Here is a 47,579-nt window from a genome sequence, read left to right on the forward strand (position 1 = left end):
CCGGCTGTCGCGGTTGCCGTCCGCATGCCGACCTGCCGAGCAGGATCCCCGAATTCCGCATGTTGATGTCCCTCGTCTCGAGATAGGTGATCTGTACTTCCGTCGGCCGGGACGGTGTGGTTCGTGGCGAGATCGCAGGCCGCCGGGCCGCACCCGCCTGGCGGTGCGGCCGGGTCCCCGGCCGGTCGATCTGTCGAGTCGGACCTCCGGTCCGATATGAACGGCCACGGTAAGGACCGCCTGTCCGTTTCACAAGCGGAATCTGGAGAAATATGCAGGTGGCGATGCTCCGAGTTGACGGGCTGAGGCGAGCGGACCGCTGCCGCCACACATTCGGTGATGCGCGCGGCGGCACACCGGAATCAGGTTCTGGGCACACGGGAAAGCCGGTCAGCCCGGCGGTGAGCGACATCGACGTCGGCGTCTGCCGGCACATTCTGAAACGGCCCGGGAACCGGTGTGGGTTGCGGTGAGCCTCTCCGTGGAGAGTTTTCGGTGTCGGATGGGTGACGGCAGTACTTCCGATCATGTGATCGGTGCTTACGGTGCGGTGCGTGGCGGGTTTCTCAGCGGCAGGCGGCGAGTAGTGGGCGAATGCGCGGGGTTCGCCGACCGGGCGCAGACCGGGGGCCTGGTGCTGATCGGGTGGGTGATACCTCGGACTTTCCCGCGGCCCGGGTCAGGTTGCCACGCCGTCGATCTTCAGCTGGATCATCTCCTCCTCCGACCAACCCAGCTCCTGCAGGATCTCGTCGGTGTGCTCGGCGAAGCGCGGCGCGCGGCCGAGGTCTGCGGGTGTCTCGTCGAACTGGACGGGGTTCGCGACGAGCTCACGGTTCCTGCCCTCGGCGTCGACGAGGGTTCCTATGTTTCCGTTGGCGCGCAGCGAAACGTCCTGGCCGACGTCCCAGGCGTCCTGGACCACGGCCCACTGGCCCTTCATCCCCTCGACGGTTTTGAGCCATTCGGAGTAGGTCAGGGAGGCGATGATCTCGGCTACCAGATCGGCGGCCTCCGCGGCGTTCATCATGATCTTCTCGGTCGAGTTGAACCGTTCGTCCTCGGCGAGCTCCGGGCGCCCGACGACCGTGCAGAACTCCGGCCAGTACACCCCCGGCTGGAGCATCGACAGCTGGAGCCACCGGTCGTCCGCGGTCCGGAAGGCGCCGATCAGCGGGTTCGTCGGCGCGCCGTGCCGGGGCTCCTCGACGTCCGGCAGCGGCCCGCCGGCCAGCAGGGCCAGGTTCACCGAGAACTGGGTGGTCCATGCTCCGACGCCGAGCAGGGACACGTCCACCACCGAGGGCTCACCGGTCGCCGCGCGCCGGTAGAGGGCCGCGGCGATGCCGCCGGCGATCGTCAGCCCGCCCATCGAATCGCCGTAGGCGCCGGCTGGCATCTTCGTCATCCGCTCGGCTCCGGGTGGGGTGACGCCCGACGCGCTGCCGCCCCGGGCCCAGAACGCGGTGCCGTCGTACCCGCCCTTGTCACGCTCCGGGCCACGCTGGCCGAAACCGCTGCCCCGCACATAGATGATGTTGGGATTGATTGCCCTGATGTCCTCGAGGTCGATCTTCAGTCGGGACCGTGACCTGGGCAGGAAGTTCGTCACGAACACGTCGGCCCGCGCGACGAGCTTCTCCAGAACGACGCGCGCGCCGGGTTTTTCGAGCGCGAGCCCGATGCTGCGTTTGCCGCGGTTGGGGGCCTCCATGATGGGAAAGAACGTGTTTCCGTTGCTGGAGACATCGAGACCCAGCAGCCGGATCAGCCCGCGTTGGGCGTCGCCGTACTCGGCGTGTTCGACCTTGATCACGTCCGCGCCCCAGTCGGCCAGAACAGCTCCGGAGGCGGGGACGAAAGTGTATTGGGCGACCTCCAGTACTCGGACGCCCTCCATCGGTCGAGCCATCTGCGCCGCCTCCCGTCGCGCCACGTCGGTACCGATATATCCCACCGGCCCCCACGGCCTGTCAACTGCGTCTTTGTATTTAGTTGCCGAGCAGTCCCTCATCCGTCCGGATGCTCCATTACTTGTCGCAAAGCAGATTCAGGCCCGCCCGGGCCTGTTTGTTGATCCGAAAGTGGTCCGTGTGCGGAGCTTGTCGGGTGGCGGTCGGCTCCACCGTTCCAGGCCCCGTTCACCCGCTCGAAGTCCGGTCGGCCGCCAACTGCGAGCGGGGCTGGACACCCTCGTGTGGCGCGCTCGGCCGACGCCGGTGAGCTCGCGCGCGGTCCTCGGTGAAATCGTCGGAAAGTGCTCCTGACCTGCTGGAACGATTCTGGCTGCGCGGCCAGGGTGAGGTTGCCTGCGGCCTCGTCAACCTTCCGTCCGGCCAGCTCCTGTCCGCGGGATCCGCGCCGGGTGTCGAGATGGGAGTGGACACATCGAGATAAGGCTTCTAATCTTGTCAATGTTAGCGTCCGAAGATCGTTTATAATCTGGTCGGCGGCTGCGGCCATCCAGGGGGCGGCCCTCGGCGAGTCGGCAGACGGTGTCGGAAAGGGCGACTCCGTCTCCGGTCGCAGTGGTGGGCGAGTTCCGGATCGCGCAGAACTGACGGGCGCCGGCGCGGTGTTTGCTGGCGGTTGCGTATTTTCCGTCGGAGTTCGACAGAGAGCAAACGGCATTCTGGTTCCGTAAGGTGCCGTGCGTCGTGGCTGCGTGCCGGTGAACCACGGCAGGACGCCGGGGTGATTTCCTCGGCACCGTGCCGCCGGTGACAGCTCAGCACGGTGAACTTCCCGGTCCGGGCGTAGTGCACCCGGCCCAATCCTCCCTTGACCCGGATTCCGGTTTCGTGACCGACGACTCGGAGCGGTCGGACGGTCGCCGGCTCCCGCGCGCCGCCGGTGGGTCCTGACCCGGACCAGAACCTGACGATCCGCGAGCCCTGTCCACTTACCTGACCTGTCTGTGTTGCGACGGCGAGAACGGAGGAAAGCCGTGCCCGACGACACCGAGGTCCACCGGTTCCCTTTCGGTCCATCGGCCGGCCTCGAAGTCCATCCCCTGTGGGCGAAGATCCGCCGGGAGGAACCGGTCGCCCGGGTACGGCTGCCCTACGGCGGCGAGGGATGGCTGGTCACCCGCTATGACGACATGAAGCAGGCGCTTTCCGACCCGCGACTCAGCCGCGCCGCGGCCGTCGGTCGGGAGGACGTCCCACGGACCACCCCGCGGCCGGCGCAGCCGTCCGCGCTGCTGAGCATGGACCCGCCGGAGCACACCCGGTTACGCCTGCTGATCTCCAGAGCCTTCACCGGCCGCCGCGTCGAGCAGTTACGCCCTCGTGCCCAGGAGATCGTCGAGGCACACCTGGAGCAGATCGAGCGATCGGGGCCGCCCGCCGATCTCGTTCGGGGCTTCGCCCTGCCGCTGCCGGTCACGCTGATCTGCGAGATGCTCGGCGTGCCGCCGGAAGATCAGCACCGGTTCCGTGAGTTCGCCGACGTCATGCTGTCGACGACCGCCTACACCGAGGAACAGGTCGTCGACGCCCGGGCGAGGCTCGCGGGCTACCTCGCCGAGCTGGTGGCCCTCCGTCGGGCGCACCCGACGGACGACCTGCTGGGTGCTCTGGTCGCCGCGCGGGACGACGAGGATCGGCTCAGCGAGGAGGAGCTGATCGACATCGGCATCACCCTGCTGATCGCCGGTCACGAGACCACCGCGAGTGAGCTGTCCAACTTCATCTACGTGCTGCTCACCGAGCCCGGGCACTGGGAGGCGCTGCGTGCGCGGCCCGAGCTGATACCCGGCGCGGTGGAGGAGCTGCTGCGACACGTCCAGCTGTCCACCGGCGGCAACAACCCCCGGGTGGCCACCGAGGACGTCCAGCTGGGCGACGTCACGGTGTCGGCCGGCGAGGCCGTGATCGTGTTCGCGCAGTCCGCGAACCGCGACGAGGCCGTCTTCGACCATCCGGACGAACTGGATCTCACTCGTCACCCCAACCATCACCTTGCCTTCGGGTACGGCACGCACTACTGCCTCGGAGCCCAGCTGGGCCGGATGGAGCTGCAGGTCGCGCTGGCCGCGTTGCTGCGCCGGTTCCCCTCGCTGCGGCTGGGCGTGCCGGTCGAGGAACTGCCATGGAAGTCCGGCCTGCTCGTGCGGGCCCCGGAGTCGCTCCCGGTCGAGTGGTAGGGCGGTCACGTTGACAGAGCAGCCGAAAGAGCCGACGGAGCAGCCGAAAGAGCTGACAGTGCAGCCGAACGGAACCGAACCGAACTGGAAACCGGTCGGCGACGACCTGTTCGCCGTCCTGTGTCCCCCCTGCCGGCAGCTCGGGCGCTGCCGGATGGGGATGGAAGAAGAGACGCTGGCCGCGGACGGGTCGGCCCACTACCGCCTGCGCTGCGGCCCGGAGCACGAAGGCGGCCCGGGTGTGGCGCACGGGGGCTGGATCTCGGGCGTGTTCGTCGAGATCGTGGGCCACCTCGCCGTGCAGATGGAACAGCTCGCGGTGACGGGGGCGCTGAGCGTCACCTACCGCAAGCCGGTGCCGATCAACCGGCCGCTGACCGCGCGGGCCTGGCTCGCCGGGAAGGACGGCGGGAAATGGACCGTCGAGGGCAGCATCCACCTCGCGTCGAGCGGCACTGAGCTCGCGCACGCGACGGCGCTCCTGGTCGAACGCGAGATGAGCCATTACACGCGGGCCCGGGAGTGGCTCGGCCGCGAGGAGGCGGGCTCAGATGGCACTGCGTGACGTCGCGATCGTCGGGCTGCACGCCACCGAACAGGCGCGCCGGCTGCCGCACCGCACCGCGCTCGATCTCGCGCAGGAGGCCGTCTTCGGCGCGATCGCCGACGCCGGCCTGCGGCCCGCGGATGTCGACGGGGTCGCCGCGGACTGGCCCGGCCCCGGCGGGACGGTCGACGAGAGCGCCTCGTGGTCGCGCTCCCTGGGGCGGTCACTCAACTGGGTCGGCGAGGGGATGCTCGACACGGCCGGTGCCCGCGGCGTGATGAAGGCCGCCGCCGCGATCGCCGCGGGCCTGTGCGACGTCGCCGTCGTCGGCGGCGGGCTGTCGGGCCGGTTCGGCGGCCGCGGGCCGGTGGGCGTGGCGGTGGCGGAGGTCGAGTTCGTCGACGTCTGGGGCGCCTACTCCATTCCCCTGTTCGCCCTGGTCGCCCAGGGGTACATGCGCCGGTTCGGGACCACCCCGGAGCAGCTGGCGACCGTCGCCGCCACGATCCGGAACAACGGCTCGTCGAACCCCGAGGCGATGATGTACGGCAAGGGCCCGTACACGGTCGACGACATCCTGGCCTCGCCCCTGGTGGCGACGCCGTTCCACCTGCTCGACGTGTGCATCACCGGCGAGGGCGGCGGAGCCGTCGTGCTCACCTCGCTGGAACGGGCGCGTGATCTGCCCCATCAGCCGGTCGCCGTGCTCGGGGCCGGGATGGAGTTCGCCGGGAACCACGGCATGCCGCCGCTGGACTACCGGACGGTGGGCCGGCTGGGCGCCGCCGCGGCGCGGCGGGCGTTCGGGGCCGCGGGCGTCACGGCGCGCGACGCCGACGTGCTCGCCCTCTACGACCCCAACTCGTTCGAGCTCCTCAGGCAGCTCGAGGTGATCGGGCTGTGCGGCGAGGGGGAGGGCGGGGCCTTCGTCGACGACGGGCACATCGCCCTCGACGGCCGCTACCCGACCAATCCCGAGGGTGGCTGCCTGTCCTATTCCTGGAACGGAACCCAGCACATGACGCTGAAGGTGGCCGAGGCGGTCCGGCAGATCCGCGGCACGGCGGTCCACCAGGTGCCGGGGGCCGAGGTCGCCGTCGTGGCGAACGCCGGGTCCGGCACCCGGCACTACGAGGTCGTCGTCCTGGGGAAGGCCTGAAAATGACACGATCGACACCCACGCCCTCCGAGCTCTCCGTCGAGTTCTGGTCCGCCGCGGCGAAGCACCGCCTGGTCGTCCCGCACTGTGGGAGCTGCGGGATCCGGTACTTCCCTCCGGAACGCCTGTGCCCGGGGTGCGGCGCGCCCGGCTGGCACTACGTGGAGAGCACCGGGACGGGCCGGGTCGTGGCCCACACGGTCGTGCACCGGGCGCTGTCCCCGGACTTCGCGACCCCGTTCGTCCTCGCCACCGTCGAGGTCGACGGCGAGTGGACGATGCTGACCAACATCGTGGACTGCGACCCGGACCAGGTGGCCGTCGGCCTGCCGGTCCGGGTGCGGTTCCTCGACTGCGAGGGCGGCGCCCTGCCGTGCTTCGCCCCGGAGAGCAGCGCCGGGTCCCCGCCCGACCGGACGGGGCAGCGACCGTGACGGGGCTGTCGGGCGGCGGCGCCGAGCTGCCCCTGGCCGGCGTCCGGGTCGTCGACCTGTGCCGCGGCGGCGCGGAGCTCGCCTCGCGGGTGCTCGGCGACCTCGGCGCCGACGTCGTCCGGATCGAGCCGGCCGGAACCCTCGACGCCCCTGGTCGGGCGCCCGGTACGGACGTCCGGCACGAGACGCACAACTTCAACAAGCGTGCCCTGGCGCTCGATCTCGCGTCGGCCGGCGGCCGCGAGCGGTTACTGGGCCTGCTCGCGACGAGCGACATCGTCATCGAGGGGCTCGACGAGCCGCTCCCGGGCCATCTCGGCCTCGACGCGGGTGAGTTCCGGAGCCGGTTTCCCGCGCTCGTCGTTGTCTCCGTCACCGACTTCGGCCGGTCCGGGCCCTACCGGGACTGGGCCGGCACCGATGCCGTGCACGCCGCGCTCGCCGGCTTCCTCTCCCGCTCGGGGTTGCCCGGCTGGCCACCGCTGCTCCCACCGGCCGCCCTGCCCACGCAGTCCTCGGCGCTGGTCGCGGCGTGGTCGGCGCTGCTCGCCCACCACAACCGGCTGGTCACCGGTGTCGGCGACGACGTGGAGGTGTCGGTCTTCGAGAGCACCGTCCAGGTCATCGATCCCGGCTACGGGATGGCGGGTTCCGCGACGAGCGGCATCCCCACCTCCGACGGCCCCCGGGGCCGCCCGGCCGCCGGCCATCTCTACCCGGTGTTCCGCTGCGCGGACGGCTACGTCCGGCTGTGCATCCTCAAGCCCCGGCAGTGGCGGGCCGTGTTCGAGTGGATGGGCCGTCCCGCCCGGTTCGCGGACCCGGCGCTGGCGGACATGTCCCGGCGATTCGCCATCGCGGACGTCCTGCATCCGGCGATCGGTCGGCTGCTCGCCCACCGGAAACGCGACGAGGTCGCGGCCGAGCTCCAGCGGCTGGGGATTCCCGCGGCGGCGGTGCTCGACCTCACCGGGGTCCTGCGCGCGGACCACTTCGCCGCCCGCCGCACGTTCACCGGCGTCGCCACGCCGGAGGGGGAGATGCTCGTCCCGGACTGTCTGCTCGGGATCGACGGCCACCGGGCCGGCCTGCGCACACCGGCACCGCGGGCCGGTGAGTCGGTGGCTGAGCCGGCGGGTGAGCCGGCGGGCGAATCGGCGGGCGAGCCGCCGGACGGCGGGGCCCCCGGTGATCGTCCGCCGGCGGTGGCGGGACCCGATGCGGCCGGCACCACCGAGCCCCCCGCGGCCCCAGCGCCTCCTGCGCCTCAGGCGCCTCCCGCGCCGCGCCGGCCGCTCGACGGACTCCGGGTGCTCGATCTCGGCGTGATCGTCGTGGGTGGGGAGAGCGGGCGGCTCCTGGCCGACATGGGGGCCGAGGTGATCAAGATCGAGAGCGCCGCGTTCCCCGACGGCTCGCGGCAGTCGCTCACCGTGGAGCCGATCAGCCCCGTCTTCGCCTGGGGCAACCGCAACAAGGCGAGCCTGGGGCTGGACCTGCGCCACCCGCGTGGCCGGGCGCTGTTCCTGGAGCTCGCGCGGCAGTCCGACGTCGTGCTGTCGAACTTCAAGCCGGGGACGATGGAGAAGCTGGGGCTCGGTGTGGCCGAGCTGCACCGGGTCAACCCGCGGCTGGTGGTGGCCGATTCCAGTGCCTTCGGGGCGGACGGCCCGTGGGGCGACTGGCTCGGCTACGGCCCCCTCGTGCGCGCCGCGACCGGTATCAGCCTGCTGTGGCGGGACGACACCTCCGACGACCCGGATGGTCTCGCCGGTGATCCGGGCGGCTTCGCCGACGCGTCGACGATCTACCCGGACCACGTCGCGGCCCGGGTCGCGGCGATCGGCGTCCTGGCTCTGCTCGTCCGGCGGCGCAGCACCGGCCGTGGCGGGACCGTGAGCGTCGCCCAGGCCGAGGTCATCCTCGGCCAGAATCCCGACCTGTACGCCGCGGCGTCGCTCGGCCGGGCCGACGGCTCGCAGCGGCACGCACCGCGGGGCGTGTACCCGTGCGGCGGTGACGACGAGTGGGTCGTCGTCGACGCGCGGGACTCCGCCGACTGGCACCGGCTCGCCGTGGTGATCGGTGGCCCGTCCCTCGCCGCGGACCCGCGGTTCGCGACCACGCAGGACCGCCTCGCCCGCTCGGAGGAGATCGACGAGCTGATCGCGGCGTGGACCCGCCTGCGCCCGCCCCGCGCCGCGGCGTCCGAGCTCCAGGCGGCGGGCGTGCCGGCCGGGATGATGCTGCGGCTCACGGAGCTGCTGGACGACGAGCACCTCCGCGCGCGCGGGGCGTTCCGCACCGCGCGGCACCCGCTGATCCCGCGGCCGATGCCCAGCGAGAACACCCCCGCGCACTTCCGGAACATCCCGGACGTCGAGCTGCGCCCCGCGCCGATGCTCGGCGAGCACACCCGCCGGATCGCCCGCGAGCTGCTCGGCCTCGATGAGGGGGAAATCGAGCGCCTGGTCGACGAGGGTGTGCTACAGGAGACGACGCCTTCCACCCATTAGCTTTTCAGCAAACAATGGTCGTTCTGACCAGGCGCCGCTGTTCTCGAGATGGCTGTTGAGGATGGCGGCCAGCATTGCTATCCTTGTAAAGATATACGGTCATAAACCAGACACATAACCAGTACAGAGGTGGTCCGCGCACCTGCCATCCGACGGCAGGTGGCGGACACGTCTCGCGGACACCGATGTCCTCGGTACAGGGGGTCTCAACCTTGGCTCAAGGGGCGCGCTACACCAGCCTTGCTCCGACCACCCTCGCGGCGGGTTGGACCTTGGACCGACTTACGCCGACGAGCAGGCTTTTCGGTGCGAACGGGCTGCGCACCGGTCCCGACGGCCGCATATACATAGCCCAGGTGACCGGCAGTCAGATCAGCGCGCTGGACGTCGACACCGGGGCGGTGGAGGCCGTCAGCCCCAAGGGCGGCGACATCGTCGGCCCGGACGACGTCGCGTTCGACTCGGCCGGCAACATCTACGCGACCGAGTACATGGACGACCGGGTGAGCGCCCTCGGCACCGACGGCCGGGTCCGGGTCGTGGGCGAGGACATGCCCGCCGTCAACGGCATCACCGTGTACCAGGACCGGCTGTTCGTGAACGAGTGCCGGCCCGGCGGCCGGCTGATGGAGCTGCCGCTCGGCGGCGGCGCGCCCCGGGTGCTCGCGGACAACCTGGGCATGCCGAACGCCATGGAGGTCGGCCCGGACGGCTTTCTCTACTACCCGGCCATGGCCACCAACGACATCTGGCGTATTCACCCCGACGGCGGTGAGCCGCAGCGGGTCGCCGGCGATCTGGGTGTGCCGGACTCGGTGAAGTTCGACAACGCCGGATTCATCGTGTCCACCCAGGTACATACCGGCGAGGTGCTGCGCATCGACCCGCGCTCGGGCGATCGGGAGGTGCTCGCCAAACTCCAGCCCGGCCTCGACAACTGCACGTTCCTCGACGGCCGGCTGTTCGTCTCGAACTTCACCGGCGAGATCACCGAGGTGCTGGGCGGCGGCGAGACCCGGACCACGCTGCCCGGGGGCCTGAACTGGCCGCTGGACCTGACCCTCGACACGGACGGCACCCTTTACATCGCCGACGGCCCGTTCTTCTACGCGCTGAGCCCGGGTGGCTCCCCGCGAACCGTCGGCATGCTGTTCAGCCCCGGCAGCCCCGGTTTCGTCCGCGGGGTGACCACCACCGGGCCTGGCGAATTCATCGTCACCACGGGCAATGGCACGATCGCGCGCTTCCGGCCCGCGGAATTCGTGAGCGAGGTGCTGGCGGAGGGCCTGGACCAGCTCTACGGTGTCGCGATCGCGCCGGACGGCGCGGTGGTGGCGGCCGAGCTCGGCCGCGGCCGGGTGCTGGCGCTCCGAGCCGGCGAGATCGAGGTCCTCGCCACCGGACTGGACAAGCCGGTCGGCGTGACCTTCGGCTCCGACGGGGCCTGCCTGGTGTCCGAGGCCGGCGCCGGGCGGATCGTCTCGGTCGGCGGCCCACGCGCGGAGACCGTCGTCGACGGCCTGGACACGCCGCAGGGCATCCTGGCCCGGGGCGGGCGGCTGCTGATCGTCGACGCCGGCGCCAAGACGCTGCTCGACGTCGACCCGGGCACCGGGGCGCGCACCACGATCGCGCGCGACCTCCCCGTGGGCGCCCCGCCCGGCGTCACCCCCAAGCCGCTGCGCGGACAGCCGCCGTTCTCGGGGCCGCAGGGCCCGTTCGCCGGTATCGCCGCCGGCCCGGACGGCACCTTGTACGTCTCGGCGGACGCCGAGGGCAGCGTCCTGGCCCTCCGGCCGGAACGCTGAGCAGCCGCGCCGCGGCCATACCCACCCGGCCGATCGAAACTCCGCGGAGCCGGCCATGACCGGACCCGCCGTTCCCGACCGTGACCACGAGCAGGACCGAGGATCTCTCATGTACCGATCGCCCCTGGACCACTGTGAGCCGACGATCACCCCCGAGGTCGATCAGGAGGCGCTTCGCGACAAGTATCTCGCCGAGCGGGACCGGCGGCTGCGCACCGACGGCCAGAAGCAGTACGTCGAGTCCGGTGACGAGTTCGCCGAGTTCTACGAAGCCGATCCGCACACGCCGCTGACGCCCCGCACGCCGATCGACCTTGAGATCGAGGTGGTGATCCTCGGCGGCGGCTTCTCGGGACTGATCGCCGCGGACCGGTTACAGAAGAAGGGGATCTCCGACTTCAAGATCCTGGAGCTGGGTGGCGACTTCGGTGGCGTCTGGTACTGGAACCGGTATCCAGGCATCCAGATCGACTCGGACGCCTACTGCTATCTCCCGCTGCTCGAGGAGACCGGCTTCATCCCGAAGGAGAAGTTCTCCCACGGCGACGAGTGCTACGAGCACGCCCAGCGGATCGGGCGTCACCTGGGCGTCTACGACAAGACGCTGTTCCACACCATGGTCCAGTCGCTGGAGTGGGACGAGGAGATCGGGCGCTGGCGGATAGTCACCAACCGCGGTGACGACATCCGGACCAGGTTCATCATCATGTGCCAGGGGCCCTACAACCGGCCGAAGCTACCCGGCATCCCCGGCATCACCGACTTCAAGGGGCACACCTTCCACACCGCCCGCTGGGACTTCGACTACACCGGCGGTGACCTGCACGGCGGGCTGGACAAGATCGGCGACAAGCGGATCGCCGTGATCGGTACCGGCTCCAGCGGCGTCCAGGCGATCCCGCACCTGGCGCGCGGCGCGAAGCACCTGACGGTGTTCCAGCGGACGCCGTCCTACGTCTTCGAGCGTTCCAACTACCCGACCGATCCGGAATGGGTGGCGAGCCTGAAGCCCGGGTGGCGGGAGGAGCGCCAGCGCAACTTCCACAACGCGACCTTCGCGTTCTACTCACCGGGTGAGCCGGACAACATCTGCGACGCCTGGACCGAGGTCGCCCGTAACCTCGCGGCGCACCTCAACTCCACGAACGGCTGGGGCGCGCTGGCCGACCCCGTGAAGTTCATGGAGCTGCACGAGGCCGAGGACTACCGGGTCGCGGAGCGGATCCGGCAGCGGGTCGACCAGGTCGTCGGGGATCCGAAGACCGCGGAGCTCCTGAAGCCGTACTTCCGCATCCTGTGCAAGCGTCCGGTGTTCAACGACGACTACCTGCCGACCTTCAACCGGCCGAACGTCACCCTCGTCGACGTGTCGGAGTCCAAGGGCGTCGAGCGGATCACCGAGCGTGGGGTCGTCGCCAACGGCATCGAACACGAGGTTGACTGCATCGTGTTCGCCAGCGGCTTCGAGATCACCGGAGCTCTCGACCGGCAGCTGGACATCAGGCCACTCGCGGGCCGGGACGGGCGATCGCTTTACGACCACTGGGGCAAGGGCTTCCGCACGCTGCACGGCATCATGGCGCACGGTTTCCCCAACTACTTCGCCACCGGCTTCATCCAGGGCGGGGTCACCGCGTCCACGACCAAGATGTTCGAGCAGCAGGCCGACCACATCGCCTACATCCTCGGGGAGGCGAAGGCGCGCGGGGCGACGATCGTGGAGCCCACCGCCGAGGCCGAGGAGGGCTGGGTCCGGACCATCCGCGACAACAAGATCGACAACACCAGGTTCGTCACCGAGTGCACCCCCGGCTACTACAACAGCGAGGGTGAGTCGAACGCCCGGTGGTTCCTCGGCGAGCCCTACGGGCCCGGCTTCTACGCCTTCGAGGAACTGCTGCAGGAGTGGCGCGACGCCGGCGACCTGGCCGGCCTGGTCCTCAGAGACTGAGACTCGCTGCTGACGTTCCGCCGTTCCGCCGTTCCGCCGCTCTGTGGTTCCGTGGTTCCCTGGTTCCGCGGTGGCGGTCGCGCGGTTCGCGTGTGCCATCCGCTGCTCGCCGCTCGCTGCCCGCTGTCGGGGAGCGAGCGGCGGCACGGTGAGCCCGAGAGGAGAAACTGGAAAGAGCGGGGGAGAGCGGAGGTGGAGGCCGTGGACGATCCGCACGTCCATGTCGAGTGGAGCGTGCCGGACACCAGCGCCCACGTCCGCGCGGTGACGACCTCGGTGTTCGGACTCGTCGGCGACTCCCCGCGCACGGTGCGGGCGGGATGCGGCGCGCAGGTCCCGTACGCCTCGACCTCTCCCCAGCCCGAACGCGTCACCTGTCTGCCGTGCCGGGAGCACGCCCGGGAACGGCACCTGGTTTACGCCGTCAGCATCGAGCAGTCGGCGGGGCTGCTCGGCACCGGCCCCGACGACGTCCAGACGGTTCTCGCCGCCGCCCGCAGGCTGCGTGAGATCGCCGACCGTTTCGCGCACTGACCCGTTCGGTCGCGTGGGCGGCTTCGCGCGCTGAGCGGAGTCAGCCCAGCCGCTGTGCCAGGGCGGGGAAAAGGCGCAGGGCGTTGCCACGGGCGATCGCCGCGCGTGCCGGGGCGTCCAGCGCCGGGTCGGCGCGCAGCGCCGCGAGGCCCTCGCCGACGGTCGCCGCGGGGATGGCGTTGTAGTCGGAGCCGTAGAGGATCAGCCCGGCGCCGGCGGCCGCGAGGAGGCTCGGCGTGGCGTACGGGGACATCGGCCCGGCCGTGTCGTACCAGAACCGGCGTACCGCGGCCCGGATGGCTCCCGGGTCGGCGCCGTAGCCGAGGCCGCGGCCCAGCGCCAGGCGGCCCGCCAGGTAGGGGAAGGCGCCGCCGCCGTGCGCGAGGATCCACCGGATCCGCGGGAAGCGGTCGAGCGCACCGGACACGGTGAGCTGCACGGCGGCGCGGGTGGTGTCCGCCATGAAGTCCACGACGAAGGACGGCACCGCGATCGGGGACGCACCGGGCAGGTCGAACGGGTGCACCAGCACGACCGCGTCCCGGTCGTTCAGGGCCGCCAGGAGCGGATCCAGAGCCGGGTCGCCGAGATACCGGGTGCCGGCGTGCGCGGTCAGCAGCACCCCGTCAGGCGCCTGACCTCCGTACACCCGCTCGATCTCGGCGACGGCGTCGTTCGGCTCCAGGTACGGGGCGCTGGCCAACCAGCCGAAGCGGGCCGGCTGCTCGCGGGCGAGCGCGCCCAGGCTGTCGTTCGCGATGGCGGCCAGCTCCGCCGCCTGCCCGGCGGTCGGGGTGAACGCGGTCGGCACCGGCGCGGACAGGACGGCGAGCTGGATGCCGTGCTGGTCCATGGTGGCGAGGGTGGTACCGAGATCCCACTGCGCGAACAGCGGGCCGCCCGCCGGCGGGAGCATGCCGTGCTCCACCAGCCAGGACCGGACCGGCGCCGGCATGGCGTGGTGGTGCACGTCGATCCGCGGCGGCAGGTCCCCCGCGGGCTGGGCGGGGCCGCCCGGACGCGCCGCGGCCGCGGCCACGCCGCTCGTCAGGACCGCCGTGGGGACGGCGCTGGCCGCGGCCAGGAACAGCCCGCGACGAGAGGGAACGCGACCCGGGCCCGCGGATTCGGGTACGGGAACAACGTCGGGTACGGGAAGTACGTGGTGGTCGAACATTGCTGGTGCCGTCCTCTCCGGGACGCCTGTCTGAAGGCAGGCTTGTCCAGCGCCCCGGGCCGGCTTTTGCGGAATCGCCGCCGGTTGCCGCCGGAAATCCTCGGTGGCGAACGGGAACGGCAGCACAGAAGCATGGTCACGGGCGCGGGAAGAATTACGCCAGGTGTCGGTAACCGGCCGCGGATCAGTGGGAAACTCCTGGGTGGCGTCTTCGATGGCCTGCTCGAGCACCCTGCGCCTGGTCGGCACCCGTACCCATGTGAACCCCCGACACGGAAAGAAACGAAGCGCCCGGTGCACATGCCTGCCGCGGGCCTCGAGATGGACGACGGCATGCGACCTTCGTCGATCACCGTAAAGAGATGATAGGTCCGTCATCCGTGTTGGGGAAGGTTTTTTGGTGACTCTGGGAGTTCTCCGCGCTTTCAGGATGGTCACGGCGAAACGCGGCGGTGACCGCCCCGCCGTTTGGCGGAAAGCCCGGGTTCCAGGCCCGTCCGATCCGTTCCTCCGACGGCCCGATCCTCGCCGACACCCGGCAGAGGGCCGAGGCCGTGCCGGACCTGTGGAGGAAGCCTCAGCCGTCCAGCCGCAGGAGACCCGCCACGGTCTGCCGGAATCCGCACCGCTCGTAGAAGGGGCCCAGGTGTGGTTCGTAGTCGACGTGCAGCCACTTGGCACCGCAAGCCCTCGCCTCGACCGCGGCAGCCTGCACCAGACGTATCCCGAGCCCCCGGCGACGCTCGTTCGGGTGCACGGTCGTGTCCAGCAGGAAAGCGTGCAGGCCACCGTCACCGACGACGTTGACGAATCCGGCCAGGCGTCCTCCTCGACGCGCCGCGACCCACGTCAGGCTGCGGGCCGGTATCGGCGCAAAGGACATCGGTCCGCGGTCCGGCCACGATGCGCCGAAAAGCTCGTTGAGCTCCACGTCCGTCAGATCGGGACGTACCACCAGTACCGAACCGTCAGCCTGGGAAAAATCATCCGGCGCCATGCGGGGCAGCCTGCCACGCGAGCCGAGTGTCGTGGGCTGGCCACGTGGCTCGTCGAAGACCCGCCGCGCCGTTCCTCCGACCAGCAGGCGACGAGCCTGACCGCATGAGCGGGATCCTCGCCGGCTGGGGAGTCAGATCGGCCAGTCGAGCTGTGAGTCGGGGATGCCGTGGGCGCGGCCGTATTCCTGGGCCTCGGCGCGTCCCTGTGGGTCCCCCCGTCGGTAGCGGATGACCCGGCCGGGGAAAACGATGAAGCTGTCCTGAGTGGTGTGTAGGTCCACGTACCATCCAGGCGTGTCCAGGGCGTCGCTCAGTCGAGTCGCCAGTGCCTCGGCTTCGGTGTCGGCGACGTCGAAGAAGACCAGCGTCCAGACAGGTGGCTGGTCGGCGGTGACATTCCCTGGCGCCGACCGTTGGATCTTCTGGACGATGAGCGACAGGTCGTCCAGGACGGTCCCGACGCGCAGGCTCTCCGCGATCAGCACTCCGGCGGCCACTGGCGTACTCCCTCGGGTCAGGTCCAGCTGATGGTGTCGGGTGTATGGGGATATCGAGCCGTCGCCGTTACCGCCTCGGCTCTGGGTATGGCGAGCAGGGCCGCGTCGCCCTTTCGCGGCGGCGCAGGGATGTTCGCCGTCCCGGAGAGCTAGCCTGGACCTGTGGAGCGGCTCGGCGCGGGTCGTGACTCCGACATCTTCGTCCACGGGTCGGGCACTGTTCTACGGCGCTACCGTGACGGTAGATCCGCGGCGGCGGAGGCAGAGGTGCTCCGGCGCCTGCGCAGGTTGGGCTATCCCGTCCCGGGTCGGCGGGTCTGGACGCGGCGATGACGGCGCTGATCCTGGCGCAGGTGGCGGTGACCCCTGGGACGTTGCCGGGTTCCGTGGAGCGGGCCGGGTCGTTGCGCGACGGGGTGATCGTCGCGCTACGCGCCTTCGCCTCGGCGGTCTCGACCCCGTACGCTGCACACCTCGCCGAGGCCGAGATCCTCCGCCGCCGAGACCCGCGCCAGACGCCCGGCGAACTCGCCCACCTGGCCGCCGCGGTCATCCTCGCCCGATCCGCCAGCCCGTCGCCCTGAGGCTGCGGAGAGGAAGGCCCTGGCGGGTGGGACGGAAAGATCGCTACGGACGAATGCGTCGAAGTGGCCGCAACCCGGCAGCTCAACGACGACGGCTCTGGCCAGTCGGTCGGCCGTCCGCCGAATGCTCGCCAGCCGGGGATCGTGTTCTCCCGCGAGCATGACGGCTTCCCCTGCCCAAGGATCTCGGGGATCTTCCTCGGAGCCTTCTCGAACCGCAAAGCTATTAGGCGCGTTCGTCGGCGTACCCGGTGCCGTGGCGGCGGCCCCGGGAGTCCAGTGCGGACCGGCGTGCGAACCATGCTCGACCGGGACGTCGACGGGCCGGTGGCCGGGGAGCGGGCGGGCATGGTCTGATGATGGTGGTGGGTCCGGACACGGACCGCTCTGTTCCCGTCCTTGTCCCGGCCTGACGGTGGTGACCTTGACCAGCGACATCGACCGCTGGCTGCGGCGGTTCCACCGCGGCAGCGAGACGGGCCCCCGGCTCGTGTGCCTCCCGCACGCCGGCGGCGCGTCCACCTTCTTTCACCCGCTGTCCGCGGCGCTGGCGGAGGTCGCCGAGGTCTGCGCCGTGCAGTACCCGGGCCGGCAGGACCGGCTGGCCGAGGCCCCGCACACCAGCATCGACGCGCTCGCCGACGAGATCGCGGCGGCGCTGGGCCCGCTGACCGACCGCCCGCTTGCCCTGTTCGGGCACAGTATGGGCTCGATCGTCGCGTTCGAGGTGACCCGCCGGCTGGAGGCCACGCCGGGGGCACCTGTTCCGTCGATCGTGTTCCCGTCCGGGCGTCCCGCCCCGTCGAGGAGCCGGCCCGGCACCGTCCACCACGGTGATGACGCGTCCGTCCTGGAGTCGATCGCGAAGCTGGGCGGCACCGACCGGCGGATCCTCGCGGACCCGGAGTTGGTCGAGCTGATCCTGCCCGCGACGCGGGCCGACTACCAGGCCATCGAGACCTACCGCTGCGCGCCCGGTGTCACGGTGGCCGCGGAGCTGCGGGTGACGATCGGTGACAGCGACGCGGCCGTGACCGAGGCGGAGGCGGCGGCCTGGGCCGAGCACACGACAGGCGCGTTCGACCTGGCTGTGCTGCCCGGCGGGCACTTCTACCTCTCGACGCAGGTCGAGGCAGTGGCCGAGCGTGTCCGCACCGGCCTGCTCGGCGCCGGCATCCCCCTGGCCTGAACAGCCGCTCCTGACCAGTAGCCGCCCGCGGTGCCGGCGGGTGGCGTCAGCTCTGTGACGAGGTGTGCCGGGTCAGCTGGTTGCGCCGGACCATGTCCACGATCTGGGTGACGGGGCCGACCACGAGCAGTTCGTCCCCGGGTCGCAGCTTTGTGTGCCGGCCGGGTCGGTAGTCCGGGGAGCTCGCGCCCGAGCCGTGGGCCATGCCGTCCTCGGTGTTGTCCCGGGAGTCGTCGTCGGGCCCGATACGGGGGCCGCTGTGGGGGTCGTCGTGCCTGGTCACGGCCAGGACCCGGGTTCCGGTCGCGAGCTCGCCGAGGGTGGGCCCGGCCAGCCCGCCTCCGGGGCGCACCGTCATCCGCGCGACCAGGAACGGCGTCCGCTCCACGTAGAAGGCGCTGATCACCTCGTGGCCGAGCGCGGCGGCGACGAAGTACGGCGTCGCCAGCGTGGACGCGCTGCGGGCGGTGTGGATCCCGAAGCGGCGCTCGAACTCGTCCGCCATGGTGGCGTCGAAGACCCGCAGGACGACGCGCAGCGCCGCTTCGGGGCTCCCGTCGGCGGATTGGGCGGGGTCGTGGCGTGCGCCGTGGTAGGCCCGGCCGCCGGCGCGTTGGGCGGCGGCCCGCGCGGCCCGCCGGGCGGCGTGGGCCCGGCGCAGCTCCGCGTGCGTCTCGCGGGCCGACAGGATGGTCTCCAGGTTGGCCAGGCCGTCGCTGGTCACCGCCGCGATCGTGGTCGCGTGCGCGAGCCCGGCCTCCAACAGCGTCGCGCGTACCGTCGCGTCGCCGATCACCACGGGGACGCCGCGCTCGCGGGCCACCGGCAGGAACCGGTTGTTCTCGTCCCGTTCGATGACCACGATCCGCCGGCCGGCCCGCAGCAGGCCCTCCATCGTCGCCACACCCACCGAGCCGAGCCCGCAGAGGATCACGTGCCCGCGGACGGTGTTCGCCCGGCCGCGCCCAAGCGCCCGTTCCAGCCGGCGGCTGATGATGACGTTGGTGATGAACGCGTAGACGACGGCGATGGACAGGGCGCCGAGCAGCATCAGGCCGATGCCGAAGGCCTGCAGCCAGCCGTCCGCGGCGCCGAAGTTGTAGTCGCCGTAGCCGACCGTGACCATGGTCTCGACCGTCAGGTACAGCGCGTCGAGCGCGTCGAAGTCCGCGGGCGCCCCGGGATTGTTGTCCTCGTAGGTCAACGCCAGCACGACAGTGCTGATCACCATGAGGGCCCCGACGACCGCCAGGGCCCGGCGGAACGGCCGGTCGAGCTCGCCGCGCACCGTCGCCAGCAGCGTCCGCATCCGGGCGGCCCGCGTCGTGTTCCGAGCCGGCGCGTGCCGTGCGCGGCCGGGGACGTCCGGCGCCCCCGCACGGCCATCCCTGCCACCGCGGCCGTCTCTGTCACCGAGTCCACCGCGGTCGCGGTCATCGCCCCCGGCGCCCCCGCCGCCGTGGCCGCGGCTGTTGTCGCCGGCGTCCTCCCTGGCGCCGGCGACCAGGGAGGCGAAGACGCGGGCGTCGTGCACCTCGTCGACCGCCATCCCGCGTGCGCGGAGCTCGCCGAGACGGCCCAGCACGGTGAGACTGTCACCGGGGGCCAGCGGGACGTCCCGCGGCGGGCACACCTCGGCCAGCCGCTCGCCCGCCCGGCGCAGCGAGATGGGTGTCAGGTCGCCGTAGAGCGCCCGGAACGGCGCCCGGCCGGTGACCGGCTCGTCGACGACGGCGAAGATCTCCACGCCCCCGGCCGGCTCGTCCAGGGGAAACGCGTGGATCACGGCGGAGCGTACGCACGCCTCGACGAAGCCCGGCCCCGCCAGCTCGCCGACGCTGCGTACCCGGACCTGGGTGAGCGCGTCCCGGAGCTGGTCGCCGAGCTGGCGGTTGCCGATGCCGGCGATGATCCGGATCCGCGGCGTGGCGTTGACCGCCACCAGCGCGATCTGCAGGTTCTCCAGGTCGGTCTCGTGGCAGGCCACCACAGCCAGGGCGGTGTCGAGGCCGGCCTCGCGCAGGGACTCCGGCGTCCGGATGCTCTCCCGGATCAGGGTGACGCCCCACCGTTCGAGCCGGCGGCGCAGGCCCGGCGCGTCGCGCTCATCCACCACCACGGCGCGCACCCCGGCCGCGTCAAGCTGCTCGACGATGCTCAGGCCCAGGTCGTTCAGGCCACACACGATCACGTGACCGGCGATCGTCGCAGGTCCGGCAACCCCCATGGCCATCACTGAACCATGCGGGAAGGCGGCACCCGGCACGTCCCCGGGCCGTCCCCGGAGCAGAGGAGGATTCTGGCCGGTTGGTCCGTCCGCGGTTGCTCGGGCGCATGATGGAACGGTGACGCTGCCCAGGATCCGGATCGACGCGGAAGCCCTGCGCACCCGTCTCGCCGGGGAGGTGTTCTCCCGGGTGGCGGGCACGAGCGGGCCGCAGCGGCGGGAGCAGATCTTCGAAGCCCCCGGCGAGCGTTGGTTCGGCGAGGACCGGCCCATCCGCCGGGTGCACGCCGACGCGGCCATGTTCGTCGGCGGCCTGCGCGCCCTGCTCTTCCAGTCGCTGCACCCGCTCGCGATGGCCGGGGTCGCCGAGCACTCGGACTACCAAGAGGACCCGTGGGGCCGTCTCCAGCGGACGAGTTTCTTCCTGGCGGTGACGACGTTCGGCCCGGTGAGTGAGGCGGAGCGGGCGGTGGACCGGGTACGCGGGGTGCACCGGCGGGTCCGGGGCGTCGCCGCGGACGGCCGGCCCTACTCGGCGGGCGACCCGCACCTGCTGCAATGGGTTCACCTCGCCGAGATCGACAGCTTCCTGGCCGCCCACCAACGCTACGGGGCGGCGCCGCTGAGCCCGTCCGAATGCGACGACTACATCGCCGACGCCAGCCTGATCGCCAGCCGGCTCGGCGTGCCCGACCCGCCGCGGACCCGGCCCGAGCTCGCCGACCAGCTCGCCGCCTTCCGGCCCGAGCTGCGGGGGACGCCGCAGGCCCGCGGCGCGGCCCGCTACCTGTTGCTGCGGGCCCCGCTGCCTCTCGCCGCCCGGGTTCCCTACAGCGCGCTCGCCGCCGCGGCCGTCGGGCTGATGCCCGCCTGGACTCGCTGGCCGCTGCGACTGCCCTACCTCCCGGCGACCGAAGCCACCTGGGGACGGATCGCCGGGCACGGTGTGGTCTCGAGCATCCGCTGGGCCACGGCACCTCGGGACAGTGCCACCGACCCGGCCGCCTAGCCGGCCGCCGCGCCCGAAGCTGATCCGGACGACGCGCCGGAGGGAGCAGGCGCGTCCCCCTCACTGACGCGCCTGCCCACCCGGCCGGCGTCCGGCGCTACGCGTCCGACCGGGCGTGAATCCACCCCGGCTCGGCACGTATCGCCTCGGGCCCGCCACGTCCCGACGCAGCCGGCACCCGCCGTCCGGCGCCCGCTGACCCACCGTGCGGGGCCGCGGACGCCCTCGTGAGAAGTACGCGGTCGACAGCCGTTACCCGCGACCGGCCCGTCCGCCGTTGGACTGTCCCGGTCGAGGTGCGCTCGACCGGCTTCAGGTCAGTGGCTGTGATCCTCGGGCTGGATGTGGGCGAGGCACGGTGTGGCCGCGGGGGTGCAGGTGCCGATCGTGGCCACCAGGTTCGGGAATTCGAAGGCGGTGGTGAGGTCCTCGACGCGCAGCAGGACGGCGGAGCGGCGGCCGACACCGTGGTCGTCGAGGCGGATGGTTCCGTAGGCGCCGTTGTAGTCCGTGCTGTCGCAGGCGTGGGCTGTGGGGCCTCGCAGGCACTGCAGGATCCGGTCGCGGGCGTCGGCCGCGGTGGACGGTATCCCGGCGCGCAGCAACGCATCGTTGATCATGAGAAGTGAGTCGTAGCTGAGTGCCGCCCAGCCGCCGGACAGCCACCGGTCCTCCTCGTGGCTGCCGGGCCCGGCGCAGCGGTCCAGGGACTCGCGGATGTCGTCGTAGAAATCCATCCGGCGCCCGGCGTCGAACAACGACTCGTCCTCACCGGCCTGGGGGTTACCCAGCGCGGCGCAGGTCTGGATCCGGCCCCGGTAGGCGATGAGCACCTTTACGCCGTGTGGGACGTGGCGGGCCAGTTCCTGGTCGGCGAGGAAACGCGCCGAGGAGTCGGCGACGGCCACCTGCGGCATCCGGGAGCCGCAGGCGAGCCGCAGTGTCTGGGTGAACTCGGCGACGTTGGTGTAACGCCCCCCGAAGAAGACCAGGGGTAGCGCAGTCGGCGCAGCCCCCGGCGCCTGTCCCGCCGTGGGCCGGGTATCGGTGCTCCCCGGTGGGCAGGCCTGGCCGGCGGTCGCGGCGAGTGGCCGGTCCGACGACCACGGCACCAGGGAGACGGGCACCGGCGGTGCGGCGGGGCTGGGTTCTCCGTCGGGTGGTGCCGGCGTGGAGGACGCGGCCGACAGCGCCTGTTCCACGGCTTCCGGCGGGGGCGGGCAGGTGGATCTCGGGTCGCTGGTCGGGGCCTGGACGAATCCCGGGTGCCGCTGACGTCGCAGCACGTCGCAGTACAGCGAGGTCAGGTAGCGGTCGTTGACGTCCGGTTCGGTGTGGGTGGCGTCGGTGACCGGGTAGAAGAAGGTCAGCGGTTGGTTCTGGCTGCGGGCGTATTCGTAGATCAGCTGGACCTGGTCGTCGTTGGTGGAGTTGATCTGGAAGAACATCGGCCGCCCGCGGACGGTCCTGCCGAAAGTGTCCGCGCCCATGGCGGGGCTGGCCAGGGCCTCACCGTAGCCGTCCGCGCTCATGGTGGGGCTGACCATCGGGACGCCGGCGGCGCCCAGCGACGCGCTCAGGGCGTGCTGGATTCCCGTGGTGCTGTTCGCGGTGACAATGGCGGCGGCCAGCGTCGGGTCCGCGGCTAGTTGCCGCAGCTTGTTCTCGAGGATCTCCAGATGGTCGCGGACCGTGGAGCCGGTGCCCCAGGCGGTGAGATCGCCGGTGTTGACGACCGCGAGGCGTACATACGGCAGGCGGGTGCTGCGCATGGCGTTGATCCGAAGCTGGGCGGCGTACGCACCGGCCAGGCCTTCCCGCTCGGCCACGACGGACCGGATCGCCCTGGTGGGGGTGGCGGGGGTCAGGGAGGTGACCAGGGCGACGGTGATGAGCGGGCGCCGGCCGTCGGCCAGCCGCTGCACCCTCTTGTTCTCCCGGTAGATCAGAGTGTCGTCGAACAGGTTGGGGATGTCGTCGGGGCCGGGCTGGTGCACGGTCAGCCGGGCCGCTACCGAGGACAGGGCTCCGCCGATGACGTTCCCGGCCAGCTGGCGCCAGCCGAGACAGGTCCGGTAGCCGATCCACTCGCCCGCGGAGGTGTCGGTGGACAGGTCCCGCTCCGATCCGGACATCGGCCGCAGGCAGTAGGGCTGGCCTGGGCTGAGCTGTACGTAGACGGCGGTTCCCATCAGGACGGCCGTGAGGCCGTACGCGGTCAGCCGATACATCCGCGGGCGGGCTCGCGGCGGCCACAGGAGTACGAAGAGCCACCGCGCCGCCCGCGAGAGGCTTTTCCCCAGCGGCAGGAGCCCAGCGAGGGCCACCACACCCAGACGGCGCCACATCGGGCCGGGTAGGCCACCCCACCAGGAACCAACGGTTCCCGGCAGCTGCCGCGACACCCGCAGACATGCCCGCAGCTGGGCGCGGCGTTCCGCGCGCTGCCGCCACGCGGAAAGGAGCCAGGCGCCAGCGGTCACGGGCATCACATGGTTGGTCACGACGACGGCCGCCGGCCGGCGCAGGGCGGCCACCAGCCACCACAGCCACCGGGGCAGCCGTGGCGAGTGCCAGCGCAGGTACTCCTCGAGCAGCACCGGCCGCCGGTCGTCCGGGTCCGTGGCGACGAGCAGGACGGGCAGCTGCCGTGGCACGTCACGGACCCGGAACCAGCCGGTGGGGACGAACCGACGTGCGTCGTACCGCAGATCGCGCAGGAGGGCCCGGGCCAGCTCCCGCTCCGTCGGCGCCGCCCGGATACTTCCCCGGACCAGCCGCCACAGCCCCACGAGCAGGCGCGCCCCGATGAGCACCATGGCGGTGAACAGGAGGAATGTGCCGACGTTCCAGGCGAGGTCGCCGCGGCCGAACTCCTTGACGTCGGCGGCGCTCATCAGCGCCGCGCCCAGGCCGGCGATACCGATCCAGAGCAGGCCGACCGGTTCCACGACGTACTTCCACCGCTCCCGCCGTGCGGCGATCCGCCGGCGGTCCAGGAGATCCTCGGCCCCGCCCGTTCCTCTCGACTGCCGCAGCACGCCGGTGAGATCGTCATAGCGCCGGGTGTCCGGAGCGGCCGGGCCCGCCTCGCGCAGCGCCTCGTCGATCGCCTCCTGCAGGGGCAGATCGGCCGGCACACACCGCACCACCCAGGCGCCGGGCACCTGATCGCTGACTGCCTCCGCCAGCTCGTCGTCCACGACCGGCGCCGGGACGACAGGGCGCGCCCCCCACCATCTCGCGTCGCGGCGGACCCATCCCACGACCTCGCGCACCACGTCCGGCACATCTCGCCGGTCCGCCGAACCCGCCACCGCCCCACCCCCGCGATCACTACCAGCGCACGGGATAAGCACTGTAGCGGCGGGGACACTGGCCGTGGCCGGTAGGTACGGCCGACATCGCGTCGAACATCGGCATACACGGCCCCGCCATAATTCACACCCAGCGTCGCCCGGATCGCCGGACTGATCCACCGTTGCCAGCCATGGCCAGGGTTGTACGTCATCGGGTGGCCGAGTGGTCTCGAGTGGGGCATTCGGTCAGTGAGCCGGTCGGCGCCCCGGACACAGCCCGACGCACGATCACAGCAAACCGACGTGGGACGCCGGTGCGGGTCTTTCCTGAGCGGTGTGTCTGCAGCGCGCGGCCGCCCACGGGGCCCGGCGCCTTCGCCTCGTTCGTGGACTTCATCGGTTCTGGAGCTGGACGACGTCCGGAGGGCCGCGAGCGTGGTTTGGAGCTACAGTCCCCGTCCACACGCGTGATCGATCATGGCGGGATGGGTAGGTGATCGACCATGTTGAGTTGGCTGCGCCGGTCGGCGTCCGCGCGACGCGACCGCGATCAGGTGGACAGTTCGTCGTGGAATCCGTCCGGATGGTGGTGGTGCCTGGAGCACGGGCGCGTGGAGAACCCGCCGGACGCCCCGGGGCACCGCCGCCTGGGTCCCTACCCGAGCGCGGCCGAGGCCGAGAACTGGCGTGACGAGCTGGACCGCCGCAACGAGCAATGGGACGAGGAGGACCGCCGCTGGGCCGGAGACCGCTGAGCCGGCGCGACGGAACCGGCGCCGGCGGCGCGGGGCGGGGTGACGTGTGCCGACACGCGGTACGTGGGGCACCTGACGGGCGACTGTCACGCCTTAAGGTGACCACTCGATTGCATTGAGTGGTGTGTGGTGCCGGTGGCGCCCGGCGACGTCGTCCGGCGGGGCGCGGCGTCCGCGTCCCGGTGGGAGGAATCCGAGTGCGTTCCCCGTCGACCGACCCGTCCCCGCCCGCGGGCCCGCCCCGCGGACGTCCGCTGCCGCGTGGCCTCGTCCGGGCGGCCGTCGCGGTGCTGCTCTCCGCCCAGGTGGTGGCCCTGCTGCTGGTGGGGACCTACGCGAGCGTCGAGCCGCGGGTGTGGGGCTTTCCGTTCTTCTACTGGTACACGCTGGTGTGGCTGGTCGCGGGCGCGGTGAGCCTGGCCGGCGCCACCTGGCTCCTCCGGCGCGGCGCGGGCCGACCGGACGCCCGGTGAGCCCGGGTCCTGCCGGCGACCCGCCGGTGCTGGCCGCGCCGTTCCACACCGACTTCCACGGTGTCGAGTTCACGGTCTTTTCGGCGCTGTTCGTCCTGGTCACCGTGATCGGGTTCGGTGCGGCGCGCTGGCGGCGGGCCGCCAGCCTCGACCACCTCGACGAGTGGGGGCTCGGCGGCCGCGGATTCGGCTCGTTCGTCGCCTGGTTCCTCATCGGCGGCGACATCTTCACCGCCTACACGTTCATCGCCGTTCCCGGGGCGATGTACGCGACGGGTGCCGTCTCGGGCTGGTTCGCCGTGGTGTTCACCAGCGTCGTCTGGCCGATCGTCTTCGTGATCATGCCGCGGCTGTGGGCCGTCGCCAGCCGGAACGGGTACGTCACGCCGGCCGACTTCGTCCGCGGGCGGTACGGGTCGCGGTCGCTCGCGCTGGCCGTCGCCGTGACGGGCATCGTCGCGACGATGCCGTACATCGCGCTCCAGCTGGTGGGCATGCAGGCCGTCCTGGAGGCGATGGGGATCGGCACCAGTGGGGACAACCCGATCGTCCGGGATATCCCGATCGTCATCGCGTTCGCGGTGCTGGCCGCGTACACCTATCGCTCCGGGCTGCGCGCACCTGCGCTCATCGCCTTCGTGAAGGACATTCTGATCTACGCCGTGGTGCTCGTCGCGGTGATCTACATCCCGCACCGCCTCGGCGGGTACGGCGCCGTGTTCGACGCGGCCCAGGCGAAGTTCGACACCGCCAACGCGGCCGCCGCGGCGGCGGGCCGGCCGCCGAAGGCGGCGTTCGTCCCGGCACCGTCGGAGTTCCTCGCCTACGCGACCCTGGCGCTCGGCTCCGCCATGGCCCTGTTCATGTATCCGCACGCCATCACAGGAGTGCTCTCGACGCGCAGCCAGGACGTCATCCGGCGCAACACGGCGGTGCTGCCGCTCTACTCCCTGCTGCTCGCCTTCCTGGCGCTGCTCGGTTTCGCCGCCATCGCCTCGGGGGTGAAGACCGACAACCCGCGGCTGGTCGTCCCGCTGCTGTTCGACCAGCAGTTCCCCGCCTGGTTCACGGGCGTCGCGTTCGCCGCGGTGGCGATCGGCGCGCTCGTCCCGGCGGCGATCATGTCCATCGCGGCGGCGAACCTGTTCACCCGCAACATCTACGTCGAGTTCTTCCGGCCGGACGCGACACCCGCCCAGGAGACCTCGGTCTCCAAGACGGCCTCGCTGCTGGTCAAGGTCGGCGCGCTCGTGTTCGTCCTCGGGATGGACACGCAGAACTCGATCAACCTGCAGCTGCTCGGCGGGGTCTGGATCCTGCAGACGTTCCCGGCGATCGTGGCCGGCCTGTGGACGCGCTGGCCGCACCGCTGGGCGCTGCTCGGCGGCTGGCTGGTCGGGATGACCTACGGAACGCTCGAGGCCTACGCGCAGCGCAGCGCGACCGCGCGGCACTTCGGTAGCTCGCTCGCCGAGGTCCCCGGACTCGGCCGAACGGCCTACATCGCGCTGACCGCGTTCGTCCTGAACGTCGTCGTCGCCGTGGCGCTGACCGGCCTGCTGCGCGCGCTGCGCGTGCCGACCGGCATCGACACGACCACGGCCACGGCCACGGCCACGGCCGGCACGACCACGCCTGGTGCTCCCGTGCCCGCCGACGGCGGCGTCGGAGTGCCCGTCCAGGCCCCCGTGGAGGACGCGGCGGAGCGGCTGACGGGGCCGCCGGCCTGACACCGGCGCGCCGCCCCGGCCCGGCGTGGTGGGGGAGGCGGGCGGGGTCGTCCCGCGCCGCCGGGTCGTTGGTACTCCGCCCCGACGACCAAGGCCGGATGATGCGGGCTTTCCCAAATGACACCGTTCTGTAACGACAGAGTCGTGTGACGAGTGTGTCTCCACACAACACAGCCGCCGGGGGTGGGAGGGCCTGATGAGCCGCCGTCCGATCGTGTCAGACGCCGTGACATGGGAATTCAACGCCACGTACCTGGCCGAGAACGGCGAGCGGGTTCCGCTGCCGACAAGCCTGAGGTACGACCCGGCCGATCCGATCGCGATCACCATGAGTATGTGGGTGACCGATCAGAAAGCCGTCGTGTGGACTTTCGCGCGCCGGCTCTTCGTGGACGGCGCGCGCCGCTGCGCGGGGCTCGGTGACGTCCGGGTCCGCCCGATCGTCCGCGACCGCCGCCGCGTGCTCCTCATCGAGCTTTCCAGCCCCGGCGGGCACGCGATGATCGAGCTTCCCGCGGACCGGGTCAGTGACTTCGTCTGCCACACCTACGACCTCCTGCCCGCGTCGGCGGAGGACGCCGTGGTCGAGCGGGACCTGGAGCTGCGAGTGCTGCGGGGGCGCAGCCGCAGCTGACCGGCCGGTGGCACCCGGACGTCTGGACTGGTCGGCCTCCGGACGTCCGGTCGTGGGCCGGGATTGGGACCGGGACGGGGCCGCGCCCGCGCCCGCGGCCGCGCCCGCGGCCGCACCCGCGGCCGGGCCGGCGGCCGCGACCGGCCCGCCGGCTACAGCGGGGCGGTCCAGCGGAGGTGGGTGCCGCCGCCGGGGGGCGTGGTGACGGAGCAGGTGCCGCCGACGATCTCGGCGCGGGTGCGCAGGTTGTCCAGGCCGCTGCGCCGGGTGGAGTCGCCGATGCCGACGCCGTCGTCGACCGCGTCGAGGGTGATGGTGTCGCCCTGCACGGCGAGCCTGAGCTCGGCGGTGGTGGCACGGGCGTGGCGGGCGGTGTTGGTGAGGGCCTCGCGGGCGACGGCGATCAGGTGGTCGGTGAGCCGGTCGTCGACAAGCGAGTCGAGCGGGCCGCTCAGCGTGATCGCGGGAGTGAAGCCGAGCGCGGGCCGGATGTCGTCGGAGATCTTCTCCAGCGCCCCGCGCAGGCGGTTGCCGCGGCCGGGCTGGGTGCTGCGGAGCTCGAAGATGGTGCGGCGGATGTCCTTGATGGTGGCGTCGATGTTCTCGATGTAGGCGGTGATGCGGTCGGCGTTGGACGGGTTCTCGTACTGGGCGAGGTCCTGCATGCCGAGCGCGACGGCGAACAGCCGCTGGATGACGTGGTCGTGCAGGTCCCGGGCGATGCGCCCGCGGTCGGCGAGGACGAGCAGGCGCTCCTGGTCGGCCTTGGTGTGGGCGAGCTCGAGCGCGATGGCGATGTGGCCGGCGAAGCTGGTGGCGAGTACGAGGTCGGTGTCGGTGAAGGCCCGGGCGCCATGGTCCCGGCCGACGAGCAGTGCCCCGTCACACTGGTCCGTCCCGGCGACCAGGGGGACGACCATCAGCGGGCCGGTGCGGTTCGTGCGCTCGTCCGGAAGGGCGTCGAGCTGGGCGTTGTCGACCCGCAGGGCCTGCCGCTCGGTGAGGACCCGTCCCGTCAGCGTGTGCTCAAGGGGGATGCGGCGCCCCGCCCGCCCGCCGCCGGCCGGCGCCGGGCCCGCGGCGGCGCGGTCGCGGTCGCGGTCGTGCGCGTGGTCCTGATCCTGGTCCGTCACCGCGACGGCGACGCGGGCGTGCTGCCCGTCGCCGTTCCCGTCGTCGGCGCGCAGCGCCAGGGCGACGAAGGTCGCGTCGGCGACGTCGAGCACCCGGCGGGCCAGCATCCCGAGTGAGTCGGGCGCGCCGGCCATGAACAGCCGGGTGATCTCCGCGGAGGCCGTCATCCACAGGTGTCGCTGCTGCGATTCGTGGTAGAGCCGCGCGTTCTCGATGGCCACCCCGGCGTTGGCGGCCAGCGCCAGGGCGAGCTCCTCGTCCTCGGCGGTGAACGGGGCGTCATCATGCTTGTCGGTGAGGTAGAGGTTCCCGAAGACCTCTCCGCGCACCATGATCGGGACGCCGAGGAAGGTCCGCATCGGCGGGTGCCCGGGCGGGAAGCCGTACGCGCTCGGGTCGTCGGCGATGTCGTCGACGCGCCGTGGCCGCTGGTCGTCGATGAGCAGGCCGAGGATCCCCTGCCCGGTGGGCAGGTAGCGGATCCTGGCGACGTCGGCGTCGGTCATGCCGACGTGGACGAACTCCTCGAGCGTGCGGTCGGGTGCGATGACGCCCAGCGCCCCGTAGCGGGCGCCGAGCAGGTCGGTGGCGGCCTCGACGATGTGCCGGAGCAGGACGGGCAGCCGCAGGTCGGTGGCGATGATCCGGTTGGCCTGCAGCAGGCCGCGCAGCCGGCTCTGGGTGGCGAGGACGTCCCGGGCACGGTCGACGAGCTGGGTCAGCAGGTCGTCGAGCTCCAGCCGGGCCACAGTGGGAAACATCAGCCCGTCGCCGCCCGGGCCGGGTGGCGGCGTCATGGCCGGGCCCGCGGACGGCTGGGCGGGCGGCTGGGTGGGCGCCGGGGCGGCCTGCTGGGCGGGCGGCGACGGGTGGGCGGCTGGCGGTTCACCGCGTGGCCCGCCGCGCCGCCCGGAGGATGTCGGTCGGCGTGGGTCCGTGTTCAAGCGTCTTCGCCTCCGGCCACGGGTCGGTGTGGAAGGTGTACTCGTGCCCGGTCAGCGCGGACAGGTCGTAGCCCGGCCCGGCCTGCGCGACGGAACGGCCCGCCAATGCCGGCTCCGGGGGCGCGCAGCGCAGCTGGACGAGGTCGGTGGCGGTGGCGCGGGCGAGCGCGGCGGCGCGCTGGCGGTCGTGGCGACGGGCCCAGGACGCGTCGATGACGACGGACTCGCCGCGTTCCACGGCGGTGCCGGCCCGCCGCAGCAGCTCGGCGTACACCGCGTCGTCCGCGGCGTCGCGCTGGCCGTCGCGCCGGCCGTCGTGCGTGTGGTCGTGCGTGCCGTCGCGTGCGCCGTCGGGGTCGGTGCGTGGCAGGTGGTTCAGCTCGCGGGCGACGGACTCGGCGCGCAGCACCGTCCAGCCCTCGGCCTCGGCCAGGTCGGCGGCGAGCGCGGAGCGCCCCGACTCGGGCGTGCCGCCGACGAGGACGAGCCGGACCCGGCCGCGGCGCAGGCTGGCCAGCGCGAGTGAGGCCAGCGCCCGGGCCTCCGCGGCGGCCGCCGCCGAGCCCTGCGCGTACTGGGTGCAGGCGATCCGGCACATCACGAACGCCCGGTAGGCGATGTAGAGGCTCTCCAGGGACAGCGGATGGGTGACGGCCGTGTAGGCCCGGTACTGGTCGAGCAGGAAGCGGCTGAGGTCGGCCCGGCCGAGCCGCTCCAGGTCCATCGCGAGGAAGGCGACGTCCGCGAGCACGTCGCCGACCCGCAGCCGCCGGTCGAACTCCAGGCAGTCGAGGATGCGCGGGCCGTCGTCGAGGCAGTAGATGTCGTCGGCGAGCAGATCGCCGTGGCCGTCGCGGATGCGGCCGTCGCGCTGCCGTTCGCGCAGGAGCGGCTCGCGGCCTTCGATGTAGCGCTCGGCGAGGTGGCGGACGGTGTCGATGGTGGTCGTGTCGAGCACCGGCCCGAGGTAGGGCTCGACGCTGCGCAGCACCTCGTCCCAGAGGCTGCGCAGGGTGGCGGCCGACCCGGCCTCGGTGATCTCCGCCGACGTCGAGCAGCGGGCGTGGAAGTCGGCGAGCAGCCGGGCGATCGCGCGCAGCGGGCCGGTGACGTCGTTGCCGGCCGTGACCAGCGCGGAAAGCCGGCGGTCCGCGGGCAGGCGCCGCATCACGACCATATGGTCGAACACGGTTCCGTCGGGGCCGGAGATGTCGGCGACGCCCAGGTAGACGTCCGGCGCCAGGCGGCGGTTGAGCTCGACCTCGGCCTGGCAGGCGGCGAGACGTGCGTCACGGGTGCGGAAATCCAGGAACCCGAGATCGGCGGTTTTCTTTATTTTGTAGACCCGGTCGCCGAGGAAGATGAGCACCGATGTCAGCGTCTCGGTGAGAGTGGCGGGCAGCCCCGGCACCGCGCCGAGACCCTGCCCGGCACCCACGGGGACCGCGCTGCCGGTCATCGCCACACGCATGGCATGAGACTGCCGGTCAACTCGTGGGGATCACAGCGTGCGTGAGTCGGGCCGCCGCCGTCCGAAGGTCAGGCCGCCACGGGCGAAAGGTCACCCGGCTCCGCGCTGACCGCGACCGGTGTGATCCACCCGGCCCAGGCGCGATCGCGCAGGTGGCGCCGGCTGCCAGGCCACGGGCAGGTGAGCAGGGGTGCCCGGAGCGCCAGGTCGGCACGAAAGCGTTAGACGACACTTACGGGTCTTTCGTCCCGAAAGTACTATTTGCCCTGCCGGGGGCAACAATGGACGCCGACGCGGAGCGCGTCGCCGCCCCGGCCGGGGGAGGGACCGTGGGTGAGCGGGGCGGGCCGTCCGGACCGGGCGTGTATCACCACCACCTGGACGCACTGCGCGGCGTCTTCATGTTGGTGGGTGTCTTCGTCCACGCGTCGACACTCGGGGAGGACCCCGTCTTCGACGGAATCGGCTACGCCTCCAGCCTCTTCCGGATGGAGGGCTTCTTCGTCATCTCCGGATTCCTGGCCGCGATGGTGCTGGGAAAACACGGGGCGAGAGCAGGGGTGCGCCGCCGGCTCGCCTCGGTGGGCACACCGCTGCTGTTCACGCTCGTGCTGTTCAACCCGCCCACCCTGTGGCTGACGTACAACTTCCACAACGACCCGAACGTGTCGTTCGTCGACTTCGTACGCGGGAACACGCTCCCCACCCAGGGGGGCGACCTGAGCTGGTACCTGCACCTGTGGTTCCTGTTCGCGCTGATCGCGTACGCGCTGCTGAGCCCCGCGGCGGCGGCGGCACTGTCGCGGTTGGCCGGCACGGGCGCGTACCGGCGCGTCACCGCCGGCCGGCTGCCGGCCATGGCGGCGATCACGCTGTTCGTGGTGGGCGCGACCGTGGTCATCCGCGGTGCCCATCGCATCGTGCTCGAACCGGTGATCGGTACCGGAACCCACGCCGTGCTCGTCGAGCACACACTGGAGTTCCTGCCCTTCTACCTCCTCGGAGTGCTTCTCCACCAGGGCCGTGACGAGCTGCTCCCGTTCTTCCAGCGGCCGGCGCCGGTCTTCCTCGCGGTCACCGGTCTCGCCCTTCTCGCCTCGAACCGGGAATGGGTTCCCGTGCTTTCGGCCGGAACCGGCCTGGTGCTGACCGAGACCCTGTTCTCGATCCCGCTCATCGCGACGCTCCTCGCGCTCGCCGCGCGACTCGTCCCCGGGCCGCTGCCGGCCGTCCGTTATCTCGCGGACGCCTCCTACACGGTCTATCTCCTCCACTTCTTCTGGATCTATGTCTTCGCGACGGTCCTCTCCTTCGACCCGGGCCTGCGCGCCCCGCAGATGCTCCTCGTCACGGCGCTGACGTTCGGCGTGACGCTGGCGACGCACCATTTCGCCATCCGCCGGTCCCCTCTCCTCCGGAAGATCTTCAACGGGAAGTTCGGCTCCGCCGGACGGCCCACCGCGATTCCAGCGATGCCCGCGATGCCCGTGACACCTGCGAGCCTTGTTGCCGTGGACGGGGAGCGGACCCTGCCCCTTCGCCGGAGCCGCCTGGAGGCCGGCACCGGCTGCTGACCCTCCGCCGCCACGCATCGCCGGGCCGCGGGACCTGGCTTGCGTGACAACTTGTTTCAGTCCACTCGAACCGCGAATGCGATCATGGTGGTGTGAGCCCCCTCCACCCCCCGATCGAGCCGTATGCGCACGGCCTGCTGCCTGTCGGCGGCGGCGAGGGCGTTGATCCGAACCAGATCTACTGGGAGACCTGCGGGAACCCGTCGGGCCGGCCGGTCCTCGTCGTCCACGGGGGACCGGGCTCCGGGTGCTCCGCGGGCTCGCGCCGTTACTTCGACCCGGTCCGGTACCGGATCATCCTGTTCGACCAGCGCGGCTGCGGGCGCAGCACGCCGCACGCGGCGGACCCGGCGACCGACCTGCGGCACAACACCACCGACCACCTGATCTCCGACATGGAACTGCTCCGGCGGCACCTCGGCGTCGACCGGTGGTCGCTGTACGGGGCGTCCTGGGGGTCGACACTGACCCTCGCCTACGCCGAGCGGCACCCCGAGCGGGTGTCCGGGATCGTCATCGCGGGCGTGACCACCACGCGGCGGGCGGAGATCGACTGGCTGTACGGCGGCGTGGCGCGGTTTCTGCCGCAGGAGTGGGAGCGGTTCCGCGCCGCGATGACTCCGTCCAGGGCCGCGCACCCCGGTTCGGCGCAGCTCGATCCGGCGCCCGCCGTGACGCGCGGGCGCGACCTGGCGGCTGCGTGCGCCCGGCTGATGGAACACCCGGATCCCGAGGCCAGGGCTTTCACGGCGCGCGAGTGGTGCGCCTGGGAGGACGCGGTGATCTCGCTGGAGCCGAACGGGCGGAAGAACGTCTACAGCGACCGGGCGCCCGCGGCCCGGCTCGCCCTCGTACGCATCTGCGCGCACTACTTCGCGCACGGTGCCTGGCTGGAGGAGGGGATCCTGCTGCGCGAGGCGGGGCGGCTGGCCGGCATACCCGGCGTGCTCATCCACGGTCGCCAGGATCTGGGCGCCCCCTTCGCGACCGCCTGGGAACTTGCGCGTGCCTGGCCGGGAGCCCGTCTCGTTCCCGTGACGGATTCGGGCCACACCGGCAGCGAGGCGCTGGGCCGGGAGATCGTCCGGGCGCTGGACGGCTTCGTCGTGGCGGCCAGGACCCCGTCGACGTAGATCTGAGCGCCGCCCGTGAACAGGCCGCCGGGACCCGCCAGTGCCAGTTGACGGCCGGAGACAGTCACCGTGGCGACCGCCGCCGGGCTGGTCGTGGACCGGACCGGACCGCATCAGCGGAGGCGCGTCGGGCGCGAGGCCGCCGCGGGAACGATGACAGATGTCATCGCGGGGCGGTGACCGTGGAGACTACGCGCCGATCGCCCGGCTGCGGATCATCGTTCCCATGAGGGAAACGTCAGGAGTCGACCGGAGCGGCGCGATGGACGCCGGCCCGGAGCCCAGCGTGCGGCTCGCCGGGGTTCGCAAGCGGTATGGCTCGCGGACCGCCGTCGACGGGGTGGACGTCACCGTCGCGCCTGGTGAGATCGTCGCGCTACTCGGGCCGAACGGCGCTGGGAAGTCCACAACCATCGACATCCTGCTCGGGCTCACCCGGCCTGACGCCGGCACGGCCCAGCTCTTCGGGCGCACCCCGCGGGATGCCTGCGCCGCCGGACTCGTCGGGGCGATGCTGCAGAACGGCGGCCTGCTCGCCGGAGTCACGGTCGCGACGATGCTCGAGACGATCAGTGCGCTGTACCCGAGCACCCGGCCGGTCGGTGAGGTGCTGGCGCTGGCCGGCGTGGCCGAGCTGGCCAGGACCCGCACCGATCGGCTCTCCGGCGGCCAGCGGCAGCGGGTGCGCTTCGCCCTCGCGCTGCTGCCCGATCCCAGCCTGGTGGTCCTCGACGAGCCGACCGCGGCGATGGACGTCGAGAGCCGGCGCGAGTTCTGGGCGGCCATGCGCGCGTGGGCCGCGGGCGGGCGAACGGTGCTGTTCGCCACCCACTATCTGGAGGAGGCCGACGCCTTCGCCGACCGCATCGTGCTGCTCCGCGCGGGCCGGGTGGTGGCCGACGGGCCGACCGCTGAGGTGAAGGCGCTGGTCGGCGACCGGACCATCCGCGCGACACTGCCGAGAGCGGCGGCGGGGCCGACGGGGCCGGCAGGGCCAGTGGGTCTGACGGGTCTGGCAGGTCCGACTGGGCTGCCCGGTGTCTCTCAAGCCGAGACCCGCGGCGAGACCGTCGTGCTGCGCTGCCATGACAGCGACACCGCCCTGCGCGCCCTGCTCGCCGCCCATCCCGACGCCCGTGACATCGAGATCTCCGGTGCCGGCCTCGAGGACGCCTTCCTCGCGTTGACCGGCACTCAGCCTGTCCCGGAGGGGGTTCCGGCATGACAACCGCGACCGTGCCGTTGGTCAATTTTCGTTACGTCGGCTCCGAGATCGGCCGGGTCTGGCGTAACGCCCGCTTCATCGTGTTCAGCCTCGCGCTGCCGGCGCTCCTGTTCGCCGCGTTCAGTGCCGGCGACCAGGACGAACGCCTCGGCGGCCTGACCGTCGCCCCCTACATCATGATCAGCATGGCGACCTTCGGGGCGATGAACGGGGTGTTCTCGATCGGCGGCCGGATCGGCATGGAGCGAGCCACCGGCTGGAACCGGCAGCTGCGGCTCACCGCGCTCACCGGGCGGCAGTACCTCGCCGGAAAAGTCCTGACCGGTTTCACCGTCGCGCTGCCCGGCATGATCGCGGTGTTCCTGCTCGGCCACTTCGCCCGGGACGTCGACCTGCCGGCGGGCCGCTGGGCGCTGGCCGGGGTCTCCATCTTGTTCGCGCTGCTCCCGATCGCGGCGCTCGGTTGCTGGATCGGCTACCTCGTCCGGCCGGAGAACCTCCAGGCGGTCGCCGGCAGCCTGTACTCGCTACTGGCGTTGACCGGAGGGCTCTGGGTGCCCGCGGACACCTTCCCGTCCTGGCTCGAAACGATCGTCAAGATGCTGCCGATGTACTGGGCGGCGTTCGCCGGCAGGGCAGTGGTCGCCGGAGACTGGCTGGGGTGGCACGGGGTGGCCACGGTCGTCGTCTGGACGGCGATCCTCGGCGCCTGCGCCGTCCGTGCCTACCGCGTTGACCAACTGCGTACCTGATGCTGGCGGCGGGCCGGTTACGGTCGCGTGCGAGCCCAGGTGGGGACCCGGGTGGGGAGGAGTGGGGGTGGTGCGGTGGCGGCGGTGGTCGCGCGGAGCGCGATGTGGCGCTGGCTGACCGAGCCGGTGCTGGGGCAGAGTCCCGAGGGTCGGGCGCTGGCGGTGCGGCGTTGGCGATACACATCCGGGATCTATCTCCTCTATCTTGCCTACGCCGTCGTTGACATGGTCCAGGCCGGCGGCGCTGCGCGGATCGCCCTTGGCGCGGTGCTCATCACGCTGTTCATGTACATCTACCTGGGGCCGCTTCCGGCGGCGTCGTTCGGCGGCGACCCCGGGCGATGGCTTTTCGTGCTCGTGTCCATGCCCGCGATCATGGTTGTCTTCCTGGCGGCCGTCGGGCGGGGCGGGCTGGTCTTCGGGGTGTACGTCGCGGTCGCGTTCGTGATTCTGCTGCGCCCGATCGCGTTCATCCCGTTGACCGCCGCGCTGTTCATCCTGATCACCTGGGTGCCGCAGCATGTCGCCAGGTGGGACGTCCACGGCCCGCAGTGGGCGGTCTCGGTACCCGTGCTGCTCGTCGCGTTCGGGGTCGGCGGGCTGCGCTCCGGGCTGCGGCAGCGGATCCAGCTGCACCGGGCCGAGGCGGAGGTGGCCCGGCTCGCGGCCGAGCAGGAGCGGCTGCGGATCGCCCGTGACCTGCACGATCTACTCGGTCACGCGCTGACGACGATCACCGTGAAGGCCGAACTGGCGTCCAAGCTCGCGGTCCGCGACCCGGCCCGGGCCGCGGCCGAGATGGCCGAGGTCGCGGTTCTCGGCCGGCAGGGGTTGGCCGACGTCCGGGCGACCGTGGCCGGCTACCGCGAGGTCAGTCTCGTCACCGAGCTGGCGGCGGCGCGTCAGGTGCTCGCCGCCGCCGGCATCCACGCCGAGCTGCCGGCCACCGTCGAGAACGTTCCCGGCGACCTGCGCGAGCTCTTCGGCTGGGTGCTCCGGGAGGGCGTGACGAACGCGGTGCGGCACAGCGGGGCACGCCACCTACGGGTCCAGGTTGACGCACGGTCGATCGAGGTGGTGGACGACGGCGTCGGCGAGCCCACCGGGAGCGCCGCCAACGGTGGCAACGGGCTGGCCGGGCTGGCCGAGCGAGCCGCGGCCGCCGGCGGCCTGCTCGTCGCGGGCAGTCCCTGCGACCGCACGGGTGATGCTCGCGGTGCCGACCGTGCGGCCGGTGCCGGCGGTGCCGGCGGTGCCGGCGGTGCCGGCGGTGCGGGCAACCGGGCGGGTGGCGGTGGGTGGCCGGTGGGGTTCTCGTTGCGGGTGGAGCTGCCCGCATGACGGCACCGATGATCAGAGTTCTGCTGGCGGACGACCAGCACCTCGTCCGTGGTGCTCTCGCGGCGCTGCTCGCGCTCGAGGACGACATCGAGGTCGTCGGGCAGGTCGGGCGCGGGGACGAGATCGTCGGCGAGGTCTCCCGGCTGCGCCCCGACGTCGCGCTGCTCGACGTCGAGATGCCGGGGATCGACGGGCTCGCGGCCGCGTCCGCCATCCGTTCGACGTCGCCGGGCACCAGGGTGCTGATCGTGACCACCTTCGGTCGGACGGGCTACCTGCGGCGGGCGATGGAGGCCGGAGCGCTCGGCTTCGTCGTCAAGGACACCCCGGCCGAGCTGCTGGCCGACGCGGTGCGACGGGTGTCCCGCGGCGAGCGGGTGGTCGACCCGACGCTCGCGGCGGCGACGCTCGCCGGCGGCCCCAGCCCGCTGACCGGGCGGGAGCGGGACGTCCTCGTCGCCGCGCGGGACGGCGCGACGGTCGCCGACATCGCCGGCCGGCTGTTCCTCTCCGAGGGGACCGTCCGCAACTACCTGTCGTCCGCGATCGCCAAGACCGGGGCCCGTAACCGGATGGAGGCGCTGCGCGCCGCCGAGCACAACGGCTGGCTCTGAGCCGCCGCGGTCCCGGTCGGCCGGGCCCTGTTTCGTCGGACCTCGGAGTTACGGTTCCCCCATGGCGGTGTCCAAGCACGGTGAGCCGGTCGAGCTGGTGATCGGCGACCATTCGGTGCGGGTGACGAATCCCGACCGGGTGTACTTCCCCGAGGCCGGCGTCACCAAGATTGAACTTGTCCGCTACTACATTGCGGTCGCTGACGGGCTTGTCCGGGCCCTGCACCTGCGGCCGACGACGCTGGAGCGGTGGCCCGGCGGTGTGGTCGAGGGCGCCCAGCTCACCCAGCGCGACGGGGCACCGGGCGACGCGTTCTACCAGAAGCGCGTCCCGAAGAACGCGCCGTCCTATGTGGAAACGGCGCGGATCACGTTCCCCAGCGGGCGCACGGCCGACGAGATCTGCGTGACCGAACCGGCCGTCCTGGCCTGGGCGGCGAACCTGGGCACCATCACGTTCCACCCGTGGCCGGTGCGGCGCGGCGACGTCGACCATCCCGACGAGCTGCGCATCGACCTGGACCCGCAGCCGGGCACCGACTTCGCCGACGCGGTGACCGTCGCCACCGAGACCCACGCGCTGCTCGACGAACTGGGCTGGGTGGGCTGGCCCAAGACGAGCGGTGGCCGTGGCGTGCACGTGTACGTCCGACTCCAGCCGCGGTGGACGTTCACCGAGGTGCGCCAGGCGGCCATCGCGCTCGCCCGGGAGCTGGAGCGACGCCGCCCCGACCTGGTGACCACCGCCTGGTGGAAGGAGCAGCGCGGCGAGAAGGTGTTCGTCGACTTCAACCAGAATGCCCGCGACCGCACGATCGCCTCGGCCTACTCGGCGCGGGCGCGTGCCTGGGCACCGGTCTCCACCCCGCTCGGCTGGGACGAGCTCGCCGACGCCGAGCCGCGTGACTTCACCGTCCGCACGGTGCCCGAGCGCTTCGCGCGCCTCGGTGACCTCTGGGCGGGCATCGACGAGACGGCGCACGATCTCACGCCGCTGCTCGAGTGGTGGGAGCGCGACCTGCGCGAGCACGGCCTCGAGGACATGCCCTATCCGCCGGACCACCCGAAGATGGTGGGTGAGCCGCGGCGCGTGCAGCCGAGCCGCGCGAAGAAACCCCACTGACGGTAGGTCACCCGTAACGATTGACCGCCGGAAACGCGGCACGGTTCGTTACTGTCGACAGCCCGTAACTGCCGCCACGGCAGCGCTCGCGTACCCTGATCCACATACCCGAGGTCCCGTTCCGGTTGCCGTCGGTCAGGGGGGAGTCGGCGCGGTGTGGATTGTTCTGCTCGACCATTCGGCGTCCATGACCGAGCCGTTCGCCGTCGATTCCGCCCGGCCACTGTTCGGCCGGCGCGCAAGTGCACGGCGCGGCGCCGGCCCGCGGCCTTTCCCGCACCTCGCCGGACGTCGCCACGGGCGCTCTCCGGCCGGCTCAGCTACCCCCGATCAGGGCCCTGACCAGGCTGTTCCCGAAAATTCAGTTTCCGGTAAGCACGGTGGCGAGCGACCAGGCTCCAATCAGCACGGAGTGGTTGGCCGGCGCAAGCTCGATGTCGCGGTGGAGAGCGTCGCGAACACGCTGGCCACCCTGCCGCCGGACATGCCGACCGTCCTGGTCGGATTCGTCGACTCCGCCGACGTGGTCTACCAGGGCCTGGCCGGCGAGCGGGCAGCCTTCGAGCGCACGCTGCGCACTGCGGCCCCGACCGGTGCCACCGATCTCGCCGCCGCGCTGGAACGGGCCCGGCTACACGTCGCCGAGCTGGCCGAGAAGCCGCTGTTCGTCCGCCTGCTGCTGGTCACCGACGATCTCACGGCACCAGGGGACCTGCTCCAGGCCGCCTACGACTGCGCGCGTGCCCGCATCACGGTCGACGTCGTCGTGCTCGACCCGTCGCGGAGGGCGAGTGAGATGGCCGGTGCGATCGTCGGTGTCACCGGAGGAACCTGGGAGGCCGCGATGGGTGAGGGTGGCCTGGTGAGCGCCGTCGCCGCCGCCGGCCGGCGCGCCGCGTGGCAGCTCCGGCAGGCCGAGGCGGAGTCCGGCCGGCCGGCCACCCGGCGCCGGAACACCTTCGGCCGCCCACGACCAGCCGCGCCCACCGTGCCCGCGGAGCCGGTAGTGGCGGCGGAGCCCACCATGGCGGCGGAGTCGGTCGTGCCCGCCGATCTGGTAGCGGCGGCGGAGCCCGTTGCGCGGCCCGCCTCCACCGCGGCCTCCGGTACGGCAGTGGCTGGCGCCGCGGCGGCCGGAACCGCTGCGGCTGAGCCGGTGGCGCCGGGCGAGCCGGCAGAGCCGTCGGCGGTGCGGTTCACCACGCGTCATCCCGCGGCCGCCTCCGCGCTCGGGTGGCGGCCGGTCACCGTCGGGGTGCCCGCGGCGCCCGGATCGATTCCGGCCGGGACCGAGCTCGAAATCGCCCCCGCGGTTCCCCATCTGCGTTTCCGGCCACCGCGGATTCCCGTCGTATGGGGGCCGGAGCCGGAGACGGCCTCGTTCGAGGTCATCCACGCGCCGGGCGACGGCGGCGATGAGAGCTGTCGCGGGCATGTCCAGATCAGCCTCGACGGCCTTCCCGTCGCACGGATTCCGCTGGATCTCGCCGTCTCCACCGCCGCGGACCCGTCGACAACGCCGGTGACGGTGACAGGCTCGGCGCCGATGTTCCGCGAGATCTACGGTTCCTACGCGTGGGCCGACATCGACATCGCCCGCCGATTCCGGGAGATCTACCGGGCGCTGGGCATCACCCTGTTCATGGACGTCCTCGACGTCGACGGGGCCCGGGAGTGGAAACCCGAACTCGAGGCGGCGATCGAGCGCGCCGACCTTTTCGCGCTCTTCTGGTCCCCGGCCTCCGCGGCGGCGGACTACGTGGAGAAGGAATGGCGCCGGGCGTTGGAGGTCGCCGCGAACCGCCGACCGGAGGGCGTGTTCGTCTTCCCGTTCCAGTGGTCCCGGCCGGTACCCGAGCCGCCGCTGCCGCTCGTGGATCTCCCGTTCCGGCAGGTCGATCGCTGGTCCACCGCGCTGGACCGCCTCGCGAACCTCGCCCGGGCGGGTACAGGCGCGGGCCCTGGCGCCGCGGGTGCCCGTGCCGGCGCCGCCGCGGACGCCGCTCCCGTCCCGCCGGGCCCGACCGTGTCCGGCGGTCCGCGCGGTCCGCGCGGCCCGAACGGCCCGAACGGCCCGAACGGCTCGAGCGGCCCGGGCCACGCGAGCGGTCCCGGCGGCGAGGCGGCCGATCGGCGCGACGCGGGCACGGTGCCGCGGCGGGTGGACGTCACCTTCCCGGTCTTCTCGCTCGTCCCGGCGCTGTCGAGCGGCAACGTCGAACGGATCGGGGAGTCGCTGCGCACGGTCGTGCCGTTCCTGGAGGATCTCACCGGCCTGCGCTACTACCCGCCGCCGACCTACGTCACCGACGACACGACGGTCACCAGCCTGCGCCGCAACTGCGAGCCGGACGCACGGCACCTCGCGGACGAGAACACCGGTGACATCCTGCCCGGCGTCCTCGACGTCGAGGACGAGGCGGTGACCGGCCGCGTCCGCGAGCTTCTGCTGATCTTCCACTCCCACGTGTTGGACGTCGGGCCCGGCACCGATCTTGAACACGTTCGGCGGGAGGCGGCGGGCGGCTTCGTGCGCAACGCCCGCCGCTACCTGGCGGGGCAGCCCACGGACCTCAGTGACGGCCCCGAGCCCCCGACCGGCCCCGAGCCGCCCCTGATCTGGCGCCAGCGTTGCGCCGAGGACTTCCCCAGCTTCGCCGGTCTGTACTGCGAGCTGGTCACCCGCTACGTCGACCGACACATCCGGGCGAACTCGCGTAATCGCATCGACCCCGAGGTACGCGCCAGGCTGGTCGCCGAGCTGGGGCCGCGCGCCGCGGGGGCGATCGAGCGTTCGGTGGGCGGCGTGGCCGTCGACCCGCCGGTCGACCACGCGTTCCGGGCCCGGCTCGTGGCGGCGCTGGAGGATCTCCGGCTGCTGCTCGACACCCGGGAGCGGGTCGTCTCCGACTACCTGCGCTCCGGCGCGCCCGCCTTCGGTGTCTTCCGGCACACCGGCGGGGCGGGGCGGTTCGGGCGCTCCGGCATGCTCGTGCCGACGTCCGCGCCGGCCGTGCTCATGGGGGCCGGTGCCTTCGGTCGGATCGCGGCCTCGCTGCGTGGCGACGCGGTCGTGGACGAGCCGACCTGGGACCGGGCCGCCGCGTTCTGCGAGATGGCGCTGGTGCACGAGCACGCCCACGCGGCGATCGCCACCGGCCTGGACGACCACGGTGCCCGGGCCGGTGCGGCCGGCACACCCGCGTGGACGGCGGCCTCCCGGCTGAACGAGGCTCTGGCGGCGTGGACGCAGCGGCACTTCTACCGCCGTGACCCGCGGATGTGGGACGAGTGCGCCCGCTACATCCGGTCGGGCTCGCTGCGGTCCTGGCCATACCGCGGGGCCGACGTACTGGAGGAGCGATACGAGGCCGAGGGGGTCGAGGTCGTCCGCCGCTTCGTCCGGCTGCTGCGCGACTCGCCGGAGGCCGCGCAGGCCCAGTTCGACCTGCTGCTCGCCCGCTGACGGGCTCGGCAACCAGCCGTCCCGGCCCGCGCTCAGCGCAGGTCGGGGCACACCCCCCAGGAACCGTCGAACGACTCGCCCGGCTCGAGCACCCGCAGCCCGTCGCCGCTGTTGAACGCGTTCGCCGGGGAGGTCATCGGCTCGACGGCGATGCTGCGCCGCCGCTGGCCGGGGGGGAAGGTGTCCCCGGTGAACAACTGGACGTAGGGCCAGGCGGCGTCCTGCCAGATCGTCAGGGTGCCACCGGCCGCGGCGAGCGTAACGCGGGCCCGGCCGTCCGCCGCCCGCTCGAGATCGGTGAAGCAGGTGTCGAGGATCAGCCCGCCCAGCGGGCGGGGGTCGCGCAGGTCGAACGGCCCGCCGGCGACGTCCTCGGCGCCGACGGGGATGAGGCGCTCGTCGGTCAGCAGGCGGGTCGCCGCGGGCACCGTGACCGTCATGTCGTCGGCCGGTGCGGGTGATCCGTCCGCGCCGGCGAGGACGAAGTACGGGTGGGCGCCCATGCCTACCGGCGCCGCGGTGTCGCCCAGGTTCGTCGCGGTGAGTGAGACGGTCAGCCCGTCGCCGTCCAGCCGGTACAGGGCGGTGAAGGCGACGGTGAACGGGTACCCCGACTGGGCGCGCAGTACGACCTGGGCCCGCGCCGCGCCCGCGTCCAGGCGTTCGAGCTCCCAGCCGAGCCAGCGGGTCAGGCCGTGGCTGGCGTTGCCCAGCGCCACCTCGTTCACCGGGAGCTGGTGGCTCGTCCCGCGGAAGGTGTAGCGGCCGGCGGCGACCCGGTTCGGCCACGGCAGCAGGAGCTGCCCCCGGCCGCGGCTGGCCATCTCCCCGGGGCCGTAGCCGTCGAGCACCGTGACGGCGCCGACCCGGTAGTCGCGCAGGCCGCCGCCGACCTCGGTGACCACCGCGCGGCTCTCGCCGTGGACCAGCTCGAGCTGGCGCCCGGACGGTGCTGTCGTCTCCACCGCACTGCCTCCGTCCCCGTGGCTGCCCGCACGCCCGTGGCCTGGCGCCACGGGACCGGATGGCCCGGGTCCATCATCGCGATGGCACCCGCCGGCGTCGCGTCGGGCGTCGGCGGTGCCGGGTGGGCCTTCTCACGGGCGAGCGACGCCACAGCATCGCGCCGCCCCGCCACCGGCGAGGCGCATGGTTACGCGCCCGGGACGATCTCTCCCCCGCCACCGGCCGCCAGGATTACACTTTCGTCTTGTTTATCGGTGTTTCGGGTGGCGCTCGGTGTCTCGGTGGTCTGTGCACCGGAAAAGATGAGTGTCCGGATTATTGTGGACGACCCCACTAACGGCGGATTGGTCGATTATCTGCCGTTCTAGGGTGTTCAAATGACCGACAGGCCCGAGAAGCTCGCCGGGTTCGTGGGACTTCTCGCGCGTTGCTGTGCCCGCTACCGATGGCTCGTCCTGGCGGCCTGGTTGGTCGCCCTTGTTCCCGCCGTCCACTACATCCGGGACGGGGGCGCCCGGTACACCCAGGAAGTCGCCCCCGCCGGTTCGGAATCCGCGCGGGCGATGGATGGTGTCGCGCGGGCCTCACCCGGCCGACATCTTCCCGACGTCGAGACGATCGTCGTCCGGGCCCGCCGCGGCACAGTTGACGGCGGCCGCGCCCGTGACCGGATCACCGCCCTGGTCGCGGAGGTCGGCCGGCTGCCCGGCGTCACGTTCGTCGCCGACCCGGCGGGGCCGCTGGGCACCGCCACCGCCGGAGTGGACCCGATCAGCGCCGACCGGCGCACCGCGCTGATCTCCGTCCTGATGGACGGCGGCGCGCTCGAGCCCGACCTCGACGACGTGCACCGGGTCGTCGAGGCCTCCCGCGCCTACGACGGCCCGGAGCTGCAGGTCGAGGCGTCCGGGTCGGGTGCCACCATGATCGGGTCAGCGCAGCTCTCGTTGGCCCCGCTCGTCGTCGCCGCGTTCGCCGCGCTCGTCCTGCTCGGCGTCACGCTACGGTCCCGGCTGGGCATGCTGGTGTGCCTGCTGCCGGCGGCGGTCTGCACCCTGCTGGCGGTCGCCGTCACCGCGCGCCTGTCGCACACCACCCAGCTGCCGCCGTTCGCTCCCGTCACTGCCGCGGTCCTGGCGTTCGGGACGTGCCTGGGCAGCGCGGTGGTGGTCGTGCACCGGGCCCAGTCGGCCCTGCTGAGCGGGCAGAACCGGCTGCAGGCCGCCGCGTCGGCGACGACGTCCACCGGCGCGGCGGTGGCCGTCGGTGGCCTGGGCGTGAGCCTCGCCCTGCTCGCGGTCGCCGCGCTCGGGCTGAGCGGGTTCGGTGGCCTGGCGCTCGCCGCGTCGGGGGCCGCCGCGCTGGCCGTCCTGGTCGTCCTCACCCTGCTGCCGGCGCTGGTCGCCGCCGGCGGGGTGCGGCTGCTCGGCTGGGCCGAACGGCACTACCTGGCGATGGCCGGCGCCGGCCTGGCGCGGCGGCCCGGTGTGCGCTCCTGGTGGGCCGCGCAGGTCGGCCGGTACCCGGCGCTGGTCGTCGTCGCGGCCGGGGTCCTGCTGATGTCGCTGGCCAACCAGACCGACGGGCTTCGCCTCGGCGGTGGCGACGCGGGCACCGACCCGACCTCGATGACCACCCGGCGCGCCTACGACCTGATCAGCGAGGGCTTCTTTCCCGGTCTGAACGGCCCGATCCTGGTGGCCGTCGACCGCGGTGACCCCAGGAGCGTGCCGGGCGGGGGACGGATCGTCCAGCCCGGGGAGGTCGCTGCGGTGCTGCGCGCGACCCCGGGCGTGCGCACCGCCGCGGTGTCACTGGACGACCCCCGCCTCGGGCCGGCCATCGTGCGCGTGCTGCCCGCCGCCGCTCCGCGCAGCCCGCAGGCCAGCGACCTGGTGCGACGGATGCGCGATGACGTGCTGCCCACGGCGCTGCGCGGCAGTGTCACCAACGCCGCCGTCGGCGGGCCCACCGCGATGTTCGACGACGCCGCGAGCAGCTTCCGCTCGACCCTGCCGCTGTTCCTGGCCGTCGTGCTGCTCACCATCGGCCTCGTGACGTTCGCGGTCGCCGGGTCGATACCGCTCGCCGCCGTGCTCGGCGCGGCCGCCGTGCTGAGCGTGCTGGCCTCCGCCGGCATGCTGCGCGTGTTCTTCCAGGACGAGGAGATCGCGCGCCGCCTCGGTGTCATCACCAGCCCCGCCGAGCCGTTCGTGCTCGTGCCGATCATGCTCGCGGTCTTCGGGCTGGCCCCGGGGATGAACCTGGTCCTGCTCACCCGGCTGCGTGCGGGCGGCGGCGCCGATCCGGCCGGCTCCGGCACCGGCCGTGGGGGAGCGCTGCGGGGCATCGGTCGGGCCTTCGCCCGGCGCCGGGACGGCGCCCGGCCCGACCCGATCCGCGACGGCCGGGACGCCGTCCGCCGTGGCCACGCCGACCTGGGGCATGTGGTGCTGACGATGAACTTCGTGATGCTGTTCGTGTTCCTCGCGATCGCGGCGCAGCCGTCCCGGACGCTGAAGATGCTCGGGTGCGGCCTGGCGATCGGGGTCGCCGTGGACGCCGTCGTGCTGCGCGCCGCCATCCTGCCCGCGTCGGTGCACCTGGGGCAGCGATGGCAGGGTGATCGCGCGCTGCGCCGCAGACAGGGCGCCGCGGCCAGGGCCGCCGAGCCCGAGGCGGCGACCGTGGCCAAGGCGTCCGCCGCCCATCGGTAGTCGTTTCATAATCGTTCCCGGGGTGAACTTCCCTGGGACGAACTGTCCCCGGGGTGAATTGTCCCGGGGCGGCGATCTCCCAGGTTTCCGGTAATACTCCTCGCGTACTTGTCCGCCGTACGGGGAGGAGATTCATCGGTGGCTGCCAAGGATCTGAACAAGATAAAGAAGGCGATGGGCCCGGTCGGGTTGGTCACCCCGGCCGGAGCACAGGCCGGTGTGCGTGCGCCAAAGCCCGACATGGAATGGAAGGTCCAAGGTGGTACGGCCCGGGTCTGGCTCGGGGTCGGGAACAAGGGACTGGTTCGCCCCGTCCTGCTCGCCGACGGCTTCAACATGGGGCCGACGGATTTCGACTGGCTGTGGGAGGGGCTCGACGGCGATCCGTTCCGTTTCCTGACCGAGCTGCGTGAGCGCGGCCAGGACGTCGTCCTGATCGGTTTCGACGAGCGCAGCGCGTCGATTCTCGACAATGCCAGGACCGTCACCGAGGTCATCTTCCGTGCCATCGGCGAGCGGCAGGGCGACCAGCCGCTGACCGTCGGCGGGTTCAGCATGGGCGGTCTGGTCACCCGCTACGCCCTCGCCAAGCTCGAGATGGAGCGGATGGACCACCAGACGGCGCTCTACCTGTCCTTCGACAGCCCGCACCGCGGCGCGTCCGTGCCGATCTCCCTGCAGGCGATCGCGCACATCCTCGCCCCGATCAACGACGCGTTCTCGGCGCAGGTCAACAGCCCTGCCTCCCGGCAGCTGCTCTGGCGGCACATCGAGAACGCCGACGACCAGCCGCGCGTCGATCCCCTTCGCGCGGAGTTCCTGAAGGCCCTGGAGCGGGTCGGCGGCTGGCCGCAGCGGCCCCGCAAGATCGGTGTCGCCAACGGCGTGGGCGACGGCCGGCGCAACGGCATCGCGCCGGGTGTCGAGGCGCTGCGCTGTACCGGGCCGTACTTCAAGGACACCGTCCTGTACACGCAGGCCGGCGGCCGCGACCGAATCGTCGCCGAGTTCCGTGGCCTGTTCGGGGAGAAGGACATCACCACGAACGACTTCCCCGACATCGACGGCACGCCCGGCGGCACCCTGGACTCGTTCGGCATTCTCGCGGACGCGCTCAAGGACGCCGGCGAGGGCGTGGACGTCGCACACCGGATCGTGTGCTTCGTGCCGTCCGTCAGCGCGGTCGCGGTCCGCGGCGTCGAGACGAACGACGATCTCTACACCGACATCGACGCCCTGGCCTCGTCCGAGAGCGAGCTGGACGAGTTCCTGTGCTCGTCGCGTGCCACGGCGCATTCGGCGATGACCGAGCAGCTCGGTAGGTGGGTCATCGACCGCATCGTGCGGTGACCCGGGCGCGGGCGGGCGGGGGGGAGGGCCCCCCCCCCCCGGCGCCCGCCGCCCCAAACCGCAAACCCCAATAGCCCCCAGCCCGCAGAAGAAAGGGC

35 protein-coding genes (1 of these 35 cut by a window edge) are annotated in these 47,579 nt (G+C 72.2%); 25 read left to right on the forward strand and 10 right to left on the reverse strand.

What is annotated here, in order from left to right; genetic code table 11:
* A protein-coding gene (locus tag MXD62_RS04795; RefSeq protein ID WP_248828216.1) for an ABC transporter substrate-binding protein crosses the window boundary here: on the reverse strand, window position 1 shows a 1-nt sliver of it. It extends 1,256 nt beyond the left edge of the window; a 1-nt sliver of its 1,257-nt coding sequence is all that appears in the window; the start codon is cut by the window's left edge — 1 of its three bases falls inside, at window position 1; its stop codon lies off the left edge, out of view.
* 678 nt (window positions 2–679) lie between these two features.
* Window positions 680–1,912 carry a CoA transferase gene (locus MXD62_RS04800; protein ID WP_248828217.1) on the reverse strand — a complete coding sequence of 411 codons (1,233 nt, stop codon included), beginning with the start codon at window positions 1,910–1,912 and terminating at the stop codon, window positions 680–682.
* 1,035 nt (window positions 1,913–2,947) lie between these two features.
* Here MXD62_RS04800 and MXD62_RS04805 point away from each other — a divergent pair.
* The 8 genes from MXD62_RS04805 to MXD62_RS04845 all read left to right on the forward strand — a co-directional run bounded on the left by MXD62_RS04805 (window position 2,948) and on the right by MXD62_RS04845 (window position 13,099).
* Window positions 2,948–4,150: a cytochrome P450 gene (locus MXD62_RS04805; protein WP_248828218.1), complete on the forward strand. Its 1,203-nt coding sequence runs from the start codon at window positions 2,948–2,950 to the stop codon at window positions 4,148–4,150.
* A 58-nt stretch (window positions 4,151–4,208) separates the two neighbouring features.
* Window positions 4,209–4,715: a PaaI family thioesterase gene (locus MXD62_RS04810; RefSeq protein ID WP_112105458.1), complete on the forward strand. Its 507-nt coding sequence runs from the start codon at window positions 4,209–4,211 to the stop codon at window positions 4,713–4,715.
* A complete protein-coding gene (locus MXD62_RS04815; RefSeq protein WP_248828219.1) occupies window positions 4,702–5,856 on the forward strand; it encodes a thiolase family protein in 1,155 nt (384 codons plus the stop codon). The genes MXD62_RS04810 and MXD62_RS04815 overlap by 14 nt, the downstream gene beginning before the upstream one ends.
* Window positions 5,857–5,858: 2 nt before the next feature.
* Window positions 5,859–6,290, forward strand: coding sequence for an OB-fold domain-containing protein (locus MXD62_RS04820; RefSeq protein ID WP_248828220.1), 432 nt, complete (start codon window positions 5,859–5,861; stop codon window positions 6,288–6,290).
* The gene (locus MXD62_RS39090) at window positions 6,287–8,806 is read left to right on the forward strand and encodes a CoA transferase (protein WP_308301192.1); all 2,520 of its coding nucleotides are present in this window, start codon (window positions 6,287–6,289) and stop codon (window positions 8,804–8,806) included. The genes MXD62_RS04820 and MXD62_RS39090 overlap by 4 nt, the downstream gene beginning before the upstream one ends.
* 185 nt (window positions 8,807–8,991) lie before the next feature.
* On the forward strand, window positions 8,992–10,614 hold the full coding sequence (locus MXD62_RS04835) for an SMP-30/gluconolactonase/LRE family protein (RefSeq protein ID WP_251081214.1): 1,623 nt from the start codon (window positions 8,992–8,994) through the stop codon (window positions 10,612–10,614).
* A 109-nt stretch (window positions 10,615–10,723) separates the two neighbouring features.
* Window positions 10,724–12,565 (forward strand): NAD(P)/FAD-dependent oxidoreductase, encoded by a 1,842-nt coding sequence (locus MXD62_RS04840; protein WP_248828222.1) that lies wholly within the window; start codon window positions 10,724–10,726, stop codon window positions 12,563–12,565.
* A gap of 201 nt (window positions 12,566–12,766) precedes the next feature.
* Complete coding sequence (locus MXD62_RS04845; RefSeq protein WP_248828223.1) at window positions 12,767–13,099, forward strand: hypothetical protein; 333 nt, start codon at window positions 12,767–12,769, stop codon at window positions 13,097–13,099.
* 40 nt (window positions 13,100–13,139) lie between these two features.
* Here MXD62_RS04845 and MXD62_RS04850 read toward each other — a convergent pair whose 3' ends face one another.
* The 3 genes from MXD62_RS04850 to MXD62_RS04860 form a co-directional block, all read right to left on the reverse strand.
* The gene (locus tag MXD62_RS04850; RefSeq protein ID WP_248828224.1) at window positions 13,140–14,276 is read right to left on the reverse strand and encodes an amidohydrolase family protein; all 1,137 of its coding nucleotides are present in this window, start codon (window positions 14,274–14,276) and stop codon (window positions 13,140–13,142) included.
* Window positions 14,277–14,853: 577 nt separating this feature from the next.
* Window positions 14,854–15,273, reverse strand: a complete 420-nt coding sequence (locus MXD62_RS04855) for a GNAT family N-acetyltransferase (protein ID WP_248828225.1) — start codon at window positions 15,271–15,273, stop codon at window positions 14,854–14,856.
* Between the two features lie 132 nt (window positions 15,274–15,405).
* The gene (locus MXD62_RS04860; protein WP_248828226.1) at window positions 15,406–15,771 is read right to left on the reverse strand and encodes a hypothetical protein; all 366 of its coding nucleotides are present in this window, start codon (window positions 15,769–15,771) and stop codon (window positions 15,406–15,408) included.
* A 329-nt stretch (window positions 15,772–16,100) separates the two neighbouring features.
* Between MXD62_RS04860 and MXD62_RS04865 the strand changes: the two genes are divergently transcribed.
* Both MXD62_RS04865 and MXD62_RS04870 read left to right on the forward strand, forming a co-directional pair.
* Window positions 16,101–16,355 (forward strand): hypothetical protein, encoded by a 255-nt coding sequence (locus tag MXD62_RS04865; RefSeq protein ID WP_248828227.1) that lies wholly within the window; start codon window positions 16,101–16,103, stop codon window positions 16,353–16,355.
* A gap of 418 nt (window positions 16,356–16,773) precedes the next feature.
* Window positions 16,774–17,544, forward strand: coding sequence for an alpha/beta fold hydrolase (locus MXD62_RS04870; protein WP_248828228.1), 771 nt, complete (start codon window positions 16,774–16,776; stop codon window positions 17,542–17,544).
* A gap of 46 nt (window positions 17,545–17,590) precedes the next feature.
* On the opposite strand, the gene MXD62_RS04875 is transcribed toward MXD62_RS04870, so the two are convergent.
* Entirely contained in the window at window positions 17,591–19,777 is a 2,187-nt protein-coding gene (locus MXD62_RS04875) for an NAD-binding protein (protein WP_248828229.1), read from the reverse strand.
* Between the two features lie 112 nt (window positions 19,778–19,889).
* Between MXD62_RS04875 and MXD62_RS04880 the strand changes: the two genes are divergently transcribed.
* Window positions 19,890–20,780: an oxygenase MpaB family protein gene (locus MXD62_RS04880; RefSeq protein WP_248828230.1), complete on the forward strand. Its 891-nt coding sequence runs from the start codon at window positions 19,890–19,892 to the stop codon at window positions 20,778–20,780.
* Window positions 20,781–21,097: 317 nt separating this feature from the next.
* On the opposite strand, the gene MXD62_RS04885 is transcribed toward MXD62_RS04880, so the two are convergent.
* The gene (locus tag MXD62_RS04885; RefSeq protein WP_248828231.1) at window positions 21,098–24,097 is read right to left on the reverse strand and encodes a sulfotransferase family protein; all 3,000 of its coding nucleotides are present in this window, start codon (window positions 24,095–24,097) and stop codon (window positions 21,098–21,100) included.
* A 593-nt stretch (window positions 24,098–24,690) separates the two neighbouring features.
* On the opposite strand from MXD62_RS04885, the gene MXD62_RS04890 reads away from it, so the two are divergent.
* The 4 genes from MXD62_RS04890 to MXD62_RS04905 all read left to right on the forward strand — a co-directional run bounded on the left by MXD62_RS04890 (window position 24,691) and on the right by MXD62_RS04905 (window position 27,671).
* On the forward strand, window positions 24,691–24,834 hold the full coding sequence (locus tag MXD62_RS04890; protein ID WP_248828232.1) for a hypothetical protein: 144 nt from the start codon (window positions 24,691–24,693) through the stop codon (window positions 24,832–24,834).
* 197 nt (window positions 24,835–25,031) lie between these two features.
* Window positions 25,032–25,307 (forward strand): DUF3311 domain-containing protein, encoded by a 276-nt coding sequence (locus MXD62_RS38710; protein WP_248828233.1) that lies wholly within the window; start codon window positions 25,032–25,034, stop codon window positions 25,305–25,307.
* Between the two features lie 29 nt (window positions 25,308–25,336).
* Entirely contained in the window at window positions 25,337–27,037 is a 1,701-nt protein-coding gene (mctP, locus tag MXD62_RS04900) for a monocarboxylate uptake permease MctP (RefSeq protein WP_285223960.1), read from the forward strand.
* Between the two features lie 226 nt (window positions 27,038–27,263).
* Window positions 27,264–27,671 (forward strand): SsgA family sporulation/cell division regulator, encoded by a 408-nt coding sequence (locus tag MXD62_RS04905; protein WP_248828235.1) that lies wholly within the window; start codon window positions 27,264–27,266, stop codon window positions 27,669–27,671.
* Between the two features lie 152 nt (window positions 27,672–27,823).
* On the opposite strand, the gene MXD62_RS04910 is transcribed toward MXD62_RS04905, so the two are convergent.
* On the reverse strand, window positions 27,824–29,566 hold the full coding sequence (locus MXD62_RS04910; RefSeq protein ID WP_248828251.1) for a GAF domain-containing protein: 1,743 nt from the start codon (window positions 29,564–29,566) through the stop codon (window positions 27,824–27,826).
* 124 nt (window positions 29,567–29,690) lie between these two features.
* Window positions 29,691–31,220: an AAA family ATPase gene (locus tag MXD62_RS04915; protein WP_248828236.1), complete on the reverse strand. Its 1,530-nt coding sequence runs from the start codon at window positions 31,218–31,220 to the stop codon at window positions 29,691–29,693.
* Between the two features lie 329 nt (window positions 31,221–31,549).
* On the opposite strand from MXD62_RS04915, the gene mdoC reads away from it, so the two are divergent.
* From mdoC to MXD62_RS39635, 8 genes are all read left to right on the forward strand, one after another.
* The gene (mdoC, locus tag MXD62_RS04920) at window positions 31,550–32,794 is read left to right on the forward strand and encodes a glucans biosynthesis protein MdoC (protein ID WP_248828237.1); all 1,245 of its coding nucleotides are present in this window, start codon (window positions 31,550–31,552) and stop codon (window positions 32,792–32,794) included.
* 92 nt (window positions 32,795–32,886) lie between these two features.
* Complete coding sequence (gene pip, locus MXD62_RS04925) at window positions 32,887–33,927, forward strand: prolyl aminopeptidase (RefSeq protein ID WP_248828238.1); 1,041 nt, start codon at window positions 32,887–32,889, stop codon at window positions 33,925–33,927.
* Between the two features lie 160 nt (window positions 33,928–34,087).
* Window positions 34,088–35,152: an ABC transporter ATP-binding protein gene (locus MXD62_RS04930; protein WP_248828239.1), complete on the forward strand. Its 1,065-nt coding sequence runs from the start codon at window positions 34,088–34,090 to the stop codon at window positions 35,150–35,152.
* Window positions 35,149–35,904, forward strand: a complete 756-nt coding sequence (locus tag MXD62_RS04935) for an ABC transporter permease (RefSeq protein ID WP_248828240.1) — start codon at window positions 35,149–35,151, stop codon at window positions 35,902–35,904. Before MXD62_RS04930 ends, MXD62_RS04935 begins: the two co-directional genes overlap by 4 nt.
* A gap of 75 nt (window positions 35,905–35,979) precedes the next feature.
* Window positions 35,980–37,245 carry a sensor histidine kinase gene (locus MXD62_RS04940; protein ID WP_248828241.1) on the forward strand — a complete coding sequence of 422 codons (1,266 nt, stop codon included), beginning with the start codon at window positions 35,980–35,982 and terminating at the stop codon, window positions 37,243–37,245.
* A gap of 8 nt (window positions 37,246–37,253) precedes the next feature.
* Window positions 37,254–37,859, forward strand: a complete 606-nt coding sequence (locus MXD62_RS04945; protein ID WP_308301194.1) for a response regulator transcription factor — start codon at window positions 37,254–37,256, stop codon at window positions 37,857–37,859.
* A gap of 61 nt (window positions 37,860–37,920) precedes the next feature.
* A complete protein-coding gene (gene ligD / locus MXD62_RS04950; RefSeq protein WP_248828243.1) occupies window positions 37,921–38,982 on the forward strand; it encodes a non-homologous end-joining DNA ligase in 1,062 nt (353 codons plus the stop codon).
* Between the two features lie 412 nt (window positions 38,983–39,394).
* Window positions 39,395–42,448, forward strand: a complete 3,054-nt coding sequence (locus tag MXD62_RS39635) for a TIR domain-containing protein (protein WP_248828244.1) — start codon at window positions 39,395–39,397, stop codon at window positions 42,446–42,448.
* 32 nt (window positions 42,449–42,480) lie between these two features.
* Here MXD62_RS39635 and MXD62_RS04960 read toward each other — a convergent pair whose 3' ends face one another.
* Window positions 42,481–43,413 (reverse strand): aldose 1-epimerase family protein, encoded by a 933-nt coding sequence (locus MXD62_RS04960; RefSeq protein ID WP_248828245.1) that lies wholly within the window; start codon window positions 43,411–43,413, stop codon window positions 42,481–42,483.
* Window positions 43,414–43,791: 378 nt separating this feature from the next.
* Between MXD62_RS04960 and MXD62_RS04965 the strand changes: the two genes are divergently transcribed.
* Both MXD62_RS04965 and MXD62_RS04970 read left to right on the forward strand, forming a co-directional pair.
* Window positions 43,792–46,131, forward strand: a complete 2,340-nt coding sequence (locus MXD62_RS04965) for an MMPL family transporter (protein WP_248828246.1) — start codon at window positions 43,792–43,794, stop codon at window positions 46,129–46,131.
* A 138-nt stretch (window positions 46,132–46,269) separates the two neighbouring features.
* Window positions 46,270–47,481: a triacylglycerol lipase gene (locus tag MXD62_RS04970; protein ID WP_248828247.1), complete on the forward strand. Its 1,212-nt coding sequence runs from the start codon at window positions 46,270–46,272 to the stop codon at window positions 47,479–47,481.
* Window positions 47,482–47,579: the final 98 nt, after the last annotated feature.

Source organism: Frankia sp. Mgl5 (assembly GCF_023242985.1).
In the GTDB taxonomy this organism is placed as follows: domain Bacteria; phylum Actinomycetota; class Actinomycetes; order Frankiales; family Frankiaceae; genus Parafrankia; species Parafrankia soli.

Excerpts from the sequence above, each read along its gene's own strand:
- MXD62_RS04800 (WP_248828217.1), bottom strand. The coding sequence starts at position 1,912 with ATGGCTCGACCGATGGAGGGCGTCCGAGTACTGGAGGTCGCCCAATAC.
- MXD62_RS04815 (WP_248828219.1), top strand. The coding sequence starts at position 4,702 with ATGGCACTGCGTGACGTCGCGATCGTCGGGCTGCACGCCACCGAACAG.
- MXD62_RS04820 (WP_248828220.1), top strand. The coding sequence starts at position 5,859 with ATGACACGATCGACACCCACGCCCTCCGAGCTCTCCGTCGAGTTCTGG.
- MXD62_RS04835 (WP_251081214.1), top strand. The coding sequence starts at position 8,992 with ATGTCCTCGGTACAGGGGGTCTCAACCTTGGCTCAAGGGGCGCGCTAC.
- MXD62_RS04840 (WP_248828222.1), top strand. The coding sequence starts at position 10,724 with ATGTACCGATCGCCCCTGGACCACTGTGAGCCGACGATCACCCCCGAG.
- MXD62_RS04850 (WP_248828224.1), bottom strand. The coding sequence starts at position 14,276 with ATGTTCGACCACCACGTACTTCCCGTACCCGACGTTGTTCCCGTACCC.
- MXD62_RS04855 (WP_248828225.1), bottom strand. The coding sequence starts at position 15,273 with ATGGCGCCGGATGATTTTTCCCAGGCTGACGGTTCGGTACTGGTGGTA.
- MXD62_RS04865 (WP_248828227.1), top strand. The coding sequence starts at position 16,101 with ATGACGGCGCTGATCCTGGCGCAGGTGGCGGTGACCCCTGGGACGTTG.
- MXD62_RS04875 (WP_248828229.1), bottom strand. The coding sequence starts at position 19,777 with ATGGCCATGGGGGTTGCCGGACCTGCGACGATCGCCGGTCACGTGATC.
- MXD62_RS04910 (WP_248828251.1), bottom strand. The coding sequence starts at position 29,566 with ATGTTTCCCACTGTGGCCCGGCTGGAGCTCGACGACCTGCTGACCCAG.
- MXD62_RS04915 (WP_248828236.1), bottom strand. The coding sequence starts at position 31,220 with ATGCGTGTGGCGATGACCGGCAGCGCGGTCCCCGTGGGTGCCGGGCAG.
- MXD62_RS04930 (WP_248828239.1), top strand. The coding sequence starts at position 34,088 with ATGTCATCGCGGGGCGGTGACCGTGGAGACTACGCGCCGATCGCCCGG.
- MXD62_RS04935 (WP_248828240.1), top strand. The coding sequence starts at position 35,149 with ATGACAACCGCGACCGTGCCGTTGGTCAATTTTCGTTACGTCGGCTCC.
- MXD62_RS04945 (WP_308301194.1), top strand. The coding sequence starts at position 37,254 with ATGATCAGAGTTCTGCTGGCGGACGACCAGCACCTCGTCCGTGGTGCT.
- ligD (WP_248828243.1), top strand. The coding sequence starts at position 37,921 with ATGGCGGTGTCCAAGCACGGTGAGCCGGTCGAGCTGGTGATCGGCGAC.
- MXD62_RS04965 (WP_248828246.1), top strand. The coding sequence starts at position 43,792 with ATGACCGACAGGCCCGAGAAGCTCGCCGGGTTCGTGGGACTTCTCGCG.